Consider the following 57671-nt stretch of genomic DNA (forward strand, 5'->3'; position numbering starts at 1 on the left):
CATTAAAATGCTCTCTTAGCTGCCCCTCACTTAATTGATCAATTTTAGGGGTTGTAGCTAAAAATTCTTCTAAGGGTTTGGTATCTATTTTTGCTTGCCTTTCTTTTTCAAGCAAGTCTTTCTTATCTTCATAATTTCCTATTGATGTTTTTAAACTACTTATTTAATTTATTTTATCTTTTTTTTGTTCCATACGTACTAATTTTGTGTCTGCTTCACCTATAACATTACTTCCTCCTCCAATAAGACCGGCTGCTAAACCAATCATAATCTCGCCTGCTGAACTTGCTTGTGCCACTAACGCTGCTACTTCTAAAACATTATCCCGAACTGCTTTTAAAATTTCTTTAGTTCTCGTAGTATGTAACTTTTTAGGTTCAAGAATTTCTTGATAAATTTTAGGTAATTTAGTATCCAAGAAATTTTTAAGTGCAGGACTATCTTTTCCTTTATCTATTTGAGTAGCAACTACTAACTCTGCTTGCTTTACATAATTAGCTTTAATATTTTCTCTTTCTATCTCAATGCTTATCTTCTCTTACTTCCAAAATTTCTTTTCCGACATTATAAGCAATGGCTGATAAAGAAAATGCAGCAAGCCTAAGTCCAACCGGCGTCGGGTTAAGGGCTAACGACACCATGACACCACCAATTTTTGCCGTACGTTTTACTGCCTTACTACCCAATTGTTTTATATGTTGTCTCTAATACATTTGCTGCCATTTCAGCACCCAGTAAAGTTTTTATTTTATCAAGCACCTTATCGGCAATACCAAAACTTAGGTTACCTTTTTCTTTAATTTTTGCACCTTGCTAAAGTTTATCAACCGAATCTTAAGCTTTTGCTACTTTTTCTCCAACGTTAATTACTCCTTCTACTACATGAGCAGGACTAGCGATAATTTGACTACCCTCCTTTACCACTTCAATTGCTACTCCACTTGCAGCGATTCCGGCACGAGCGACTCTAGCACCGTAAAGTACCGTATTCTCTTTCAACATTCTTTTTCCTGCTGGCTTATTTTGCGATTACCGTTCCTCTGGATACTCAGAAGCTTTTGTTTGTGCTGCTTCTAAAGGCTCTACTCTTTCAGAGGTATTTATTGAAGATTTAAGCTTATTATCTTCTGCTGCATTTTTTACTACCTCTTCAGGAACATTAATAGATGATTTACTGCTTAAATTTTCTTTACTCATTAATGCTCTTTAACTTTTTTAGGTATTATTGCATAGCTCAGCTGTTTTGTCATTGCGAGGAAATTATGCAATAATCGACGAAGCAATCTCAGGATATTTGACGAGATTACCACGCAGCCTACGGGTGCTCGCAAGGCGTTGCCCGCGTGGATCAATTTCACCTCTGTCATCCCGTGGCTTGACCGGTCTTGTTGCATGGCTCGTTTTATGTCATTCCCGCGAAAGCGGGAATCCAGTAAAACCTACAAAAAACTTGTTTTTTTGGTTTATTTCACCAAATTATGTAACTTCTATATCAATATTTAAGTTATTTGTCTGGATCCACGCATACGTGGGAATGACATAGGAACACTCACCTCTTCCCCATCGCATAGCTAGTAATCAAGGTTTTTATAGACTTAAAATTATTTATTGCCTTAAATCCTATTTGTCTTAAATATCTTACATTTTTGGAATAATTTGAAAAAATATTATTTAACTCATCAGTCAGCTTATACATAATAAAATTATCCTCTTGCCTTAGCTTTTGGTATTCTTGTAATGTACCATTATTACTAACAATCATACTCAAAGTATCTATATCCTTTATGCCCTGATTAAGCCCCTGTCCTGCTAAAGGATGTACTGTGTGAGCAGTGTCGGCAATAAGCACTATCTTATTATGAAAATATCTATTTGCTATACGCGCTTTTAGTGGAAAACTACTAATCTCACTATCAATAGTAATGTTACCTAAAGAATTACCGGCATTTCTTTGAGTTAAAAATCTAACTTCTTCTACAGGCAAATTAACAATTAAAGCAGCCTGATCAGAAGAAGTTGACCATATTACGGATGAAGCATATTGATTTTTTAAAGGCAGCAAAGCAAAAGGACCAAGCGGCAGGAAATGCTCCATAGCACAATTTTCATGCGGATTTTCATGCTTAATATTAAATGTAAGAGCAGTTTGATAAGGTTTTTCAATTTCATTAGCAAAATAATGAGACTTCACTTTTGAATTTGCTCCATCACATATAATTAATAAACTACACTTAATTTGTTTATCATCAAATTTTATAATCGAGTAGTCATTATGGCTTATAACCTCTTGATATTGATTATTATCAATTAATGTTATCCACGGATTATTAGTTATTTTTGACAATAGTATTTTTTTAAAATCACTATTCTTAACCACATATCCAAGTACAGCGTCATCGTCATTGCGTAAATCTAATATCTCTGCAGCCTTATTATCTACTACATATATTTCTTGCATTTTTGCCACAAACTTTTCAAGCTCTTCCCATATATCAATGGAGAATAAGAAATTTTTGGAATGCGGCGTTAAAGCAGTAATTCTTATATCGTTGAAAAACTCTGGGCTTTTTACCGATTTACTCTCGAAGATAGTAGTTTTTATACCCTTTTGTGCAAAAGACAGTGCAGTTAGCATGCCACTCAAACCGCATCCTAAGATTATAGTATCAATCTGTTTTGTTTTCATTTGACTCATGTATAAAATATTTTAAATATCCATTTGTTGCTATAAAGCTTAAAAGAAAGTAAATCATTGCTATATCCAAATATGAACTATTACCTGAGTATAAACCTAAACAGCAAATAAATAAACTCACTAAAGTCGTGCAGCTATTTAAAATCAATAAATGTGTTAAAATATCTGTTTTTTTGATAAATAGGTAGGTTATTAAGCAAATAAATAATGAAATAATAATTAAACAGATGTTAAGCATAATTTTTAAAATTTGGTTTTACTGCTTGTTAGAGGCTTTGTTGTATTATACCGTGGCTTGACCACGGTATCCATAAAAATAACTTAATAATACTAATAATTTTAGTAGCAACTGGACCCCGTGGTCAAGCCACGGGGTGATACAGCAAAGCACTAGATTCCCGCCTACGCGGGAATGACAATATCACACAGTACCCTCATTATATATAATCATTTATAACACTACAAACTGCAAATAAAATTAATTAAAATTCCTTAAATAATTTTAATATTATGTAATCTTAGCCAACCTTTACATTGTAAATAGCTATTGTGACAAAAATGTTATAAAAAAATGTTGCTTTCTTTTACATTCAGCATTAACGTATATAATTTAGGCTTTGATTAATATTTTTAAGGTAAATTGTAATGTCACAACTAGATGTTTTAATAGTAGACGATGAAGAGAGTATACGAAATCTCATTGCTGCAAATTTGAAAGATGAAGGTTTTAATCCTAAGGTTGCCGCTAATAGTACTCAAGCTCTTAAAATACTTTCCGAAAAACCGGTCTCTGCAGTTATACTTGATATTTGGCTTCAAGGAAGCGAAATTGACGGTCTTGGGATTTTAGAGATAATTAAAAAACGCTATCCTTTAATGCCGGTAATAATTATTAGCGGTCACGGTACTATAGAAACAGCAGTAAATGCTATAAAAATGGGTGCTTACGATTATATAGAAAAACCTTTTAATAATGATAAATTAGTTATTCTACTTAAAAGAGCTTGCGAAGTAACAAAGTTAAAACGTGAAAATATAGATTTAAAATCAAAAATTATAGATAAAACTGAATTAGTAGGCGGATGTTCGGTAACTTTAAAATATAAAATGGAAATAGAAAAGGCAGCTAGCTCTAGCAGTCGTATAATGATTCACGGTAAAAGCGGTAGCGGTAAAGCACTTGCAGCAAGATTAATTCATAAACAATCTAAAAGGGTTAATAATCCGTTCATTATTTTCAGCCCTACCTGTATGACTACAGAAAAAATTAATCAAGAATTATTCGGCAAATTGGAAAAGCAGGAAAATAATAATAAACGCCCTACTATCTTAGAATTTGCCAATAACGGTACTTTATATATAGATGAGGTCAGTAATATTCCTATTCCTATCCAGGTAAAATTATTAAAATTCCTTAAAGATCAAACTATTACAAAACCTTGTGGAAAAAATATTAAAGTTGATATAAAAATTATCACCGGTACTTCTAAAAATATTCAAGATGAAGTGAATAATGGCAAATTCCTAGAAGATCTATATTATCGCCTTAATGTATCCTCTCTAAAAGTACCCTCATTATATGAGAGAAAAGAAGATATACCGCTACTCGTTAAATATTTTGTTAAACAGCTTTCAAAATTTTCAGGTTTAAAAGAACGTAACTTTGCTGATGACACTATCGCTGCTCTTCAATCCTATGAATGGCCCGGTAATATCAGACAATTACGTAATGTAGTTGAATGGACTTTAATTATGAATCCATTAACTGTAGGTAATAATGAAATTATCAAACCTTATATGATACCTTCCGAAATATTAGCAAATAGTGCTAATCTCACAAAACTTGAAGATAGTTTTGATATGTTATCTATGCCGCTTAGAGAAGCTAGAGAAGTTTTTGAACGTCAATATCTATCGGCACAAATGAGTCGTTTTAATAATAATATTTCAAAAACATCCTCATTTGTCGGTATGGAAAGATCGGCTTTGCATCGTAAATTAAAATTATTAAGCTTACATATACCTCCTACAAATAGAATAAATGAAGAAAAATATGAGGAAGCAAATGCTTAAAGTAATATCAATAATTACTATTTATTTGTTATTAAGCAGCTGCTCCGAATCTACTCATGATGCGAATGGATTACTTACGGATAGCCAAAGCACAGTAATTCGGAATTATATAATATCGCAAAATTCTAAAAACCTTAAAGTGAACCTTAAAGAGAAGTTCGGTTCAAATTTAAAAGGAATCAAATTAATAGGAGTAAAGCTAATAAATGAAGATTTATCAGGAATAGATTTAACTTCCTGTGAAATATTACGTGTTGATTTTGCAGGTAGTAATTTAGAAAAAGCTATACTTACAAATGCTATAATTCAAGAATGTAATTTTGCAGATTCGGTAATAAAAAATATTTCCGGATATAATTCTGACTTTCAAGGTTCAATTTTTAACAATATAACATTACAAAATACAAATTTTGTTCAATCAAATTTTAGCGATACTGCTTTTAATAAAACTACTATAATAAATGTCAATTTTGAAAATTCTAAATTTAGTCATGTATTATGGCGCAATAACACTATCGACAGTGTTAATTTTCAAAAAACTAACCTAAAGAATAATAGCTTTAAAAATACTAATATAACAAATTCAATATTTTACGGTACAGATTTAGAAAAAAGTGTAATAAATAATACCAATTTTACTAATAATTATTTTGAATCTAGCGACCTAAGTCACACTAAATTAACATCAGTAATAATTAAGGATTCTAACTTTACACACAGTATTTTTAATGAAGTAAACTTTAATAACGTACAAAGTAATAACTCTTTCTTTTCATACGCTTCCTTTCAAGATTCAACATTACGGAATATTAGCCTTACTAAATGTGATTTACAAAATAGTACAATTAGTAGTTCAGTGTTAAATCATTTTAAAATTAATAATACTATATTAAATAATATGAGTCTTAACGATAACAAATTTAATAATTTATCAATAAAAAATAGTAATGCTAATTTTGTAAGGATTAATAAAACTAAAGGCTCAAATATTACTTTAGATAATATAAGCTATACTAATAATATTTTTAGCAATAATGATTTTAAACAATTTATAGTAATTAATACTGACTTAAACAGCAGTGAAATAATAAACTCAAATATAACTAATGGACAATTTAATAATGTAAATTTTTCTAAATCTTTAATACAAAACGTAAATTTTTCAGATGTTAAAATTACTTTAGGTAATTTAAAACAAATAGCTCTAATAAATTCTAATCTAACAAATACTACGGTTATTAACTCCGTCCTTTCTAATTCACAAATAAATAATATTAACTACCAAGCATATTCCGGTTTTATTAATACTAATGTTTCTAATAATATTATTTTAAATAGCGATAATTCGAGCAAAATTCCACCAAATAATATAGTAATAAGTTCGGTAAAAGATTTACAAAAAATAACTAACTTAACAAATATAAATTTAACAAATCTTGACTTAAGTAGTTTAGTATTTAATGGAACAGATTTTTCACATAGTATCTTTAAAAATACTAATTTAACAAATACGGTAATAAACAATTCTATTTTAAAAGAAGCTAATTTTTCTACAGCAATACTTACTAAAACAGATTTCTCAAACTCAATATTAACAAATAGTATATTTAAATCAGCTAAAATTGATCAAGCGGGCTTTAATAACTCTGACCTAACAAATACTGATTTTACCGAAGCAACAATTAAAGATACTTCGTTTGATAAAGCTAAGACAAGCGGAATGAAAGGAGTGGAGTAGTTTTTAAGTGTTATAAGCGATTGTAGGATTTGTTGCGCATGGCTCAGTTTCACCTCTGTCATACCGTGGCTTGACCACGGTATCCAGTTAAAAATGCTAAAATTATTAGTATTTTTTATTGTTTTTATGGACCCCGTGGTCAAGCCGCGGGGTGACGCAGTAGGTTTTACCGGTACACAACAACGCCTGCTATCAATGACCACTCGGTACCCATACAGCAACGCCCCACTTATGCAGGAATAACACAGAATTTACCTTTGGTGGCTCTTCAAAGATTTTCCTTTATTAGTAGGAGTATTAGACGGTGTAAATGGATTATTATTCATGCAAGCAGTAGGACTTTGCTTCTTCATTCTATTAATAATTCGTTGTTGTTTAAGATTATTTATCTTTTGTCTTCCGGCTATCCTTATAGATTTAGTAATTTTGGCAGTTTCTACAAATATTTCCTGAGGAGTTTGTAGCTGATCAATTTGCTCATAATGTTTTTTAAGAAACTCTTCTTTTATCTTTGGCTTTACTCCTTTCAAATCAACATATATTTTATATAACTTCTTTAATTTTATTTTAGATTCTTTTATTTGTTGTTTGGAAGATTTTTGAGAAAGTGATTTAATTGAATTAACAAGACTACTGCCTATTTCTTTTATAATATTAACTGCAGGCGAAGCTATTTGCTTTATTCCTTCATACATTTTACCGAGTTCTTTAGCAATAACATCTAATATTTTAGGCTCATATTCTTTAGATATAGGATGTGTATCCCTAATAATATCTCCAGCTTCAGTTAAATTATTAGCTAAATTAAATAATGCTTTTTTTGCCTCTAAATCAGTAGATCTAGTAGCATATGAACTAGCTATATCTGCATGAGCATCTATAGTATCGGTAATTATTGATTTAGTATCATTAAAAAAAAGATCTTTAGATGTCTTTTTTCGTGTTACAGTAGTATCTTCTCTTAATTTATCTAGCCTATCACGTATTGCTTGGTCTGTTTGAGCATTGAGAGCTTTACTTTTTTGTTCTATTTTAACCTCAGATTGTATCTTCTCAACTAGCTTATCTACCTCATCATCGGATTCATAACCAGAGTCATAACCGGATTTTTTTGCAGGAACATAAGGCCTATCTTGGAGCTTTGCAAATCTTTCTTCTAATTCTTCAAGTGTTGGAGGAGTACCTTTAAGTTTTGCTAATCTTTCTTCTAATTCTTTTATTATTGGATCGTCCTGCTTTTTCTTAGACATATATACCTCTGTAATAATTCTCAATTATTAATAACATAAACTACTAACTAAAATAAAGTATTTTTTAATATGAAAGATAACATCCCTTTAAACAATATCATTATCCAATGCTACCTGCTATTTTAGTGCTGTTATCTTCAAAATGAAGATGCTGAGTTATTATTCCTGCTTTATTCTATTGTTTCAAAAGCAGTACCGGTAAGGCCTTTAGCTATACATCCTATTTTAGGAAAATGATCTTTGATATAATTATCTAGTTTTAATAAGATAATTATCATCTGATAACAAGATTTTTAATGCCTCTTTTTTATGTTTTGGCAAACTGCTATATTCGCTAAGAGCAGCATATTCTTTATATCCTATAGCACTCTCTTTGCTGAACCTCTTTTCAATAAATTCAGCCAACTTACTTAAACAATACTGTGATACTCTAGCATCTCAAATTTCTTGCACTTCAGGAGTAGAGGAGTTATAGGCATTAACAAAAGCATCACCTTGTAAAACCCTCAAGTTTTTTTATAGAGGTATAAATATACTATTCTCAAGAAGAATTTGAGCCATTTCTATACGATTTAATTCAAGAACAAAAAACCAAGCAGTTTTTATAGCCCCTGCATACTCAAATTCAGCATTAACATCTGCTCCCTTTTATAGTAAAAGCCTTGCAGCTTCAATACTATCACCTTCAAAGGCTGAATGAAAAGGCGTTACACTATTTTCAGAAGCTCTTTGATCTACAGTAAAAATATTATTGTCGAGCAGATAATTTATAATATCTAAAAATCCATTTTTTGCAGCAATATTAAATATAGTTAATTTATTATAATCATCTTCTATTATAAAATATGGATTACCTCCCTTTTCAATAAAATACTTTATTACAGGCAATAAGTCATGACAAGCAGACTCTTCTACTCTTGCTTCTGCTTTTCCCTCTCTATAATAAGCTCTAAATTCTAGTAATTCTTCTTCAGATAAATAATATCTTTCTAGATATCATTTTAAGAATAACTTTTTTGATGCTTCTTCAGATAAGTTATATTTTTCTTTATACAATTCTAAGAATGATTCTTTTAATTTGTCTTCAAATAAATTGCCGTTTTCTTCAGATAATTTAAAAAATAACTGTTTTAATTCCTCTTCAGATAAATTTTTTTTTATAAACTGCTAAAAATAAATATAGCACGTCTTCACTGGATAAATAGTATTTTTCTTTATATGATTTTAAAAATAACTCTTTAATTCTTTTTTAAATAAGCTGCATCTTCCTTTATACGATTTAAAGAATAACTCAGTTTCTTCTTGCTGCGTTAATTCTTCTAACATAATTTTACCATAATTTAATTTTAAACATAATTACATAAAGACACACAGCAGGTATATGAAGCTCAATTTGGAAAAGAGGAATCGGTTTTGAAGCTTTTAACTGCAGCGTACATACTATAGTCAAGTACAACTAGGCCAATTTTTCAAATTCAGCGAGTATACTTATCCAGCACGTCAGACATGATTTTACGAGCTATTGGGGCGGCTGCTTTACTACCGCCTCCTCCATGGTCAACAAAAACAGTAACGGAATAACGAGGATCGTGATAAGGAGCGAAGCCTAAGAATAAAGCATGATTACGCCTCTCCCAGGCAATAGAGTCACGGTTTAAATCGTCTTTAGCATTTAGTTTGCCTTGTACTTGGGACGTACCAGTTTTACCGGCAAGCTGCCTATTTTTACCTAAAATTCTATTATAATACGCCGTACCTCCCGCAACATTCACAGTATTATATAAACTTTCTTGTATTATTTTAATATTTTCAGGCTTAATATTAACATTATAAAATTCCGAATCATTTTTTAATATTCTAGGCGTATATAGTTTACCGTTACTTGCAATAGCTGTAATAAATCTTGCAAGCTGCATCGGCGTTACTCCTAAAAATCCTTGCCCTATTGCTAAATTAAAGCTATCACCTATTGACCAAGGAAGCTGTAATTTTTTCTTTTTCCACTCTTTTGACGGTACAAATCCACTACTTTCAGGAGCTAAATCAATACCGGTCTTTGAGCCGAGACCAAATTCTCTTGCAACTTCAAGAATTTTATCCGGACCTACTATTTTTGCGAGTTCATACATATAAATATTACAAGAATACTTTAAAGCAGACATCATATCTACCGTCCCATGCCCGCTATGATTCCAACATCTAAAGCTATTAGTACCAAGAGCAGAGCTACCGTCGCAAAAAACGGTTTTATTAGGATTAATGCCTACTTCAAGGGCTGCAAGTACGGTAATTATTTTAAAAACCGAACCTGGGGGATACGAGCTTTGTATTACCTTATTAATTAAAGGCTTATAAGGATCGCTCATTAAACTTTGCCAATAATTTTCCGATAACTTACTGAAATTATTTGATTCAAAACCCGGTGTGGAAGCACAAATTAGTATGTTTCCGGTTCTAGTATCCATAACTATTGCCGAAGAACCTTTAGGATTTAAATATTGCTGGATATTTTGCTGAAGAGAAGCGTCGATATTTAAATACATATCTTCACCAGATTTAGTAGGGGTTCCTGCTATTTCTCTTACCTGCTTACCGTAAGCGTTTACTTCAACTTTTTTATAACCGAATTCTCCTCGTAATTTATTATCGTAATATTTTTCGATACCGGATTTACCAATATTAAAATCGCTTAAGCTATGTATATTTAACTCTTGCTTCTCTTGTTCATTTATTTGACCTAGATAACCGATTAAATGAGAAGTAGTGCTTGAAAAAGGATAAAACCTTAAATATCCTATATAAATGAATATTGAAGCCAGTTTATGCTTTTGTTCTTCAATCATTGATACTTGCTGCCAATCAAGCTGATCAAGTATTATTAAAGGAGTGTGGCGACTAGATTTTTTAATTTTTTGCTTAATATAATTATATTTTTCCGGAGATAAATTTAGAATATTACTAATTATTTCTAATTCATCCCAATAATTATTATTAATGCTCCTATCTATTACTAGCTGATAACATGGTTTATTAGTAGCTAAGATACTGCCATCTAAATCATAAATTCTTCCTCTGGTCGGCAGAAGTACAACAAAATTAATACGATTCTTATCTGATAAAGTCTTATATTCTTCACTTTTAATAAGCTGCAAATAAAACATTCTTATTCCAAGCAGTGATAAAAATCCGAGTTTACCTAACCCGATTATAAAGGCCCTTCGTGAAATTAACTCACCATGTAGTATTTTTTTATTTAGCATACTTTTTAAAGTAATTCATAGGAGTGTCAAGCATAAGACGAATTATATTATAAGAAAATATAGTTGTTAAAAATTGAAAGAAAATTATTAAATATCCGTCTGCTTCTAGCTTCTTGCTTGTGATTAGTAAATATTTAAAATTCAATATAAATAAACAATAAACACAAAAAACAACAAAATTTATCAAATAGTTTTTAGCTAGAAAAAATTTTGAAGAGAGTTTATATATTATATATGCCGACAAAAAAACTAACGAATTTGTACCGATAGGCATACCACTTACTTGATCTATCAATAGACCGAGGAAAAATATGCTAAAAATATTTAAGGAATATAAAGACATGAAATAATAAATAAACATAATTTCCATTGCCGGAAAAATTCTGCTTTGGCTATTGATTTTATAACTCACTAACGGAAATAATATTATAAAAAAACATAGCAAAGCAAACAGCAATTTTAATATTACTTGTAAGCTATTTTTATATATGTCCTGTTTTATCTTTAACATGAATAATTTGTTGTTATGTGTTTTGTACTGTGTTATACTACAATTAGTTATCATTCCGCGACCTGATCACGGAATCCATATCAACAACATTTTATATGGTCATCTTAACTGGATCTCGTGGTCAAGCCACGGTATGACACTATATATAAAATATAAATTAATTTTCTATTTTGTACAGTTTTAAAAAATGAATATAGACTCTACAATAACTCACTATAATTAGGGTTAGGTCTTTTATCATCACCGCTAAGCTCTCATTTTTCTTGTTCATCGGAATTTAAGAAGAAAAATGGTTGTTTTGTTATAATGTTATTTCTTTTTAATGGGAAATTAAAAGACTTAAGACGCCTGATAGGGGTAGTGTTAGTATGTTTATTTGTTTTTTGACATAAAAACCTCCTTACTCAATGTCATATCGTGGCTTGAACTCGTGTTGTATGAACGTTCAGTATGTCATTCCCGCGTAGGCGGGAATGACATACTGAACGTTCATACAACAACGCCTATAGTCGCCCGCAATGACTATATCTATAAGTTATTAAGTAATATTTTCAACTCTCTTCCTCACTTTGTTCTATCGGCTCTAAACCATATAAAGATATCATACGCTCAAACACTCTACCGGCAGTAGGGGCAGCCGTCCAGCTTGCCGTTGCAAAGCCAAAGCTTTCTTTAGTCGGTTTCGGCTCATCAAATCTAATAAAAATAATATATTGCGGGTTAGATGCGGGCAGCATACCTAAAAATGATGAAGCTCTACTATTTTTTAGATATTTCTTTTTTCCCCCTGCACCTTGTGAAAGTTTTTCTGCCGTACCGGTCTTACCGCCGATAAGATAGCCTTTGACCTCTGCTCTTTTACCGTTACCTTCTTTTACTACCGACCTGAATAATTTCTTCATTTGGGTAGAGGTATTTTCACTAAAAACTTTTGTGCCTATTACTTTTTCATCCTTTCTTTTTAATAAAGTAATATCATATAAAGTACCGCCGTTAACGACCGGTAACATTGCTCTAACAAAATGCAAAGGACTAATTGAAATGCCATAGCCGTACGACATAGTAACACTAGTTAACTCATTCCATCTTTTCTCGGAAGGAAATAACGGAGTACCTCGTTCAGGTAATTCTATTTGTAACTGATCTAATAGACCTAATTTCTTAAGGTATTTTTTAAAATTGCTTTTACCGATTTCAAGCATAATTTGACTTGTACCAATATTTGAAGAATATAGAAAAATCTCAGGCACACTATGCCACCCTTGCCTTGGCGTATAATCCTTAAGCTGGAATCCTCCCACTTTCATATAACTTATATCATAAGCATCATTCATATTTATTGCACCGGTATCAAAACCGACTGCCATAGTTAATGCCTTAAACACCGAACCCATTTCATAAATGCCCAGACTTGCTATATTAAACAACTCTTCCGGTTTTGCTAAACTCGGATGATGCGGATCGAAATCAGGCTTATTTACTAATGCTAAAATCTCACCATTATTTGGATCGGCAATAATGCCTACTGCTCCTATGGCCTTAAATTGCTTTAAAGTTTTATCAATCTCTTCACTTAAAATACTTTGTAACCTGATATCAATAGATAATTGAAGCGGTTCTTTCCTATTCTTTGGTTCGTTTAATTCATAATCGGAATTAGTTAAATATTTATCATAAGCGAGTTCTAAGCCACTAAGCCCTACCGAATCTCTACCTACATAACCGATAACATGCGACAATAAATTAGAAAAAGTATAAATTCGTTTCTGCTCTTCTTCAAATTCAAAACCAAGTAACCCAAGGCTCGTTATTTTTTCCTGCTGACTAGGTAATAAATCCCTTTTTACCCATATAAAGCTTTTATTTGATTTAAGTTCCGCAAGTAATTTAGCTTTATTAATATCAGGTAGAATTTCTGCTAGTTTTTTTACGGAAGTTTCAGGATCGAGAACTATTTGTGGATTAGCGAATAATGATGCAGAAGGTAGGTTAACTGCTAATAAATTACCGTTTCGATCAACTATTTCTTTTCTAAATTGATGCTTTTTTTTAAAGGAATTAATATTTTTATCGTAAACATTCGTAGCAACGATTATCAATCTGTAAGATAAAATGCAAAAAAGAAAAGAAAAGCCACAAATAACCATTAATAATCGAATTTTTGTATTTTTACTACAAACATTCCAAATTATCAGACTTTTAATTGCAGGTTTCCATTTTTCTAAAATTTGTTTCATATATTATTTATAATGACGTTTATAAAAGCCATGCAACAATCCTACTAAGATACGAAGATCAACTTCAAAAAGAGAGCAAGGAGTCCATAAGACGAGGAGCGGAGCGTATACTTGTGAGCACCGCAGAACTTATAAGACGACGCAGCCAATTTTTGAAGTTCATCGAGCATCCTTCACTCTACTCGAAACAGTCTGTATATACTTATTATTCGTAATTCTTTTGTAACGCCATTTACTACTCTTTGAAATACTAATATTATGATTAAATTTAATATTTTGATCGATATTTGGTCCTAACGGATCTTTTATCATTTGATAAGATTTAACTGTTTCTAATTTTAAATAAGCTGCTGCAAGTTTTTCCAATCTAGCCGGCAAAAGTAGATAAGCTTGCTCTGCTTTCAAAATATGAATATTATTATTCTCACTATTTATCTGTTTTACAACGCTACTTAATTGATAATCAAGAGTTGAGACTCTCTCCTTTATGCTAAACAAACTACATATTACTATAATTGTTATCAATAATGTTAAATAGTGCAACTTTCTTATAGTCATAACTAAATTACTCTTGTATTTCCTATAATACTTAGACAATTTTTTAAAAGCATTCGATATCATGCTTAGGTAAAAAGCAGCATTGCCTGAGTGGTTCAAAAAACCTAATCGATGTCATTCCCGCGTAGGCGGAAACCCAAAGCTTTAGGGTGTCATCCCGTGGCTTGAGCACGGGATCTAAAAATAATAAATTAGATACCGCGCTCAAGTCGCGGTATGACAAAGCACTGGATTCCCGCCGACGCCGGAATGACATAAATCAAGCCATGCAACAATGACATAGGCTATAGTATCTTTTTTGTTGCTCTAAGCTTTGCCGATCTCGCTCTAACATTAAGCCTTATCTCTTTATCTGAGGGTGCTAGCGCTTTGTTAGTAATAATCTTAAGCCATTTATTTGGATCAATTATTATATCGTATTTAGCATATTTTGACCTTGCTACCGGCTTTTCCGAATTTTCTTTAAAGAAATTCTTAACTATCCTGTCTTCTAAAGAGTGAAAAGACACCACAACTAAACGTCCGTCTTTCTTTAATATATTTTTTACATTTACTAAAAACCGCTCTAACTCCCCAAGCTCATCGTTTATATAAATCCTAATAGCTTGAAAGGTTTTAGTTGCAGGATCAATTTTGCCTTTTCTAAATCCTATACTGCTCCTTACAATCTCAGCGAGCTTGCCCGTACTATCAATTCTTGCCGTTTTTCTATATTCCACGATTCTCTTAGCTATTCTTCGTGAAAAGCTCTCATTACCATATTTATAAATTATATCGGCAATTTCTTTTTCCTCTAACGTATTTACCAATTCCTCGGCACTAAACCCTTGCCCGCTCATACGCATATCTAGTGGTCCGTCATGCAAAAACGAAAATCCTCTATCTGCTTTATCTAACTGCATTGATGAGACACCTAAATCCAGCACTATCCCATCAAATTTTTTTTCCTTAAGCTTTGCAAAACTATCTGCAAAATTCGTTTCTATAAAATCGAATCTCTCAACGTAATTTTGCTTAATTTCTGCGGCTTTTTTAATCACGTTTGGATCACGATCCAAAGCTACGACATAACAGTCACAGCTTTCTAATATTGCTTTGCTATATCCTCCTGCTCCAAACGTACAATCCAAATAAGACTCACCGCCTTTTGGATCTAAAACCTTCAATACTTCGCTTAGCATTACAGGTATGTGGGGCTGTAACATCAATTTGCATTCCGTAGAGTTAACCGCTGTTCATGAGCAATTTTTTGAGCAGAATTTAAATATTTCTCAAAATTCTGCGGCTGCCAAATCTCAAAAATCACCCCTTTACCTACAAAACATGCTTGCTCTTCGATCCCTGCATGCTTCATTAAAGATTGCGGCAATATTACTCTTCCCTCCCCATCAAACGAAAGCTGGACGGCTTCCCCGAATATCATAGTCTCAAAGGCATCACGCTCCTCGGAATAAGGATCAAGCGTCTCGATCATTTGCTTTAATTTCTCGATATGCGAAATACCACACGCCTCTATACAATTATTCCTAATCGACGGATAAGCAATCACGCCGTTAAATAGTTCTTTCCCTAGTACCGCACGGTAATTCGCTGGCACTGATACCCTACTCTTTTTATCAACACCATTTACATACTTAGATAAAAATACATTCATTGGTATAATTTGGGTTAATTTGGGATTTTATGGTAATTTATAGGATATTATAGGAAGATCAAGGAGTCAAGCGTTTTTAACAGATAGAAGTTAAGTTATTAACTTGTGTCTTTATTGTCATTGCAAACTGACATTGTTGCGTAGGTTGGTTTTTCTGTCTGAGCTACGGAAAAATTGAAAATTTTGACAAAGCAATCTCAGGAAAGATTAATTTTTATTATGTTTTATTTGAAATAATTATTGATTAATATTAATAATTATCTTACTTTTTACATAAATAAAGGTTAATTATGCTGCAACTTAAAATAGGTATTTTTAAAAATATAAAAACTACAACTCAATCAAACGCTAACTATCCCCTCAAGCAAAAAACTACTAAAAAATTTTAAACCCCATGGTAAAATATATAAATATGATCCCAACCAAGATATTTGGACACCGGATACTGAACTTCTTAGAACAGATTATGACACATAATTATAAATCTAGCATTCTTAACTAAATATATATATTGTGAACAATGCTAAGTTTGAGCTTTAAAATCTAATTTATGTTTAATTTACCTATTGATAATATTACCGTATTCATATACCTAATATCTATTCTACTTATTGGTATATATTACCGAACTAAACATAGTAGTTTTAAGAACTATGCAAATGTTGACAGTAAAGCAAAAAATAGTAAGCTGTTATTAATAGCTACAATATTTGCAAGCTCTGTCGGAGGTGCTACCACTTTCGGCATTATGGAAAAGGTTTTTTTAGGACACGAATATTATGCTTATGCTTTGATGCTTACAATACCTATAGATATATTAATTGCAATCTATATAGTGCCTTTAATTGCCAAACATTACGGAGCTGAAAGTATCGGCGATATCCTGAGTACATATTACGGTAATATCGGTCATTTTATCGGAGGGGTTAGTTCGGTTATCGTTTCAGTAGGGTTTTTGGCTGCTCAAATAAGCGTCAGTGGCTATATTTTTCAATATATCTTAGAAATAAATTATGTAAATGGAGTAATTTTAAGTTATAGTATAGTACTTATATATACTACAATTGGCGGCTTACAGTCTATTGTTTTTACTAATTTACTACAATTTTTGGCGATGATAATCGCTATACCGACCATAACTTTTATAAGTTTAAATAAAATCGGTTTTGTAGATTTTATTAATAACCTACCTACGGCAAATGCAAATTTTGATCAGAGCAACCTACTTTCTTATACGATTGCAGCAGCTTTAAGCTTTAGCGTCATGAATCTATATCCTACATTTATCCAAAGAGCTTTAATTAATAAAAATCCTACACAAACAGCTAAAGCAATATATGCAAAATCCGCTATATATTTTTTCTTCTTGATTTGCATTACTTTAAACGGTTTAATTGCTTATAATCTTTATCCAAACCAACCGTCAAATTTAGTATTACCTTATTTAATCAACCAAATTATTCCGCCTTTAATTCAAGGGGTAGTAATGAGCGGACTCTTAGCTGCCGTTATGTCTACTGCCGATTCTGATTTAAACGTTACTTCTATAGCTCTCGTTAAGGACATAATTAACCCTATACTTAAAGTAAAAAATCAGCAAAAATTATTATTAATTGCCCGAATTATTAATGTTATAATAGGCAGTTTTGCGATAATTGTAGCTTTAAAATTTAGTAATGTAATTGATTTAGTAGTGTTCTTTACCGGTTTCTGGGGACCGGTAATATTAGTACCGTTAATAACAACGCTTTTCGGTATCAGCACATCTAAAACTATAATGGTCTTATCATCACTTGGCGGAGCAGCGACTTTCTTAATATGGGAATATTATTCTTTATCGTTACAGTATTTCAACCTTAGAGGGGTGTTTATAGGAACGATGGTGAGTCTGATAATATTTATTTTAGGATGGGGCATTACGGCTCTATGTCATTCCCGCAAAAGCGAAAATCCAGCATAAAGCGAGATAAATCGAGCTTTTAATCTTTAAAATTTAGTATGTCTAGACTTTTTAGTGAATGGATTCCCGCTTTTGCGGGAATGACATCAAGTATACTTCTGATCATATTCAAAGTTAGGTAAATCCTTATGCTGCCAATTCCATATCATGAGTTATAAAATTAGCTTTTTCTATGTGAAACTGATATTTAAAACAGTGATTGCTATTACGTACATAATAGTACACTTAAGGGTAAAACTTTTTTAGGGATAATATTTTGGCTATTTACACAAGTTCACAAGCACGAGCTAAATTATTTACTCTTATTGATGAAACAAATAAAACTCATGAGCCTATTTATATAAAGGGAAAACGTAATAATGCGGTAATCATATCAGAACAAGACTACGAAGGATTACAAGAAACTTTATATTTGTATTCTAAACCAAGCTTAGTAAAAAGAATTCTTGAAGCTAGTAAAGAATCGTTAGAAGAATGTATTAGCCATGAAGAAGCATGGAAATGATATATACTATACTGTACACAAAAAAAGCAAATGAAGATATACAAAATTTAAAAGCAGCTAAATTAGCCGATAAAGCAAAAAATATTTCTATGTAAATCCTTAACAATAAATTCAATACCATTAAATAGTAAAAAACTTTATCGTAATTTAGTTGGAAAACATTCTATAAGAATTAATTTACAACATAGACTGGTTTATGAAATATTAGAGGATAAAAAAATTATAAAAATACTTAGCATGTGAGAGCATTATGAGTAATTATTCCTCAACTCTTATGCAACGTTCTAAAAATCATCTCGGCAAGTGACTTGTTAATACCGTTTACTTTAGTCAGCTCATCTATTGTTGCATCACATACTGCTTTATAAGAACCGAAATAGTGCAGCAATGCTTTTTTACGAGTTTCACCTACTCCCTCTATATTATCAAGGCTTGATATTTTTATAGCACGTGATCTACCGAGTCTATGATTCTTTATGGCGAAATTATGTGCCTCATCCCGCAAGATTTGTAAATATTTCATAATCGGCAAATTTGTATCCAGAGTAAATACTTCTTTACCTATCATATGAAATTGCTCAATGCCGGCATTTCTATCGACTCCTTTTGACATACAAACAAAAGGAATATTCATTTCAAATTTATCCATTACCTCTTTAGCAATACCTAAATGCCCTTTGCCACCGTCTATAATCATCAAGCTTGGCAATTTATGCGGCTCATTCTTAAGTCTAGTTAATCTGCGTATTAAAACTTGCCTGAGCATTTCATAATCGTCACCTACAGCATCATTATGCGTACTGCTGGTGTCATCCCGTGGCTTGACCACGGGATCCATAAGGTTTGTTAATGTACTGGATCCCGAGATCAAGTTGTGGGATGACAACAATGGGGAGGCATGAGATGATAATGAAGAGTCGCGGGACGATAATGAGAAAACCCGATATTCCTTTTTATCAAAACCGGCTTTACCAGCAACTACCAAAACGCCGACGGCAAACTTACCTTGAATATGGCTATTATCATAAATCTCAATTCTTTCAGGAATTTCAGGAAGACCAAATAGCTCTTTGATTTCAAGCATAATCTCTTGATTTTTTGCCAATTTCTTTAAATATTGCTCTAGAGAGAATAAAGCATTTATTGCGGCATTCTGAACTAGCTTGGCTTTACCTCCACTCATAGGTATTATAACATTGAGTTTAGTAATATTATTGATTTTCTTAATCACCTCTATCACATTCTCTTTATCATTAATTTCATGATTAATGATAATTTCCGCAGGCACTTGTTGTTTTTGATAAAATTGTAATAAAAAATATTCTAATACTTCTTCTTTGGTACTATTTTCAGTAGAAGTAGGAAAATAAGGAATATTACCGCATGCTTGCCCTGCCCTATATAAAAAAACTTCTACACAATAATGTCCGTTCTTTTCTACAATAGCGATTATATCTGCATCTTTAACAATATCTGACACCCCTGCCTTAAGCTGCACATAACTAAGTGCCTTAATACGGTCTCTAATTTCTGCCGCCTCTTCAAAACGCATCTGACTACTTAGCTCTTCCATCTTTTTAGATAGGTTCTCTTGGAGTGCTTTAGTACGACCTTGTAAGAAATCTTTAACCTGAGCTACTAAGTCCCTATAGTCCTCCTTATTTATTTTACCGACGCAAGGAGCATAACAACGTTTTATTTCATATTGCAGACAAGGACGAGTACGTGAATTAAAGTAATTATCCGTGCAGGAACGTAATTTAAAGATTTTTTGCAATTCCGTTAAAGTAGTGTTAACTTCTGTGGCGGAAACAAAAGGACCAAAAAATTTTCCATCATTTAGAGTTTTACCTCGATATTTTAGCAATTGCGGGAAATCATGATCTAAACGTAGCTTAATGAAAGGAAAAGATTTGTCGTCCTTAAGAAGAATATTAAATTTCGGCTGAAATTTCTTGATTAGCTGGGCTTCTAAAAGTAGTGCCTCAACTTCGGAATTAGTAATGCTGTACTCTAAAAAACAAGTATTTGCAATCATCCGAAACGTCTTATTATCTAAATCGCTTTTAATGTAATTAGTAAGACGTTTCTTTAAATTTTTAGCTTTACCGACATAGATAACCTGTTTGTTAACTTCAAACATTCGATAAACCCCGCAGCGTTCAGGAGCATCTATAAGTTTAGATTTAATTAACTCACTTCTGGTAATTTCTAGGGTCATGTATATTGTGCATTTATCATCCCGTGGCTTGACCACAGGATCTTGTATCACAAGCTGTATTCTGAGATACCGCTACAAGCTCACAGTATGACATTTAATGCCCTGTTTTATTATAAGGATTGTCATTTGCTACTTTAACATCCACTACTTTTCGTGTATTGTCATCAAAGAAAAAAGTTATTTTAAACTCATCTCCTACATTTAAATCTACTTTTGGGTCATAAAGCATAATATGCATGCCCCCAGGCTTAAAATCAACGTTAATATTACCAGCAATTAAAAATGGATAATCGACTTTTACCATTTTACTAACACCTTGATCATTAATCGTTTGATGAATTTCTATTCCGCTTATCTTATCTGAAGATATATTCACCAAATTATAACTCTTACTTCTACTATTTATTAATGTAAAATACATAGCAGAATTGCTAACTTTACCTTGCACATTTGTTGTAGGTCTTGCCCAAGGCTGTACAAAGTTAACTGCTGCTTCTGCAGGCAATAGATCACCGGGCTGATCAGAAGAAGAATTTGTAGAATTAGGATTTTGAGCTGCTTGGTTATCAGCATAGCTTACTGCACAAATTAAAGTTATAAAACCAACTAATAAAGTTTTTAGCATAATAGCACCTATAATAAATTAAAACAGGATATTAGCATAAGTTTTTTTTTTGCAAAATATTCTTACGCACCTCTGCAGGAAATTTCTCTATTGCATAACGAACTGCGGTTCTTGGCATTTGTGATATATAACGATCCAAAAAATCTATTAACTGTTTTTCATCTTTTTTTCCTGCTTCACGTAGCATCCAACCTATTACTTTATGCATTAAATCATGTTTATCGTTTAAGAGCAATTTATTTTCAAAAGTTGTATCTAATTGATTATTTTTGATAAAATACCAAGTATCAACCATAGCTATTCGTCTCTCCCAAAGAATTTCCGATTTTGTGAATGTAAAAAGATAATCCTTTTCTTTATACCGTAAATAAGCTCCTACAACGTGATGAGCTGATGCATCCACTAAATTCCAATTATTTACGTATTTTATATTGTTTAAATAAAAATTATAAAAAACTATTTATCTTGTGCTTTCTGATATTGCATAATCAAAATAGCTAACGCTAAAAATCTTTCTTCATTAAATTCTGAAGTAATAAGTCTGCTTAAATCCCCTACATCTAAATTATAATAACTTTTATCTATTTTACGTAAAGTCGGCACAGTAACACCAATAAACCTACCATGCTCGACATACTCTCCTTCCGTAGTTTTAAAAAACAGCGTTCTACGTTCCACAGGAATAATAGCATTCTCAAGTAAAATATTTCTAATTTGTTGTCAATTTTCTTTCATGTTCAATAAGCCATTTTTGACGATCTAGCCCTGAGCCATAGCCGCCAAGCTTGCCGTTATTATTGATGATGCGGTGACAAGGAATAATTATAGCAAATTTATTTGCTCCGTTAGCATTTGCAACGGCTCTATAAGCTATTTCCATACCTATTAATTTAGCGTGGGTACAGTAACTTCGTGTTTCACCGTAAGGTACATTCATTAGCTCTTGCCATACTAATGTTTGAAATGCGCTTCCTAAAAGATATATAGGAGTATTAAATTTTTGCAAAGTACCGTTAAAATACAATTTTAACTCTTCTTCAATTGATAGAATAGGTTTAGTGCGATCTTCAGTAATAGCTGATTTTACGTTAATTTTAAGTCTTTTAATTTTATGCTCTAATCCTTTACTTTCAGCAAAATCGAGCAAATAAAGCTTCTCTTCATCACTAATTGCCAGCATTAAACCAAGTGGCGTGTCAAGCCAAGCTGATTTTAAACTCATTTTTTACACTAAATATAATTTCTTAGTATTATAATATTTCATTACACTTCAGCTATTGATTTTTTTATTTAACAATCTTAATATTTCTTTAACCAACAATTTATAGGCTATAATTATGAAAAAAGCACATGTTTTAAATATTCTTAGGTAATTAAAACGGATAGAATAGTAACTATCACTCAATTTAGCCAACACTCATCTATAGATCCACAAAATGCTGGAACTATAGCTATAAATGAAGAAAAAAACGGCGTGGTAATAGACCAGTATAAAACCGGTAAAATCACTACCGAAGAATTTCGTATAGAAATGAATGCATTAATTGAAGAAGCAGGCGGTAGACCTATTACAAATCTTGAAACATTTGATAAATGCTGGAATGCTATGTGCACAGTAGAACCTGAAAAACTAGCAGAGCTATATAATTTACAACAGACGTATGCATTTCATATCCATATTGTAGGGTGGTACAAACGAATTACAGCATAATTATATTCAGCAAGAAATACAAAAAGCCTCGATTAAACCTGATATTTCGTATACACTGAACTCGGTACATTAGATAAGAAACAATTAGAACATTATACAGAAAATGTTTTAAAAGCACAAAATTATGAGCCGATATGGCACACTGCTAATCAAAATGATTATGACCAAAACGCTTTAGACATATTAGGAAAATATTACGATAATACGACTACAGATATTATATAAATATTGATGCCTCTAAAATTCTACAATAGCGAATTATACAATAATTCGTTATTTGCGTTATTTAAATCAAATCATTTAGCTTCATGTGCTTTAGCAAAATCAATTAAACTCTCCACGACTTCATTTAAATCTTCAGGCTTAAAAATGATACCCATGTTTTTCTCAACAACATCAAAAAAATAATCATCTAGCGAATTTCTTATTTCATTTAAAATTTTAGTATTTTTATCCAATGAACAATTGTTTTCTGCTTAATGATGTCATAGGTATCACGAGCAATTTGAATGGCATTTTCACACTGATTTTGATCTCCTCGATTCTATAAGAAGCTAGCTTTGTTTTGTTGTTGCCTAATTCACTTGGTGCGTCTTTTTTAAGTTCATTTATTATATTTATATATTTATTTCAAAGCTCACTATCTGATAAACTTTTATTGTACTTTGCTATTGTATCATTTATAAGTTTAGTAAATTTCTGAAAAAGTGCAGGATCAATACGCATACAATTATTAAGAATATATCTTATCTCATTATTAATTTGATTAGCTTTCTCTAAACCTGTAATGTCTGTTCTTTTCATAAAATTTATAAAAATTTTCTCGTCAAAAATGTTAATCATTCCAGTCTTAATAATATCACCGGCAGTAATATGCTCATCAAGTAACTTTGCGATTTGATCGGTATATATTTTGTATCTGTTTTTTCATTATAACGCTTTTCTACTATTTGCTTAAGCTTGTTAAAGTTTTTTAATGCCTTATATAATTCTTCTAATTCTTTTTGTTTAAAAGATTCAGCTAATTTATTAGAATTAGAGAATATAGACATCAAATTTTTTAACCTGTCTAACAGGAAATAAAAATTACTCTGTATATTTTCATCGGCTAAATATTGCTCTAGTTGTTCAGGATCTGAGTTATTAGATACATTTGTAAAAATATTTTTAATTTCTTGCAATAGTGGGAAAAGCTCTTTTATTTTATCATTTACGACAAATATAGCTTATTCTAAATCTTCTTTATCTAAATTTTTCAATCTATCACTATCATAAAGTTTGCATGCATCATCTAATTTGACTGCTAACCCTTCATAGTCAATTATATAACCGTATTCCTTAGTTTTTCGTTCTCCTCAAATAAACGATTTGCACAAGCAATTACTTGTAAAAGAGAATGCTTTGTTAGTTTTTTGCATATATAAACTACAGTATTACGAGGTGCATCAAAACCGGTTAGTAATTTTGAGACTACAATTAAAATTTCAGAGTTATCTGCATTTTTAAATTTTTCAATGATTTGGTTTGATCTTAAACCTTTTGGGTAGCAAAAATTCCTGTATTTCATTTTTGCTTTTAATATCCTCATGACCTTCTCGATAATTGACAGCAGATATAACAACTTCAGAACTTACTTTATTTATCTCATCCAAAAATTTTTTAAAATGAATAGCAATAGATCTAGAGAGAGCTATTAACATGGCTTTTAAACCGGTGCCTTTGAACGTCGTTGAATAATGCTTTGCGATATCAGTTTCTTTAGCCTTAATCACTTCCTTTGTATTGGAAAGTGCATCTAGACTACTATATGCTTTCTTAAAAGCTACTTTTGTTTTTTCATCTACTCCATCAGTAATTATATCAAAATTTTTATTAAGCAATGATTCATTATTAAGATGCTTCAGAGCCCCTCATAAAATAACGGTACGATCATACTATCTTTTAAAACATCTTTTATAATATATGTATGAATTAGTCCACCAAACTTCTCCATAGTATTTTTTTGTTTTTTTAAGAGAGTGACCGATAAATCCTATATAACAAGCATTAGGCAAGATAATTCGCATTTTATCTGCTAAATCACTGTACTGAGTACGATGACTTTCGTCGACAAGAACAAAAAAGTTATTATTAAAATCTTAAAAGCTTTGAAAAAAAGCTTTGTTAAATTTATGAATTCTTTGAAAAAAAGCTTTGTTAAATTTATGAATTACTGAAGTTATAACGGACATGCCGCCTCTAAGCAGTTCAATTAAATTTTTGGATGAAGTTGCAAGTTTAGGATCAAATCCACAACTTTAAAAGCATCTTTAATTTGCTTATCAAGTTCAATTCTGTCGGTTATAATATGTGTAGCAAAAAACTGATGATGGCGTGCTATTTTTCTTACCGAATTGTCAAAAACACAAAGATTAGTAACCAAATCAAGTAATCGTTCAGGACGACATAGAGCATAAAGTACTTTATCTTGCGTGGTAGGCTTCTATATTACCTTCTAATTCTTGTTTATCAAAATGATCTCTATAAGAAGCAAAATCACCTGTATAAAGATTATTTTTTACTTCTTCATATAAAGGGGTATTAATTAAATTGCGGATAATATCGATATTTTGCTTTTCTTCCGCTGCTTCTCTCCAAGTACTCCAGTATTTTTTTGAGCTGCCTATTATAGCGTATTTTGTCTCATCCTTATTTACGGCAATTAATATTTGAGCATAGTAAAAAAGATGTGGTATTTTATCTGATTTTTGATTACGTATATGCTGAGATATAGCTTGATCTAATGACTCAGTAGATGACTTATTCTAATTACTACAAAAGTTTATACCGTTAACGAATAATACAATATCACATATACGTATACTGCCTCTACGTATCTTTGACTCTACCGGCACTTCAAAAGCAATGTGATCAACATTATTCCAAGACTCTTGCCAATCTATATATTTTAAGTCATAGTTTTTAAAGTTTTTCTTAATGTTTGCACCTAAAGTTAGTAGATTATATATTGCTTGGTTAGTTTTTATTAAACACAATTTTTAATATCTCTAAGCTCACATACAGGCTCTTTTGCATCTTCATCATCTAAGTTAAAATGATGCTTTGTCTTATTAAGTTTTGTAATTTTATCGATTAATATATCCTCTAGCAATATGTCTTGTGCATTACTACGTTCTTTCTTCAGCGCTTCTTGATTAAGCAGTTTATAGCTGAATGCTATCAGCGTTTTCACAGCTGGTATATGAGAAAGATATTTTTCGTTAATATTCAATTCATTATTATTTGAGAACATAATTTTAATTACTGCTAAATTGTTTTGTCATTTCTAAGTAAGTTAACTGTAGAGATAATTTACCTATTAAATTTGCTATCAAGTATCTACTTGCACACACCATTTGCCGGTAAGTAGTTGCTATATTAAGCCTTGTTTTTATTTTTTTATAAGCTGAAGCTCTTTTTTGTATATTTCTAACGCATCACACAAACTATTAAGATAATTTGCACTTCGCTTTTGATATTCAAGCGAGGGTATATGTACAACATAATTCTCAATAGAGGGTTTTTGAATATTCGGCAAACCTGATCCTGTTTTTAGCCACATAATTTTAGGCTCATTTTATTTGAGTTGAAAAAATAAAAAATATTTATTTAAATTAGCAGCTAAATTAGTGACTGGATAGCAATGTCCGCCTAACCAAAATCTTTCCCTACATAAATTTACCAAACCACACGCACCACCTTCGCTAATAGTAATAGTATTCCCTTCCATATTCCATTTATCCGTAAAGCCTGAAGGAGTTACACCACTGTTCCAAACAGGATAAATACCGACTTTCATATCAAGACGGTTTAATTGTTGTCCTTTGCAAAGAATAGCTATACTAGAAAGTTTAACAGCTTGCCATTTTTCTTCCTTTGCCTGATTATTGAAAATATCCCGAGCAATTACGTTATAGTTTTGTTGTGTGATATCACATAATTTTGTTAATACATTTATACTTTCATCCTACATACGCAAAATATTAGCTATTGTTTGTTCAGGAAGAGGAGGAATTAAAATAGGTAAATTTGAGTATTCTTCAGCATTTATATTTGATTGCACTCCACTTCGTAAAATTTTTGTGATCCAAATTCTATATTCATTAGATTGAGTAAACAAGAAAAGATATTCCGGCAGAATAATTTTTTGATTTGGACGAAAACGAATTAAATAACTTGCATACGCTATAACTTCATTAGATTTATGTAAATAAGTTTTTCCTACACTACCAGTACGTGCAAAAACAATATCACCTTTTTCTAAATAATAACTTTTCGCATCTGAAAGATTTATACTTTTAGCATTATGATTGATTAAATTAACTTGTTCATCGATATCGGTAATACGTAAATATCTCGGTAACAAAGAATCATAACTTAGAGCAGCTACATTTGCACCATAAGAACCTTTTACTATAATATAATCTTTTAATAAATCCTTATGCATCATTTCCGCTTCTAAACTCATATATCAACCCCAAGCTCTTTTAGATAAATATCCATCTGTGAGCATATATTTACTCATTCTTTTTCGAGCTGTTGGATTTCTTTTTGCAGTTCTGCAATGTCAATTTCTTCTTCCTCCTCGTATGTATCAATATAACGAGGCATATTTAAATTATATTTATTTTTACGCATTTCCTCGATGCTTGCTAGATGAGAATATTTTTCAATGGTTTTTCTATTTTTATAAGTATCAACAATTTTATTAATATGCTCGTCTTCTAAATAATTTTGTCCTTTACCCGCTTTAAAAAATCTACTAGCATCGATAAATAATACATCTTTTCATTGTTCGTTTTCCCCTTTTTCTTCTCTTGAACGATCAAATACTAAAATAGCAACAGGAATACTAGTTGCAGTAAAGAGATTACCAGGTAAGCCTATTACTGCATCTAATAGATTATCTTCGATTAAACTTTGGCGAATTAGACTTTTTGTTTCCCCACGAAATAATACGCTGTGCGGTACTACTATAGTAGCACGCCCACTATGCGGCTTAGTAGTCTCAATCATATGAGAAATAAAAGCATAGTCCCCTTTAGTTTTAGGAGGAATACCACGCCAAAAACGTTCATATTCATCATTAGCTGCGTTTTTATGCCCCCATTTATCTAAACTGAAATGGTGGATTAGCAACAACTATATCAAATTTCATAAACTCATCTTTTTCAAATATTGCTGGATGATTTAGCTTATTACCTCAATAAATATGTGCCCCGCTTTCTCCATGCAAAAACATATTCATCCGTGCTAATGCCCATGTTGCATTATTCACTTCTTGACCGTAAAGTGCATAATTATCATCTCCTACCTCTTTAGCTGCTCGAATTCAAAGCGACCCTGCACCACAAGCTGGATCACAAATTATGTTGCCGGACTTTGGAGCCGCAAACTTTGCGAGCAAAGTTGATACGGTAGTTGGTGTATAAAATTCACCGGCTTTTTTGCCTGCATCTGAAGCAAAATGTGATATTAGATAAATATAACATTTGCCTATAATGTCTTCGCTAACTCTACCAGGACTTAAATCTAATGCTGGTTTATTAAAATCTTCTAATAACATTTTTAAGCGACGATTTAGCTCTTTGGTATCACCTAAACTAGATTTCGAGTTAAAAGCGATATTATGAAATACTAATTCTAACTTAGCAGAATTTCTCTTTTCTATTGCTATTACAGCATCATTTATAAGTTCACCTATGTTAGAATTTTTTCGCTGTGCAAAAATATCATAAAAAGTTTGATTTTCCGGTATTTAAAATTGTTCTAGTTCTAATTGCTGTTCAATTCTTGAAGGCTCGTTTTTATATTTTTCTTTATATTTTTTTGAACGTGGTATCCAAACATCTGAAATATATTTAAAGAATAGCATTACTAATATGTAATCTTTATAATTTGCTACATCTATCACACCTCGAAAAGCATCACAAACAGCCCAAGCCGCACTATTTATTTGATTTTATTTTACGTGATCAGTCATATCTTGATTTGATTTATTTTATCTAGTGATAGATTATATAGATTAAAAATTGAAAAACAATCAGTCTAGTTTTCATAAAAATAGATTATAATAATTATTTTTCAACTATTATGTTTAGTTATAAATAAAAATTTAGAAAATTTGAAGATATTTGGTGGAGGCAAGTAAACGATTTGCCTCCACCTAAAGACGATAGTTTTTTTATGCAACAACATTTACAAATAGCATAAGAATTTAAAGGGTTAGGACAAGCCTTCCTGTAAAAATTTTAGATGATTCAAAAGCAGGTTGTAACATCGTGATTTGCTTCTGCATTTATTTTCTTTATGTAAAGCTTTACTACTAAATTTTACTGCTGCTTTATATTGTTCTATAGCTTCTCTATAGCTTCATTGTATATTGCATAAATTATTATTCTCGGCGTTTAAGCTTTCTGCTTTTTTCTGCTATAGTGTTATTTTTTACAGATATTTATTTAATTATTGTAGCCAACGCTGCTTTATCTATTCTGTTATTTTCAAGATACAGCGTAGCAAGAGTAGAATTAGTTTTTAGTCCTGACGCTAGTTCCTTTGCTTCACTTTTTTGATTTATGTGTTTAGTTTTTATCAAACTATATAAAATATAGCTTATGACACAATACAATAGTTATTTCCTATAACTTTTTCTAGCGATCCAATATTCTCATCTTCATCTTTTTCTAAAAGTTCGTCGTAATATCCTGTGTCTATAGAATATGGCTTAAGGAAACTTAGAATATGTAATATTATTTCAGTAGATAAGTGCGAAATATGGACTTCACCTTTTATAAGTTCAGTATCAGGTTTTATTACTTTACATACCCCTGCTAGAGCTAAAGGATTTTCCTTAACAAAATTACTTACGGTTGATCATAGAAAGAAAATATCTGTTACATCTTCGTACTCTTTTAAATAATCTATTAGTAACTGCTTCTCAGCAATTTGATAAAATTTTAAAGCTACTAAATTTTTAATATTTAAATTAATATTTTTATCCTCAAGAGAAAAACGTTAATTAAAAATAAAGATAATTATTTTACTAATTCTCTGTTTAAGCAAATAATTTCCTCTACTTCTTCCGGTTTTTCTTTACGTATATCCCCTAACTAGCGGTTTAGTATAAGAGTAGTAAGAGAATAATTAGTTTGTAGGGCTTCTATGAAAAAATTGATCCCTTCAGGGCTAACGCTTCTTCTCTCAAGTCTAAGATACGTTAAAGTATTATTGGTTTTTAATGCTTCTGCAAGAAATGCTGCTCCTTTATCACCTATAGCCTACTCATTGCCCCAATGACAATCGTGACCTAAGTCAAGATATGTAAGAGATTTATTTACCTTTAACACTTCAGCTATTGCTTTAGCTCCTATAACACCTATTTTGCTATGGTAAAGACTAAGATACTTTAATGTATCATTAAATTCTAAAGCTTTACCAATCGGTTCAATTGCTCTAGGATGTAAATAATGATTGCTGCTTAAATCAAGTAAAATAAGCTTAGAGTTTTGTTGTAAAAATTCTGCAATTAATTTTAATCCATCACTTTGTATAAAAGTACTCTCTAGAATAAGGAAAGTAAGCGTAGAACTAATTTTTCTACCAAAAGTTGGTATATTAAGAATAAATTTTAATATTTTGTTAAAAATGAGCTATAAATGAAATAACAATGGGTTTTAAGAATATAGTAGAAATTTAATTAAAAGTATAAATAAAGGAATTGAGATTGTTTTAAGAAGTATACAAAGTTAGTTCTTTTGATGATATTTAAAATTCGGAATTTCAAAGAAATTTAATACAAAAATTAGATATTTTGGAACATAAAAAGAACATTCAAAGCTTTTGCTAAATTTCAAAAAGCTCTAAAACCCTTATAGGAACTGGTGGAGATGAAGGGAATCGAACCCTTGACCCTCTGCGTGCAAAGCAGATGCTCTACCCCTGAGCTACATCCCCGATTATATAGAAGATATATTGTTTATAAGTCATTAAGATAAGCTTTTAACTAATCCCCAAGGTAATGGTTGACCGTTACTTCCTACAACTAAATCCCCGGAAGATTCATATTCAGCAGCTAGAAAGGAATTTTGAGCAGCAATAAGCTTTACCGGTTTGATTTTCTGACCGTTATGAAAATATTCTTTAGCCTGTTCCCTAGAAGTTGGATTGTTTTTGGAAGCGGTTTTTGCTTTAGCTTTAGACATACACTATTAACTTTTTCTTAAACTTGTGGAGAATATAAAACTTTTTCCTAAACTTGTCAATAACTACCGTCTAGTAATATCTCAGAAAATGATTATTCTTCCGTTATTATTCACCTTCACCAGCTAACTCTACTTTAAATTCTGCTATTTCTGATATCGTTTTTCCGTCATATATACTAAACCCTACTCCTCTAAATTCTAATTTTGCATTAATATCTGCACCATATGATAATAACAGTTTACATATTTCATCATCCATAATATTTTTAGAAGTATATCGAACGTTTTTAGCAACCGTATGTAAAGGTGTTGCTCCGGATTTTCTTTGATCAACCGCAGCGCATTCCTCAAGTAATAGTTTTGCTACATTCAAGTACTTACAGCTTCATATAAAGGCGGTCTCCTAGCTAAACTCCCTCGTAACCGTTTTACTGAAGTTCCTTTTGCTATTAGATATTCTGTGCCACTAATATCCATAACGTGCAACCGTATTTAAAGTAGTGTCCTTAAAAATATTACTATGCATATTAACATTTGCTTTTCTTTCTTCAACTAACCATGCAGTAACTTTTATTGCATTATTTGAAGATGCTGAAAATAATGCAGTAGTAGATATTGTTTGTAATTTATTTAAACCTTTTATTACATCTGCTATCAAGAGAGATAACTTCTTTTAAAACAGCTCCATAACCAAATTGTTCTACATAAGATTTTGCATCTTTTACTATACTATTTGACTTTAGCAATAAAGTTAAATTGCGGCTTAATAGTTCTTTCATCATATTCTATTTATTTATAATTTTGTATAAAAAAATTACTCGTTAACTAAATTTATCTCACTTTAAATATCCGGATGCGTATTTGTGTAGAACGCTAGCAACAAGAGTTTAATAAGTATTCCTTCTTGTGCTACCACTCTTCTTTTTTATATGATTCAAATCATGTAACGGCCATCTAATATTAATTCTTTCTGATTTTTTAAAAATTAGGCAGCTGCAATTTTAGCTATCTCCTTTTGCTTTTTTAGCTCTTCTTCAAGTAGTTTTACAAGTTCACCTTTTTCAAAATAATCTAATATTTCTTGCTCTTCCTCTGTTAATTTATATTGCTTTATAGTTTTTACATTTAGCTTTAAATTTATTAGTACTTAAATATGATTTTAAAAGAATTACTAACCTCTCGATGTCATTCTCACGTGGCTCGGTTTTCCGTCATTGCGAGAAGCATTACTCAGTAATTCGACAAAGCAATCCCTACGGGGTCGCTCGCAATGACGATGAAACCAACCCATGACGGGTTTAGAGCTAGGAATGACACCAAACCCCTACTGATTAATTCTTGCTGTGCAAATCCTTTCAGTGATTTCTTTCAGTTTTTCTACTCTCTCAATTCAATATAAAAGCTGTGCTTTATTAATTTTATAGCTTTTATCGCACCTAGCTTTTACACACGCATCTAGAAGTAATTTAAAACATTCTTTTTGTTTAGGAGTTGCCATAGGACACACTTGCAATAACTCACTATTATAATTTGCTGCTCTACTACCTAACTTTTTTATATCATACAATTTAGGTTTGTAATTGAAAAAAACTAACAAGATGCTACTGTAAAAACTCTCCGTAGCTTGATGAAGATAAAAAGCACTATGTCTAAGGCTTTTTCTTTCTAAATTATTTGTAGAATTTATAAAAAACCCTACTCCAAAATCAAACCACTCTTCATAATAATCTTTAGCAATTTCTTGCATCTTGCTCCAAGGTAACTCCTTAGCTTCGCTAAATGTAAATTCCTTGATATCATATAAAAGAATTCCTTCTTTTATATATCCGTGTAAAAATAACTCCTATCTCCAACTGCTTATTTACCTCGTCTATTGACTCTAGGATTATAGATATCTCTGAATCATACGGGATAATCTGAGGTTTTATCACTCCTGTTTTCTCTAACCTTTTATATATATAATCTTCTAATCTTAAAGCAGTATATCCTTTATATTGACCTTTCTTCAGAATTATCAAGATATCAGTATCGATATGATAATCGTTAGGTAAATCACGGACCCAATCGCATCTTGCAAAAGAGCCATACAGAATAATCATAGCGATTTTATCCTGTGCAATATCTAGAAGCTGCTGCACTATAAAATTAAGTCTAACTTGGATTTTCAGAGAACGTTCAGGTAAAGTGATTTTCCATTATAATACTCTTATGTCATTCCTAGCTAAAAGCAGTATTGTTGCATGGATACCTACGTCATGCCTGCGTAGGCAGGGCTTTGTTGCATGCCTCGAAAAACCTACTCGATGTCATTCCTGCGAAAGCAACAATCCAAAAAAATAATCTTAATATTTACAAAATAAACCTAAAAAATAAATTTTTTGCAGGTTGCACTGGCTTCCTACTTTCACAGGAATAACATTGAACGCTTTGCTCGCGCTATGCAACAAGACTAATCAAGCCACAGTGGATTTTACCGCCTTTTTATCTACTCATGTGCACCATGACAATATTTGTATTTCTTACCTGAACCGCACGGGCATAGCTCATTACGGGATACCCTACCCCAACTAGCAGGATCATCAGGGTTTCTATCTTTTGGGTCAATGCGTGATACAACAGGTTTAAGGTCAGTCTCAAGGCTACTTCCTGCATTATATTTACTAAATGCTGGATCTTCACGACTCGCACGCATATTGTTCTGAAGTTTTTTATGCTCAAGCGAAACATCTTCTTTTTGAACATGTTTTAAGTCGATATGGAAGTGATACACTGTTTGAATAAATAATTCTTTTAAATTATTAAGCATCTGCTCGAATAAGTTAAATGCTTCTCTTTTATACTCACTAAGAGGGTCTTTTTGAGCATAAGCTCGAAGAGATATGCCTTGTCTTAAATGATCTAAGCTATATAAATGATCTTTCCAAACTTGATCAAGAGTAGTTAGTAAAATATATTTCACAGCATTATGCATTAACTCGCTACTATAGGCTTCTTCTTTTGACTTATATATATCATGAGCCATTTGTATAACAATCTTTGTGATTTCTTCTTCCGTTACATCACTTTTACTTACTAAATTATGCTCAAATTTTATAGAAAATACACGATGTAATTCTATGCTTAAATTTTCTATATCCCAATCTTCTCTATAAGAGTCTACCGGCATAAAAGTTAATACTATCTTTTTAGCGAGTTCCTCAGTAGTACTATTTAAGAAACCGTGACTATCTTTAGATTTAATAATTTCAGTACGTTGCTCATATATTATCTTACGTTGGTCATTCATTACATCATCAAAACGTAATAAATTTTTACGCATCTCGTAGTTATGTCCTTCCACTTTTTGCTGGGCTTTCTCAAGTGAACGACTAATCATCGGATGGTGGATAGCCTCTCCGTCTTTCAATCCAAGTGTTCTAAGGACTCCTGATATACGATCTGATGCAAAAATACGCATTAAATCATCATCAAGCGATAGGAAAAACTTAGTTTTTCCTGGATCACCCTGTCTACCCGATCTTCCTCTTAGCTGGTTATCTATCCTACGGCTTTCATGCCTTTCCGTACCTATCACAAACAACCCGCCCGCTGCAATAACCTGCTTTTTTTCTTCGGCAATTTGAGCTTTTATTTCAGCTGTTTTAGCTTCATAATTATGATCTTTATCCAGATGCTCTATTAACATTTCAGGATTACCACCAAGCATAATATCAGTGCCTCGTCCTGCCATATTGGTTGCAATCGTTACAGCTTTAAACCTACCGGCTTGAGCAATAATACAGGCTTCCTGCTCATGGAATTTAGCATTTAATACTTTATGAGGGATTTTTTCTTTATTTAAAACGCTTGAAAGTTCTTCTGACTTTTCTATGCTTATCGTACCGACAAGTATAGGCTGACCACGATCGTAACAATCCTTAATCAGCTTTAAGATGGCATCATATTTTTCTTTTTTACTGCCGTAAATTTCGTCATCAAGGTCAAGCCTTGTAACTTTATTATGAGTTGGGACTGCAACCACATCGAGATTATATATATCTTTTAATTCCGGTGCTTCGGTCATAGCCGTACCTGTCATACCCGATAATTTAGGATAATTACGAAAATAATTTTGGAAAGTAATAGATGCTAAAGTTTGATTTTCATTTTGAATTTTCACATTTTCTTTTGCTTCTAATGCTTGATGTAACCCTTCCGAATATCTACGTCCTTCCATTACACGACCGGTAAATTCGTCTATAATCATTACTTTACCTTCACGCACCAAATAATCTACATCAACAGTAAACATATTATGAGCTCTTAAGGCTTGGTTAACGTAATGTACTAAAGTTAAATTCTCAAAATCATATAAACCAGTATCAGGTTTTATAATACCCTCTTTACTTAAAAGCGATTCTATATGCGTAATGCCTGTTTCCGTTAGGTTAATAGTTTTTAATTTTTCGTCTTTTTCAAAATCACTTATATTAAGCAGACGTACAATTTTATCAATTTTACCGTATAATTCTGAATTATCATTAACCGGACCTGAAATAACAAGCGGCGTTCTTGCTTCATCTATCAAAATCGAATCAACCTCATCAATGATAGCAAAATTAAAAGGACGAAGTACCCGCTCCTGCAAGCTATACTTCATGTTATCTCTCAAATAATCGAAACCGAGTTCATTATTTGTTGCATGAGTAATATCGGCATTATAGGCGGCTCTTTTTGCTTCATCAGGCATACCGGCAACAATACATCCAACTGATAAACCTAAAAAATTGTAAATTTTACCCATAGAAGCAGAATCACGGCTTGCCAAATAATCATTCACGGTTACAACATGTACGCCTTTTCCGGTTAAAGCATTTAAGTAAGCAGGAAGCGTTGCAACTAATGTCTTACCCTCGCCGGTACGCATTTCGGTAATCATGCCTCGGTGTAATATAAGCCCCCCTATAAGCTGAACATCAAAATGACGCATACCGCAAACTCTTCTAGCAGCTTCCCTAACTACCGCAAACACCTCATATACTATATCGTCTAAAGTAGCTCCATTTTTAAGCTTTTCTTTAAACTCTACAGTTTTATTCTTTAACTCCTCATCTGATAATTTTTGTATAGCGGGCTCAAGCGCGTTAATTTTTGTAATTTCAGAAAATAGTTTTTTTACAGTACGATCATTTGCAGTACCAAAAAGTTTTTTTAAAATCGAAAGCATTAAAGTCCTAAAATAATTATTTTGTATTTTAAATTTATAGTACTGAATCGATGTCATTCCTGCGAATAAAGAAGTGTCCAGTACTATGTTATTTTAAAATATAGGCGATTTTTGTTAATAGTGCTATATAAATTTACTACATAATTTTTGTAAATTATTATTAATAAATAAAATATTCTCAAATAGCTGTTGACGGTTATATATTATTTTTATAGAATTTAAGCTTATGTTTAACACAATTATGAGTCATAAATGAAAAAATTATCTGTTATATTTTTATCAGTTAGCATGCTTTCCGGTATTGCTTTTGCCGATAAAGACAAAGTAGTTGCTATCTATAAAGGTGGTGAAGTAAAAGAATCGCAAATTATGAAAGAATTTAAGCCTCAGCTTAATCTTCAATCAGGTGAAACAATCAAAAATTTTGATGATTTTCCACCGCAAGATCAGGAAAAATTAATAAAAATTTATGTTAATAATCTTTTGTTAAAAGAAGAAGTTGCTAAGTCAAATATTACTTCATCTAAAGAATTCCAAGAAAAACTTGAAAATGCAAAAAATCAATTAGCTCAGCAAGAATTACTAGCAAATTACATAAAATCTAATATTACAGATAAGATGTTTGATGACGAATATAATAAATATGTCGGTAACCTTAAAGGTAAAGAGCAAATAAAAGTTGCTCATATTTTAGTTAAATCTCAAAAAGAAGCTAATGATATAAAGACCAAATTAAGCAAAGGCGGAAATTTCACTAAGCTTGCAGAAGAGTTATCTCTTGATAAAGCTTCAGCTTCAAACGGTGGAGTTATAGGCTACATTCTATTAAATCAACCTGGACAGTTAGTACCGGAATTTGAGAAGAAAGCTTTTGCTTTAAAAGTAAATGAAGTTTCAACTCCTGTAAAAACCGATTTCGGTTGGCATATTATCAAAGTGCTTGAGAAAAAACCTGTGCCTATTCCAACAAAAGAAGAAGCAAAAGTAACTATTGATAATATATTAGCTGCAGAAGTACTAAAGAAATATATTTCTGATTTAGAAGCTAAAGCCGATTTAAAAATCATGTTACCTAAAGCAGATAACAAAGCCGGATCGTAATTTATTGAATATCATTGCTAGCTAAACGCAGTATGGCTTGTCGATGTCATTCCCACAAAAGCTGGAATCCAGTAAAATCTATAAAAAACTTATTGTTATAGATTTATTTTATTAAATATAAATTAAATAAAGTTATTTTTTTGGATTCCAGCCTTTGCGGGAATGACATTAGGTAGATTTTTGAACCATGCAACAACGTCTATGCCTGCTCTCAATAACAGATCGGTACTACCCAAGAATGACACCTAACAACTACTCTCAACTATAGCAAACGCCACGCATACAGGATAATCATCAGAAAGAGAAAGGTGAATATTAAAAGAAGAGTATTTTTGTGTATAGCTTGCACTAACTTCTACTATAGGCTTGCCTAAATCATCATTGAGTATAGTAATGTCTTTAAAGTTTATGCCTTGACCGATACCAACACCAAAAGCTTTACTAACAGCTTCTTTAGCAGCAAAACGTTTTGCTAAAAAAGTAGCATGACTTGTTTTATCTAATAAAGCAAACTGTCTTAATTCTTTTGAGGCTAGAATTCTTTTAGCAAAAAGTTCTGGATATAAATGTAATATTTTTTCGATTCTAAGAATTTGTACTATATCAGTACCGACACCGATAAGCATTTACTTAGCGGTGTCATAATCTTCGCCATTCTCATCAATAAATATTTGATCATCTAAATCAGAATAATCTTCCGTTATACAAACTTCAGATAAGTACTCAAATTCTTCTTTTATATCCTCTGATTCATCTTGATTAACAAGCGGCTCTATCATAGTTTTTGTACGCAGACTATTTATTAAGTCTTGCTCTAACTGTTCTACCAATACTTTTCCGGCAGCAATTCTACGTAATGAGATAACAGGAGGCTTATCCCGTTTTTCTTTTTTGATTTGATTAGTTTCTACTTTATAATTTAATAATTTAGCATATCTTGTTGCTAGTACAACAAGACGAAACCTATCCGGTATAATTTTATTACAATCTTCTGCTGTAATTCTTGCCATAATTTTCTCCGTTAAAAATAGTATACTACAAATCAATAGGAAATGAGTATACGAAGATCAACTTCAAAAAGAGTAAAGAGTTCACAAGGCAAGGAACGCAACATATACTTAATACGTGAGTACCGCGTCTCTTGTAGAACGACGTAGCCAATTTGTGAAGTTGATCGAGTATATTATACCCTTTTTATATCCGCACCGCAATTACTTAATTTTTTTTCTAAATCTTGAAAGCCACGATCCAAGTGATATATTCGGTGTAATACGGTTTTGCTATTAGTACTGAGCCCTGCGAGTATTAGCGATACCGAAGCTCTAAGGTCGCTTGCCATAACTTCTGCTCCTTTTAACATTTCTACACCTCGAACGACCGCCTTATTACCTCGTACTACTATATCTGCTCCCATTCTACATAATTCAGGGACATGCATGAAACGATTTTCAAAAATATTCTCGGTAATCATTGAAACACCGCTACTAAGCGTCATAAGGCTCATAAATTGAGCTTGCAAATCAGTAGCAAAGCCAGGATAGGGATTAGTTTCTAAATCAACTGAATTTAACTTCCCTTCATAAGTTATTTGAACTCCGTTATTGACCGGCACAACTTTTATACCGGTTTCAATAAGTTTTAAAGCTATATTTTCTATAATATGGTAATCAATCCCACAAATTTTTACATCACCTTTAGTAATAGCTGCCGCAAACATATAAGTACCGGCTTCAATACGATCAGAAAGTACTTTATAGCTCGTTTTATTTAAAGAATCTTTACCTTTAATCGTTATTTCACTAGTACCGACACCTGCAATATCGGCTCCCATTTTGATAAGGCAATTACATAAATCAACTATCTCCGGCTCCAGGCCGCAATTAAAAAGCACAGTTTCCCCTTCTGCTAAAACAGCTGCAAGTATTGCATTAATCGTAGCACCTACGGAAACTTTATCAAAAACAAAATGAGTACCTTTTAAGCGTCCTTTACTTGAAGCGTTAATATAACCGTCTTCTATTTCAATCGTAGCTCCCATAGCTTTTAATACGGCAATATGCAAATCTACTTGCCTTGCTCCAATAGCACAACCACCCGGGAGCGATACTTTTGCTTTACCGTATTTAGTAAGCAAAGGACCAAGCACCCAAATCGATGCTCTCATTTTACGAACTATCTCATAATCTGCAGTAAAGTTATTTATATTGCCGGTATTAATTATAAGCTCAAATTCATCCATGTGTTCTATTATTTCGATACCTGCTCCGTGACTTCGTAGCAAATCTTTCATAGTACTAACATCCGTTAATTTTGGAACATTAGTAATATGCAGTTTATCGGTAAGAATAGACGCCGCCATAATAGGTAACACGGCATTTTTAGCACCACTAATATTAATATTACCTTTAAGAGGTTTACCGCCGTGAATAATTAATTTTTGCATAAGTTTTTGTTATATCATTCTTACCGTTGTCATTCTCGCGTAAGCGGGAATGACATTAACAAGCCACGGGATGACCCCAATTATCTTTAAAAGATACAGCTAAATACCAATCACTTCAGACAAGATGAGTTTAAGGGATAGCATGCACAGCGTACAAAAAGTACGTGAGCACAGGCTATACCCGCAAAATTTACTTGTCTCAAGTGATTGAGACGACGCTGTACTATACATCCAAATTCACGACATTCAACGCATTCGCTTGGATAAATAATCTACGAGGTTCAACAACATCACCCATTAAAGTAGAGAAAATGCCCTCCGCTTCATCGGCCTCCGCAACTCTTACCTGAAGCAAAGTTCTTTTTGCAGGATCAAGAGTAGTTTCCCATAATTGGTCGGAATTCATCTCACCAAGACCCTTAAAACGCTGGATGTTTATCCCTTTTTTCCCACATTCTATAATGGTATTTAATAACTGGCTTGCTGTTAAAATACCGCATTCCTGACTTTTTACTATAAGCTTTAATTGCTTACTGAATATATCAAAAATCGTTAAAGCAAGCTTTGATATTTGTACAAATTCAAATGATTCCAACTGCTCTTTCAACAATATTTTACTTTCTTTTAAACCCCTACTAAAACGGAAGAACTCTATTTTATTTTCATGTTTTAAAATTTCCCAATTAGTTTTATCAGGTGACTCTTCTAAGCTATTTAAAACATCTAAAGCTCTTTCGAGTCTTAAGTCACTTTCAGCTTCAAATATTTTGTTATTAAGTAAGTCATTAATCGCAAGAATTTCAGTAATTGAGCGATTAAATTTTTTGCTAGCATGGTCAAGCAAGCCGTTAAACTTAACTACTTTATTAATTAGCTCTTCTAAATTATCACCTACTAACTGCTCTTTACCGTCTAGAGTTAAGGTTGCATCATTGATAGTGGATTTTATCAAATAATCCTGCAAAGCTTGTTCATTCTTTAAATAAAGCTCAGCTGCACCCTTTTTTACCTTATAAAGTGGTGGCTGTGCTATATATAGATAACCTTTATTTATTAGCTCAGGCATATGACGATAGAAAAACGTTAGCAATAAAGTTCTAATGTGCGAGCCGTCAACATCAGCATCGGTCATAATAATAACTTTATGGTATCTAAGCTTTTCTAAGGAAAATTCTCGTTCAACACTAATCCCAAGAGCTGTAATTAACGTACCAATTTGGTCCGAACCGAGCATTTTATCAAATCTTGCACGCTCAACATTCAAAATTTTACCACGCAAAGGCAATATAGCCTGAATTTTGCTATCCCTACCCTGTTTTGCAGTACCGCCCGCAGAGTCTCCCTCAACAATAAACAATTCTGAAACTGCCGGATCTTTTGCATGGCAATCGGCAAGCTTACCGGGTAAATTCGAGACTTCTAAGGCTGATTTTCTTCGAGTTAGCTCTCTCGCTTTTCTAGCAGCTTCACGAGCATTAGCTGCTTCCATAATCTTAGCTATAATTGCCTTTGATTCCGCTGGATGCTCTTCAAACCACTCAAGAACCTTTGTATAAACGGCATTTTCAACAACCGGTCGCACTTCAGAGCTTACTAACTTATCTTTTGTTTGAGAGGAAAATTTAGGATCAGGAACTTTAACGGAAAGTACACAACATAAGCCTTCTCTAGTATCCTCACCGCTAAAGTCATTTTTAGATTTTTTATTAAGACCCGTAGTATCAAGGTACGAGGTAATAACACGTGTTATTGCTGATTTGAAAGCACTAAGATGAGTTCCGCCGTCACGCTGCCTAATATTGTTAGTGAAACACAGGATATTTTCATGATAAGAATCGTTCCAGTGCATCGCAAGCTCAAGGCTTATACCGGAGTCAGCATTCTCTGTATTAACTACTATACATGGATGAATGGCGTGTTTAGCTCTATCTATATATTTTACATAAGCTTCTATACCGCCCGTATAATAAAACTCTACTTCTTTAACTTCTTCAAAGCGATTATCGACGAGTAAAATCTTTACGCCTGAATTTAAAAAAGCAAGCTCACGAAGACGATGCTCTATAGTACCAAAATCAAATTCTATATTAGTAAATGTTTCTATAGACGGAAAAAAAGTAACTTCCGTACCTTTTTTAGCAATATTTTCTTTGACAACCGCAAGCGGAGCTTCTGTTATACCATTATTAAATCTAATCAAATATTCCTTATTATTACGCCAAATACGTAATTCAAGCCACTCTGAAAGAGCATTCACAACCGATACCCCAACACCGTGCAGACCGCCTGAAATCTTGTAAGAGTTTTGATCAAACTTACCGCCGGCGTGAAGTTGCGTCATAATAACTTCAGCTGCCGATATTCCTTCTTCTTCATGAATTTCAACGGGGATACCTCGCCCATTATCAGATACGGTTACCGAACCATTTTTATTTAATGTTACTCTTACTAGATCACAATAACCGGCAAGCGACTCGTCGATAGCGTTGTCGACTACTTCATAAATCATATGATGTAGACCGGATCCATCTCCAACGTCCCCGATATACATTCCCGGTCTTTTTCTTACGGCTTCAAGACCTTTTAAAACCTTTATAGAATCAGCACCGTATGATGATTCGTTAAATTTTTCTTCAATTTCCGACATAATCCGACACAATATTTTGTTGCTAAAAACAATAAAAATAACTATAACGTAACTTATTCGAATAGTAAAGTTTCGTGATTTAAAAAGTTTACATCATTACGAGGAGCAAAGCGACGCGGCAATCCAGTAACAGCTATGCATTTTTAACTGGATTGCTTCGTCAATTGCTATGCAATTTCCTCGCAATGACGATATGACAATACCAAATTAGTGAGATAACAATGAATATATTAAAGTTCAACAATATTTTCGACGTGATAGATGATTATGACGTGTTTTTATTTGATCTTTGGGGTGTAATAATCGAAGGAGGGCATACTTACCCAGGCGTCGTAGAAAATATTAATAAAATTATTAAATGGAAAAAAGTATATTTTGTTACTAATGCTCCACGAAATATTTTTTCGCTGCATCAAACAATTAAATCTTGGGGAGTAAACGTGTTACCTGAAATGATTATTAGCTCAGGTGAAATAGCTGTACAAATTATCCTAGAAAGCAAAGAACGCTTCGGTATTGCAAAACCGGTAATATATCACCTAGGACATTTAGACAATGATATAATAAATGGAATTCAATGTCCTATTACTGATGATATTAACCAAGCTAATATTTTCTTAATGACTATTTACAGAGACGAAAACAAAAATTTAGATTTAAATGAATTCGATGAGTTATTTAAAATTGTTGTACAACGTAAAATGGTCAATATTTGTGCTAATCCTGACCTTGGAATAAATCAGCACGGTGTTTATAGATATTGTAGCGGTTATTATGCAAAAAAAATAAAGCAGCTTGGCGGCAAAGTAATTTATAGCGGTAAGCCATATGAAAACATATATAGCAAGATTTTAAAAGAATGTCATAATACCCCTAAGAATCGTATGTTAATGATTGGGGATACTTTTTACACCGATATACTTGCAGCAAATCGCCTTGGTATAGACTCTGCCCTAGTGTTAACCGGAAATTCTAGAGAATATCATAGTAATTTTGATAATATTGAGGAAAAACTGGATAGTTTAACAAAAGCTGCTGTTAAGCAATCGATTATACCTAGTTTTGTTGCGAGTTTGTCGTAACTAACTGTCACCCCGTGGCTTGACCACGTGGTCCATAAAAACAATAAAGATACTCAATAAATTTAGTATCTTTAACTGGATCCTGTGGTCAAGCCACGGGATGATAGAGGTGAAATTGATCCACACGGGAATAACATAGAAAAGCGGAAATGACATCAAAAGAACTCTATTGATATGTTACTCATAATCTGCTATAGAGTAAAACTTAAGCGGTCGTGGCGAAATTGGTAGACGCGCAGCATTGAGGGTGCTGCTCTGTAAAAAGAGTGGAAGTTCAAGTCTTCTCGACCGCACCATTTCCCCGGTTTTTCATAAGGCCAAATTTTTTCTGTTTTAACACTTCAGATTTTATATTTACTTCTAAGTTCTTCTTGTTAGCAAATGTTGGTGCTAATTACATGAAAAGGAGTTGCAATAAAAACTATTGCTTATTTGTACTCTGTGATTTATATTGATTAGCAAATTGTACACAATTCTGTGCCAAGCCTAGCTAACCAGCTTTAAATAATTATAATAAGTATACTCCGAAGCAAAATGCAAAGTTGTCATACTTCGACACAACTTCAAAAAAAGCAAAGAATCCACAAGGTGAGGAGCGGAGCGTATACTTAATACGTGGCTACCTGTGCTCTTGTATGATAACGTAGCCAATTTTTGAAGTTCTATCTTAGTATATATAATAAACTATTAGGTAAATAGGCCATGCCTAATTTCAATATATTTAAAAGGATCTTGCCTGATCATCATGATCAATTTGCCGAGATTTTTGATCAAATTAATGATCTGATTGAAGATCACAATTATGATGCTGCTGCAAGCAGGCTGTCCAAGCTTCATTATGCCGATTTAGCGGATTTCTTAGATAATCTTAACAATAAAACATATAAAATAATTATTCCTTTATTACAGGATGAAATGAAGCCTGAAACGTTAGTATCGTTAAATGCTTATAGTAAGCCTTTAATCATAGAAACTTTAGGCATAAAAAAATCTGCAGAATTAATCAATAAGCTAGTTATAGAAGATGCTATTGAAGTAGTAATCGATCTAGATGATGATATAAAAAACCTTATCCTAAGTAATCTTACTAAAGAAAAAAAACACCAAATTACCGTAGGTTGTACATATCCCGAAAATACGGTAGGTAGGGTAATTGAGCGAGATTTTATTAATCTTCAAGAAGGCTGGACGGTTGAGGAATCATTAAATTTTATCAAGAACGTAAAACATGACTTTTATGCTGCAATCGTTACGGATAATAAATTACGCCCCATCGGTATTATTTCTCTTAGCACGCTAATTAAAGGCAAAAAAAATGAATTAATAAAAGATTTGATGAGCAAAGATTTTAAGCTTGCAGATACTTTTACTGACTTAAATGAATTAAGCTTCATTTTTAGACAATATGCTTTAACTATTGTACCGGTAGTAAATAAAAGCGGTAAGTTAGTAGGTAGCGTATCAATCGATAATATAATTTATATTATCGAAGAACAAGCCGGAAAAGATATATTATCATTAAGCGGGGTACACACTCAAGATACTTTTTTCAATGTATTTTATACCGTTAAACATCGTTTTCCTTGGCTCTTTGTTAATCTAATCACTGCCTGCATGACTTCACTTATCATTAACCATTTTAACGATACTATTGCAAAACTTGTAACGCTTGCAGCTACTATGCCTATCGTAGCTTCAATGGGCGGAAATGCTGGCACACAAGCCATGACCGTTACGGTTAGAGCCCTTGCTAATAAAGATATTCATTATAATACTGTCAATAAAGTTATATTAAAAGAAATAGCAGTATCGGCTTTTAACGGTTTTGTACTTGCAATTATCGGAGCAGGACTTAGCTTTGTGATGTTGCTTGACTTAAATCTTAGCGTTATTTTTGCTATTGCAGTTATTTTAAATTTTTTAGTAGCTGGATTATTCGGCTCTGCCATTCCTATAATACTACATTATTTTGATATAGACCCTGCTGCAGGCTCCGGCGTATTTCTAACAACCATAACCGATGCTCTAGGTTTCCTAACTTTCTTAAGCCTTGCTCATATTTTTTTAGTGTAATTGTTTATTAGGTGTCTTTCCAAACCAACTTATAGAGAGGAACTTAAAGGAGACATGGAAGTGCTTGCCCACCACAACGTACGTAGAAATACGTGAGAATGCGAGTAGGCATTGTTGCGTGGACCGATAAACCCACTGTGTCACCCCGTTTACTTGCTAACTAGGTCCATAAAAACAATAAAAATACTAATAATTTTAGTATTTTTAACTAGATCCCGTGGCTTGACCACAGGATGACAGAAGTGAAACCGATCCATGCAACAATACTATGTGAGTACCGGATTAACATATAAATTACCTTTACAGCAAACAGTAGCTACAACTCCAAGACATTTACATATACCGCAACTTGCATCCTGATTTTCAGACTCGGTAATATTATTCTCATAAGATATATTATTATCTCTTTGTATATTCTGATTATTATTATTGATATTCGAGTCTTTGAACAATAAATTTGTAACATTTAGTATTAACTCACCCTGTGATGCAATTAGATTAGTATTAATTTAAGGAGCTAGATTGTGCATACTCTTGTACTGCTAAACTATTACGGTTTGACATAGTTACATTTTGACTTTAGGATTAATATTTAAAATTGTATAACAATAATTTTTAATCTGCAGCTATTTATTATTAAAATTTTTTAATTAATAGCCCACAAATTATAATGAAATAAGAAATAACTGTTATGGAAGATATAAGCTCTTGGAAAAAAAAGTTTGAAATTTGTGTTTATAGTAAAAATTACTCGATAAACTCGAATATTTAAATACTAAAGTAGAAAATCCTATAGATATCCCCAAAATCAAAAAAGGTATCTACTATGCACGTAAATATCACGGTTCTCAAATGCATCAATCAGGCGCTCCTTATTATTCGCACCCTATTGAGGTAACAATTATGCTTGCTGAATTTGTAGCTGAAGAAGCACCTAAGCTTTATAACATTATTATGCTGCAAGCCGCTTTACTTCATGATACTATTGAAGATACCAAATTAACTGAAAAAGCAATTACCGCAATTTTTGGACCGGAAGTAGCAAAACACATAGAAGGTCTAACTAGAATTAAATCTTACGGGCAAATAAGTAATGGAGAAAGCCTAAACTTATTAATTAAAGAGAAAAGATACAATACGGCATAATAAAATTATTTGACCGAATTCATAATATGCAAACTTTGGGAGTTAAATCACCTGAGAAAGCTAGCAAAATTATTGAAGAGACTTTAATAAATTTTCTTTTGGTCGCTGCTAATATAAATTATAAACTAGAATGAGAATTTGCTGAATTATGCCTAAAAGTTTTTAATATCGAACTTGAAAGATACAAAACTTTTTCTAATAATAACTCGCTACTTCCTCCTCTAACTTTATAAAATGATTTACTCCTAATGTATAACCAATTAGAATTGGAATAATAAAAATAATAATCCCCAGTGATTAAAATAATCTATTAAGTAAATTGTGCCAAAAGAAGAAACTGCAAACATTAAAGCTCTTGATAAAGCAAAGATAAAACTGCCGCATGTAAAACGTTTTCATACCGAAAATCTTGTATAAAACACTGCACCTTCCGAAAAAGTAGTATGGGCAAATACTGCAATAAATAATTGGAATAAAAGTAATTTTATAGTATTTGAAATATTGTGTAGTAAGATAGGAGACATAATAGCTACAATAGAAAATATTATTAATCTTACCTTAAGGACTCTTAAAGGATGTATTTTATAAACCAAATAAGTAACAATTATTGTACTTATTAATTCTGTACCACAAACAATAAAATTTTGATGCATTACCTGAGCAGCACTGTAATTAAATGAGTTTTTTAGCATATTACCGCAATAAATATAAACAATATAAAACCATAACGGGGCTCCACAATGTATAAAAAAGAAAGCTATTGCTGTTGGTTTATTAATTTTTTCACTCCAAATAGGGCTTGATTTTAGCCTATTACTATCTATCCCCGCTTGTGCTACAGTTTTCTTTATTCGTCTTTTTGCATCAATGAAATCCAGAGTCTCTCTAAGATTTGTCCTTGCAATAGCACCAACTATAGCAATAGCTGCTCCAAACCAAAATGCAATACGCCAATCAAGTCCAAAAGAAGTAACAAGTGTTCCCACCGCCAATACTACGGTTGCACCTAAAGTTACAAAAACAACAAGCAAAGCCACTACCCAATAACGTTGAGGAATTTTGGTCGTTTCGGTTAGATAATCCCCCATAGAGAACATACCCTGAGCGATACGACATGCAGTTACTACAAAAGTTGCCGTAATACCAATTTCGGCATAAGTTTTTAATTAGCCATTATAAGACAACAAAGCGACATTAAAAAGTTGTAATAATGACCGTTGCCTTACGACTTATAGTATCTACTATCCAACCGAATATTAAAGCGCCTATAGGTCTAAATACATATGTTGAACAATATGCAATGGCAGAATATAGAGAAGCAGCTCGTACATCGGCTTCAGGAAAAAATAGCTCGTTAAGAAGTACCGCCATGTGTACATATAGCATGAGATCAAAATATTTAATAAACGTACCTATCGATAGTAGCGCTATTGCTTCTTTTTGATTACGGGCTAAACTCTTTTGCGTAACTTAATATACTTTTTGCAAATTAGTTAAAATTAATAAAGAATTATACTGTTTTATATAAAAATAAAAGCCAATTTAAAAAAATTAGATTTTATAGAATTGCTAACTAAAGACTAGTATTGTAATGAGCTGATTGCGTGGTACAATTTCACCTTTGTCATACCGTGGATTGACCACGGTATCCAGTAAAAATACTAAAATTATTAGTATTTTTATTGTTTTTATGGACCCCGTGGTCAAGCGAACTAAGTGACACAGTGGATTTTACCGATCCATGCAATAATGACTAATGAGCTGAACGACTGAAAGGAGCATATCAATCTAAAAAATAATAATAAAAAATTCTAGTTTACAGAATTTTTAACTAGATTGCTTAGTCAATATACTTTGTAATTTCTTTGCAATGGCGTTAATTTATTAAATAATCTATCTTTATTTAGCAATGCCAATAAATTTCTAATTTAATACTTGCAATTTATCTTATAATTACTTATATTCAAATTCGCTTAGATTAAAAAGTACTAAGGCGTTTTATATGTAATTAATTTTGATCCCCTTAAACTTTTTACATTAAAACGCCGTTATTAGATGGTATCGGTAAATAAATTTTAATTAGTAATTAAAGGGCTTTTTTAGCAAAAATTCATAAGATTTTTGAAGGGATATTATCAATATTTCAAAAAAATCTTATAATTTGCCGCAAAGAAGAATTAAATTATCGGTTTAAATTTATTGACTGATACCCTCATATTTAAGCGGGTGTAGCTCAGGGGTAGAGCGCTACCTTGCCAAGGTCGAAGTCGAGGGTTCGAATCCCTTCACCCGCTCCAGTGATTTTTTCTGTTTTATGTCATTTTTGCGTGGCATTGTTGCGTGGAAACCAAAGCGGTCATTGCAAGGAGCGAAGCGACACAGCAATCCAGAAAACGGTTAAAAAAATTCTGATTTACAGAATTTTTTACTGGATTGCTTCGTCGCATTACTCAGTAATTCTTCTCGCAATGACGGACAATCAGTCCAAGCAATAACGTTCTTTCGCAAATAACATCAGTAAGTTTATCATAAATTCAATCTTTCAAACCATCTTTTTTCTTAATATCTTCTAATGAAATTACTTCTTCTCCTTTTTCTATACGAGACAAAGCAATTAATAAATCCGCTTTTTCTTCTATATAATTTTTTATATCGGCGATTTTAGTTGTCATCAATATAATTAGTTTTTGATTATTTAATACTAGCACGAACTATAATTAACTTATACATTATTTATTTTACCCTTGCATTAAAGCTATTAGGTAGCTATTTTTATTTTATTGCAACAATTAGGAAATTACATATGTCAGCAAATACGCAAGATAATCAGGCAAATAATAATGACATTATAGAGATACAGGCAACTGAGGTAGTGCCTGTAGAAACAAATTTTCTACAATCGGGATTCACAAGCTTAATACCGATGGTTTTAATTTTTGCCGTATTTTACCTCTTATTATTACGTCCACAAGAAAAACGACGCAAAGAAATAGAGAAATTAGTAAGTGAAGTTAAAAAAGGCGAAGAAGTTCTAACAAATAGCGGCATTTACGGTATTGTGACTAAAGTAAGTGAAAATGACAATAAGGTTGAAATCGAAATAGCTAAAGACGTACGTATTAAAGCTTTAAAAAGTGCTATTATCGATATAACTAGTCGTACAAAAGAAGTAGCAGTAAAAAAAGAAAATAACAAAAAAGATAAGAAGGTAAACGGTGCAAAATCTTCCTAAGTGGAAAATTTTTTTTTCAATTATATGTACGGTTTTTGCGGTTATTTGTGTCTTACCTAATTTTATGCAGGTAAACTCTAAGTTTTTGCCTAATGATTCAGTAAATTTAGGGCTTGACCTTAGAGGAGGCGCCCATTTATTACTCGATGTTGATTTTGATACCTACTTAAATGATTCAATGGAAAATCTTGCTGATACTTTACGCAAAAATTTTCGCGAGGATAAAATCGGCTATAAAAATCTGTTAGTTAGACAAAATAACATTCAATTAGAAGTAAGATCGCCTGAGGAATTAAAACCTTTAAAGAAAATAATTAATAAAATCGATCCAGAAATTATCGCTGACGTAAATAAAAATAAAATAAAGCTTAGCTACAGCGAATCTAGATTAAATGACTTACTTAATAAGGTAGTAGACCAATCTATTGAGATCGTTCGAATGAGAGTTGATAGTACCGGCACTAAAGAGCCAACACTACAGAAGCAAGGCGATAAGCATATATTACTGCAAATTCCCGGCGAAGAAAATCCCTCTTACCTGAAGAATCTATTAGGGAAAACTGCAAAACTAACTTTTCATTTAGTTGATGAAAATGCCAATATCGAAGAAGCGGTAAAAGGGCATGTCCCGGTAGGTTCAATGCTAGTTAAGGGAGATAGCGAAAGTCATGGGGAGTATTATGTAGTTATAAAGAAAAAAGTTGTTTTGGGTGGGGATCAGCTTACAACCGCTTCAGCTTCTTTTGATCAAAATTCACAAGCGGTAGTTGCCTTTTCTTTCAATAATTTAGGTAGTAAAATATTCGGTGAAATAACCAAAAATAATACCGGTAAACGCCTTGCTATAGTTTTAGACAATAAATTACTAAGTGCTCCAACAATAAACGGAGCGATTATGGGCGGAAGCGGTATAATAACAGGAAATTTTACCGTTGAGTCAGCAAATGAACTTGCACTATTATTGCGGGCCGGTTCGCTCCCTGCCCCGCTTAAAATTATTGAAGAGAGAAGTATAGGTCCAAATTTAGGTGCTGACTCTATAGAGTCTGGCAAAAAGGCATGGCTTATAGGATTTATAGCAGTTTGTATATTTATGGTTTGGTCTTACGGCGTACTTGGTTTATTCGCCAATATAGCCTTAAGCCTTGCATTGTTATATATTCTAGCTTTACTTTCACTTTTCCAAGCTACTTTAACTCTGCCGGGAATTGCAGGAATAATACTAACTATGGGGATGGCTGTTGATGCTAATGTATTGATTTACGAAAGGATTAAGGAGGAACTGCATAAAGGTGTTTCTAATCTTTATGCCATTAGAACCGGTTTTGAATCTGCGTTTGCTACTATCCTTGATTCTAACTTCACTACTTTAATTGTTGCTTTTTTACTTTATATATTCGGAGTCGGGGCAATAAAAGGTTTTGCCGTTGCATTAACAATCGGGATTATATCTTCAATGTTTTCGGCAATTATCATTACTAAATTGTTAATAGATATTTGGGTAAAGTATTTTAAACCTAAAAAATTAGGTTTGGTGTAAAAGAGTAGACTTTGTGGTAGTCATAGTTTTAGCTTCATTGCGAGGAAAAACTGGCGTTGTTGCATGGATCATTTATGTCATTCCCGCGTAGGCGGGAATCCAATACTTTAAAGATTTTTAAAAAACTGTTTTAAATCTCGCTTGACGCTGGATTCCTGCCTACGCGGGAATGACATCGAACGTATTCCAACAAAACCTCTACAAGTGAGCTAGGATGACAACGAAAAAATGGGTAATATCTTATGAAAATGCAATCAAATGTTATCAAAATAATTATCGTAATTAGCTTATTAATAGGAGTAGGAGCACTATATTTGTTGTTATCTTTAAGCACGCCTGAAAAACCGCTTGCCGGTCAAGTTAATATCTATGAAGATAACGTAAAAATCGGCGGTAGTTTTAAACTAATAGACCAAAATGGAGAGATATTTAATAGTGACAAGTTGAAAGGTAACTTAAGCATTATTTACTTTGGATTTACTAACTGTCCTGATATATGCCCAACCTCTCTAAATAAAATGACGGAGATTGTAGAAATTTTAAATAAACATAAAATAGATATTCTACCTATTTTTATCACTATTGATCCAAAACGTGATACACCTGAAGTGCTTAAAGAATATTTAAAACATTTTCATCCAAAATTTATAGGTCTTACCGGTAACGAACAGCAAATAAAAGATGTAACTGATAAATTCAAGGTTTTCTATGCTCGTGTAAATGGTGACGATGACGACCCGAACTATATGCTTGATCATTCATCTTTTACCTATTTAATCGATGCAAACGGAAAATATCTAAAACATTTCTATTTAGATTCTTCACCTAAGGACATTATGGAGTTTTTAAGAAATGAATAACTATATATCGGTAGCGTATTTATTTACCCTCTTAACCTTAGCCATACTGTTAATCGTAAGTTTTTTAAATTACAAGTCATTGAAAAATAAACAGAACTTTAATGCAAAAGAGAGTAAGAAATAGATTAATAACAATCATTATTTGTTTCTGCTCAGCTACTCTCGGAATTAGTATAATACTTTACAATTTAGAGAAAAATATAGTATTTTTTTTGCCGCCGTCAAAAATTAATACAATAGAAGAAGGCAAAGAGTTAAGAGTAGGCGGGCTTGTTAAAATAGACTCAATAAATAAAATTGCTGCTGATAAGATAAGTTTTGTTATTACCGATAATATTAAGGATTTAGAGATATTATATCAAGGAGTCCTCCCTGCCCTATTTCGTGAAGGACAAGGAATTATTGCCATAGGGCAATTATTGGACAGGAAATTTATAGCAAGGCAATTACTTGCAAAGCATGATGAGAATTACAGACCTCCGAGTTAAAGCACTCGGTGTCATACCGTGGCTTGACCACGGTATCCATAAAAACAACTTAAAACACAAGTTGTTTTATATTTTTAACTAGATGCCGTGGTCAAGCCACGGCATGACAAAAACAAAACAAAAAACATGTTTATAGATAAAATCAAAGCAAAAGCAAATAATGACGAAATAAACGTAATTATCGAAATTCCGATGAATAACGGTCCAATCAAATACGAATTTGACAAAGAATCAGGAGCTGTTTTTGTTGATCGCTTTATACAAACTACCATGAGCTATCCGTGTAATTACGGCTTTATTCCTCATACTCTTTCAAATGACGGTGATCCGGTAGACGTACTTGTCGTAGCTCATCATCCGGTAGTGCCTGGGTCGGTTATAAAATGCCGAGCAGTCGGCGTATTAATGATGGAAGACGAATCAGGACTCGATGAGAAGATTATCGCAGTACCAACCTCTAAACTCGATATTACTTTCGATCATATTAAAGAACTAGATGATTTATGTGAAATGCTAAAGAAACGTATCGTGCATTTCTTTGAGCATTATAAAGATTTAGAAAAAGGTAAATGGGTTAAGGTTAACGGATGGGAAAATAAAGCAAAAGCAGAAGCTTTAATCAATGAAGGAATAGATAGGGTTAGTTAGAGGTACGGTAGTTCTGTCATACCGTGGCTTGATCACGGTATCCAGTAAAACATATAAAAATAAATTTTTATATGTTTATTCTATCAAGCTATGTACTGTCGGTAATAACGTTGAGATTATTTTTTCTGGATCCTGTAGACAAGCCACGGTATGACATAGGTAAAACTAATCCACGCAAACAATATATCCTTACAATAACGTATCTATAAAAAACAGTAATATTAAGAAAACAGTGACATTATTTCGTTCAGGAGTCATAGTAGCTTTTTTTACACTAATTTCTCGTATATTTGGGCTTGTACGTGAACAATTTATCGCATCATTATTTGGCTCTACGCCTATGGGTGATAGCATTAATGTTGCTTTTAAACTACCGAATCTATTTAGAAGAATTTTTGCAGAAGGGGCATTGTCAAGCGTATTCATTCCTATTTATAATGAAAAAATTCTTATTTCTAAGAAAGACGCTAATAATTTTTCAGGCGAGGTATTTACCATTCTACTTCTGACATTAATAGTAATAATAGCATCAATGCAAATCTTCATGCCACAATTAATGTTGTTTATTGCTCCTGGATTTCACGGTAAAAAAGAAAAATTTGAGCTTACGGTATTTTTATGCCGAATTACAATACCTTATTTAATATTTGTTTCATTAACAGCTCTACTTGGCGGAATATTAAACTCTGTAAAGAAATTTGCAGCCTTTGCTTTTTCACCGGTTATTTTAAGTGTATGCGTAATAATTTTTACTTTAACATTTGATAATTATATAGAGTCTACTACCTCAATTAGCTTATCTTTAATAATTGCCGGAATATTACAAGTTTCTTTTATGTTTGTCTGTGTAAAAAGATCGGATTTAAACTTTCCAATAATTTTTAACCCAAGCGATCCTGATGTAAAAAAGCTTTTGATTAATATGGGACCGGCAACTATTAGCTCCGGCGTACAGCAATTAAATCTTTTCATATCCCAATCTATTGCTAGCTTTATTGAAGGTGCTATTTCTATATTATCTTATGCCGACCGGATATATCAATTTCCTTTATCGATAATAGGTACTAGCTTTTCTACTATATTGCTACCTGAGCTGTCAAAAATCTATAAATCAAATGATATAGTAGCTGCAAAAAAAATACAGAATAACGCTATTAGAATAGGGCTATTATTATCACTGCCTGCAACATTCGGTATTATAATTCTATCTAATCCGATTATTAATATAATTTATGAAAGAGGAGTATTCACGCCTCAAGATACTACAAATACAGCCGAGGCTATTTCTGCATTTGCACTCGGACTTCCTGCTTTTATTTTGGCAAAAATTTTAACTCCTATTTTTTATGCTAACGGAGATACTAAAACACCACTCAAAATAACCTTATTTTCAATCATAATTAATACCGGTATGAATCTATTATTAATGGATTCTTTGAAACATATCGGTATTGCAGTAGGTACATCTATTGCGGCTTGGTATAATCTAGGTTTATTATATAGCTATACTACAAAACAAAATAAACTTCATATAGAAGACGGTATAAAACTTTTTTGCGGTAAAATTTTGTTATGCTGTACATTAATGTCTATTATAATTGCTTTAATAAAACATTATTATTTAGAATATTTTTATTCAGAATATTTACTGATTAAGATCTGTATGCTAGGTAGTACAATTGCAGTTGGAATGGGAGTATTTTTCGGCACAGCATATTTATTAAAAGTGGTCAATTATGATAATAACAAAAAATAAATCAAATTATCAGGATTTGCTAAAAACCTTAGCTATTATAGCCATGAGCATTGATCATGTGGGTTTATATCTATATCCTGAATTAACGGTTATGCGCATTATAGGTCGCACGGCTATGCCGATATTTTGCTTTTTTGCCGGTTATAATTTTCATGATAAGCCAAAAACTAGAATAATAATATGCGGAGTTTTGCTACAAATATATACTACTGTACTATTTAAACAGTTTCTTACTACACATATTCTAATCTCTATCTATCTAGGGCAATGGTATATTTATTATTTTCGTAATTCTTTAACTCGCTTTTTCTATAGCGGTTATTACCATGTAGTTATAATGGTAATATTGTGGTATATTAGCTGGGCTTTGATTGATTACGGGACTCTTGTGATTGCTATAATGATACTTGGATTTATTGCAAAACATGAGCAGGTAAATCTAAAACTTTGCGGTTTTGTAGCAATTTTTGCTTCCCTAGTGCATTCGACTCTTTTTACTCTTGCGATTCCATTTAGTGATTTTAATTTTTCAAATACTGACTTAATTTTAAACCTCACTTTTTTAACAATTACTTACATATTAATGATCTTAAGCGATTACTCACAAAAAATACCAATAAATCTCAAATGGATAAGTCGTAATGTTATATATATATATTGTATACAAATTATAATCTTACAATTCATATTCATCTATAAATACACATATGGTTTTAAAAATTGGTAGATAAACATTAATAATTAGTGACAGCGTAATTTAGTTAATATTAATATATTTAAATAAATTGATAATTAAATATATGAATATAATAGATCGCTTAATTTTGGATAATGAACAATATAAAGAGCAATTTAGAAAAAATAAACTATTTAAAATTAAGTTAGATAGTACCATACGAAAAAATAAATTTCTTATACATTTTTGGATTTGGTCAGACGCATTTCAAAAAATGGTATTAGCAAGAGTAGTGTTTTCTGAAACAAAAGAATTTAAACAACTTGCATGGGAACATCTTACCGATGAATTTGGACATAATATAGAATTATCCCAAAATCTAGAAAATGATGAAGAAGTTACAGATTCTATTTGTGAGGCCTTAGGTTCTTGGTTTATACTAAAAATGATGACTCTTGGAGATAGTGAACGAGCTGTTCTTGTCCATTTAGTAATAGAGTCTTGTGCTACTATATTTTATGAAAAACTAGGATCAATATTTTTAAATCATAAGTCAGCAAAACATTTCAAAACACATATGTATCTTGATCCTGAACATGAACAAATGGGAATAGATTTATTAAAACAAATAAATATTAATGATTCTTCTTTACTCACTATTCAAAAAAAAGGCTGGGATATGATTGACGCTCTGTTTACTAGGCTTGCGGAAATTACACAGGACTAATTGGATAATAGGGTATCAGTCAAATAAATTTTAACCTAATATTATAAATAGTAAAAATAAAAACTAATTAATTGACATTTAAGGCCATTATATGTATATCACTAATGCTTATTTATATATTAAAAATTTTTAATATATAAGCTATACGAATATTAAATAATATTAATGGATTAAGATGCCAATACTCCGCGTACTAACGTAACACCAAAAAGCATTTTTAGTAAACTTACTTATAAATGATTTAGCTACTACTATACGTGCTTATAATGCTGTAAATATACCTCTAGATGCAGCTTTCAAAACTTCATTACAAAATAATTATTACAAAACTGTAAAACTACTACTTTTACAGGATCAACTTAATCTTAATTATAAGGACACCGAAGGAAATGCAGTTTTAATGAATATACTTCAATCACCAAATACTCCTCTACTAAAAAATTATTTTAGTAAGGCAAAAGCAGAAACTGATTTTAAATTATTTCCTTTAATACCTAATAATAGCGGTCATACAATTTATGAGATTGCTGCAGTAGCAGACAGTAAAAAAATTTCAAAAATTCTTTATCATAAAATAGCAGAGCTTCATGATCTTAATAAAATAGGAGTTCAATCATTAAAGGACATGAATCCGTCTTATTATACACTTTATCCTAATAACCTAGATACTCCATATGAGATGAAATTAAATGGAGACATACTGTTACCAACAGCACCTACAAAATAAAAACATAATACAATACTAATAGCTTTAGTATTAGTATTTGGTACAGCCACTAGTGTACGAATGTTACCAAATCGTCATTGC

Annotated in this window: 59 protein-coding genes, 3 tRNA genes and 8 pseudogenes; 23 read left to right on the plus strand and 47 right to left on the minus strand. The window is 32.1% G+C overall.

Going from position 1 to position 57671, the window contains the following annotated elements; genetic code table 11:
• Nucleotides 1-163: 163 nt before the first annotated feature.
• From A452_RS08320 to A452_RS0103965, 6 genes are all read right to left on the minus strand, one after another.
• A complete protein-coding gene (locus A452_RS08320) occupies nt 164-418 on the minus strand; it encodes a hypothetical protein (RefSeq protein ID WP_017208573.1) in 255 nt (84 codons plus the stop codon).
• Nucleotides 419-521: 103 nt separating this feature from the next.
• Nucleotides 522-686: a hypothetical protein gene (locus tag A452_RS08325; protein WP_017208574.1), complete on the minus strand. Its 165-nt coding sequence runs from the start codon at nt 684-686 to the stop codon at nt 522-524.
• 148 nt (nt 687-834) lie between these two features.
• Nucleotides 835-1002 (minus strand): hypothetical protein, encoded by a 168-nt coding sequence (locus A452_RS11100; protein WP_014412597.1) that lies wholly within the window; start codon nt 1000-1002, stop codon nt 835-837.
• Between the two features lie 27 nt (nt 1003-1029).
• A complete protein-coding gene (locus tag A452_RS12005; RefSeq protein WP_014412596.1) occupies nt 1030-1197 on the minus strand; it encodes a hypothetical protein in 168 nt (55 codons plus the stop codon).
• 352 nt (nt 1198-1549) lie between these two features.
• Nucleotides 1550-2686, minus strand: a complete 1137-nt coding sequence (gene ubiH, locus A452_RS0103960; RefSeq protein WP_014412595.1) for a 2-octaprenyl-6-methoxyphenyl hydroxylase — start codon at nt 2684-2686, stop codon at nt 1550-1552.
• Entirely contained in the window at nt 2667-2933 is a 267-nt protein-coding gene (locus A452_RS0103965) for a monovalent cation/H+ antiporter complex subunit F (RefSeq protein ID WP_014412594.1), read from the minus strand. The genes ubiH and A452_RS0103965 overlap by 20 nt, the downstream gene beginning before the upstream one ends.
• 407 nt (nt 2934-3340) lie before the next feature.
• Here A452_RS0103965 and A452_RS0103970 point away from each other — a divergent pair, with 407 nt between their 5' ends.
• Entirely contained in the window at nt 3341-4768 is a 1428-nt protein-coding gene (locus tag A452_RS0103970; RefSeq protein WP_014412593.1) for a sigma-54-dependent transcriptional regulator, read from the plus strand.
• On the plus strand, nt 4761-6506 hold the full coding sequence (locus A452_RS0103975) for a pentapeptide repeat-containing protein (RefSeq protein WP_014412592.1): 1746 nt from the start codon (nt 4761-4763) through the stop codon (nt 6504-6506). The genes A452_RS0103970 and A452_RS0103975 overlap by 8 nt, the downstream gene beginning before the upstream one ends.
• Nucleotides 6507-6757: 251 nt before the next feature.
• Here the strand turns inward: A452_RS0103975 and A452_RS0103980 are convergent, their stop codons facing one another.
• From A452_RS0103980 to mraZ, 9 genes are all read right to left on the minus strand, one after another.
• Nucleotides 6758-7756: a hypothetical protein gene (locus A452_RS0103980; RefSeq protein WP_014412591.1), complete on the minus strand. Its 999-nt coding sequence runs from the start codon at nt 7754-7756 to the stop codon at nt 6758-6760.
• 249 nt (nt 7757-8005) lie between these two features.
• The gene (locus tag A452_RS11105) at nt 8006-8161 is read right to left on the minus strand and encodes a hypothetical protein (RefSeq protein ID WP_014412590.1); all 156 of its coding nucleotides are present in this window, start codon (nt 8159-8161) and stop codon (nt 8006-8008) included.
• 243 nt (nt 8162-8404) lie between these two features.
• Nucleotides 8405-8644, minus strand: a complete 240-nt coding sequence (locus A452_RS08330; RefSeq protein ID WP_014412589.1) for an ankyrin repeat domain-containing protein — start codon at nt 8642-8644, stop codon at nt 8405-8407.
• Between the two features lie 587 nt (nt 8645-9231).
• Nucleotides 9232-11016, minus strand: coding sequence for a penicillin-binding protein 2 (gene mrdA / locus A452_RS0104000; RefSeq protein WP_014412588.1), 1785 nt, complete (start codon nt 11014-11016; stop codon nt 9232-9234).
• Nucleotides 11006-11527 (minus strand): hypothetical protein, encoded by a 522-nt coding sequence (locus A452_RS0104005; protein ID WP_014412587.1) that lies wholly within the window; start codon nt 11525-11527, stop codon nt 11006-11008. The genes mrdA and A452_RS0104005 overlap by 11 nt, the downstream gene beginning before the upstream one ends.
• Nucleotides 11528-12078: 551 nt before the next feature.
• Nucleotides 12079-13764 carry a peptidoglycan D,D-transpeptidase FtsI family protein gene (locus A452_RS0104010; RefSeq protein ID WP_014412586.1) on the minus strand — a complete coding sequence of 562 codons (1686 nt, stop codon included), beginning with the start codon at nt 13762-13764 and terminating at the stop codon, nt 12079-12081.
• Between the two features lie 159 nt (nt 13765-13923).
• Entirely contained in the window at nt 13924-14322 is a 399-nt protein-coding gene (gene ftsL / locus A452_RS0104015) for a cell division protein FtsL (RefSeq protein ID WP_014412585.1), read from the minus strand.
• Nucleotides 14323-14606: 284 nt separating this feature from the next.
• Nucleotides 14607-15527: a 16S rRNA (cytosine(1402)-N(4))-methyltransferase RsmH gene (gene rsmH / locus A452_RS0104020; protein WP_014412584.1), complete on the minus strand. Its 921-nt coding sequence runs from the start codon at nt 15525-15527 to the stop codon at nt 14607-14609.
• Nucleotides 15527-15976, minus strand: coding sequence for a division/cell wall cluster transcriptional repressor MraZ (gene mraZ / locus A452_RS0104025; protein ID WP_014412583.1), 450 nt, complete (start codon nt 15974-15976; stop codon nt 15527-15529). The genes rsmH and mraZ overlap by 1 nt, the downstream gene beginning before the upstream one ends.
• A gap of 550 nt (nt 15977-16526) precedes the next feature.
• Here mraZ and A452_RS0104030 point away from each other — a divergent pair.
• From A452_RS0104030 to A452_RS12010, 3 genes are all read left to right on the plus strand, one after another.
• Nucleotides 16527-17936 carry a sodium:solute symporter family protein gene (locus A452_RS0104030; RefSeq protein ID WP_014412582.1) on the plus strand — a complete coding sequence of 470 codons (1410 nt, stop codon included), beginning with the start codon at nt 16527-16529 and terminating at the stop codon, nt 17934-17936.
• A gap of 256 nt (nt 17937-18192) precedes the next feature.
• Complete coding sequence (locus A452_RS0104035; protein WP_014412581.1) at nt 18193-18441, plus strand: type II toxin-antitoxin system Phd/YefM family antitoxin; 249 nt, start codon at nt 18193-18195, stop codon at nt 18439-18441.
• Nucleotides 18438-18536, plus strand: a complete 99-nt coding sequence (locus tag A452_RS12010) for a hypothetical protein (protein ID WP_014412580.1) — start codon at nt 18438-18440, stop codon at nt 18534-18536. The genes A452_RS0104035 and A452_RS12010 overlap by 4 nt, the downstream gene beginning before the upstream one ends.
• Nucleotides 18537-18706: 170 nt before the next feature.
• Here the strand turns inward: A452_RS12010 and uvrC are convergent, their stop codons facing one another.
• The 5 genes from uvrC to A452_RS0104065 all read right to left on the minus strand — a co-directional run bounded on the left by uvrC (nt 18707) and on the right by A452_RS0104065 (nt 22509).
• A complete protein-coding gene (gene uvrC, locus A452_RS0104045) occupies nt 18707-20662 on the minus strand; it encodes an excinuclease ABC subunit UvrC (RefSeq protein ID WP_017208579.1) in 1956 nt (651 codons plus the stop codon).
• A gap of 94 nt (nt 20663-20756) precedes the next feature.
• On the minus strand, nt 20757-21287 hold the full coding sequence (locus tag A452_RS0104050) for a copper chaperone PCu(A)C (protein WP_014412579.1): 531 nt from the start codon (nt 21285-21287) through the stop codon (nt 20757-20759).
• A 31-nt stretch (nt 21288-21318) separates the two neighbouring features.
• Complete coding sequence (locus A452_RS09745) at nt 21319-21690, minus strand: DNA alkylation repair protein (protein ID WP_274517399.1); 372 nt, start codon at nt 21688-21690, stop codon at nt 21319-21321.
• Nucleotides 21691-21743: 53 nt separating this feature from the next.
• Nucleotides 21744-22001 (minus strand): DNA alkylation repair protein, encoded by a 258-nt coding sequence (locus A452_RS12555; RefSeq protein ID WP_408005849.1) that lies wholly within the window; start codon nt 21999-22001, stop codon nt 21744-21746.
• Nucleotides 21997-22509: a methylated-DNA--[protein]-cysteine S-methyltransferase gene (locus A452_RS0104065; RefSeq protein WP_014412576.1), complete on the minus strand. Its 513-nt coding sequence runs from the start codon at nt 22507-22509 to the stop codon at nt 21997-21999. The genes A452_RS12555 and A452_RS0104065 overlap by 5 nt, the downstream gene beginning before the upstream one ends.
• Nucleotides 22510-22761: 252 nt before the next feature.
• Between A452_RS0104065 and A452_RS0104070 the strand changes: the two genes are divergently transcribed.
• Nucleotides 22762-22998: a hypothetical protein gene (locus tag A452_RS0104070; RefSeq protein WP_014412575.1), complete on the plus strand. Its 237-nt coding sequence runs from the start codon at nt 22762-22764 to the stop codon at nt 22996-22998.
• A 296-nt stretch (nt 22999-23294) separates the two neighbouring features.
• Here the strand turns inward: A452_RS0104070 and A452_RS11110 are convergent, their stop codons facing one another.
• The 12 genes and pseudogenes from A452_RS11110 to A452_RS12995 form a co-directional block, all read right to left on the minus strand.
• Nucleotides 23295-23456: a hypothetical protein gene (locus A452_RS11110; protein ID WP_014412574.1), complete on the minus strand. Its 162-nt coding sequence runs from the start codon at nt 23454-23456 to the stop codon at nt 23295-23297.
• 172 nt (nt 23457-23628) lie between these two features.
• Nucleotides 23629-23841, minus strand: coding sequence for a hypothetical protein (locus A452_RS12015; RefSeq protein WP_017208580.1), 213 nt, complete (start codon nt 23839-23841; stop codon nt 23629-23631).
• Entirely contained in the window at nt 23838-24179 is a 342-nt protein-coding gene (locus A452_RS12020) for a hypothetical protein (protein ID WP_017208581.1), read from the minus strand. The genes A452_RS12015 and A452_RS12020 overlap by 4 nt, the downstream gene beginning before the upstream one ends.
• Before the next feature lie 140 nt (nt 24180-24319).
• Entirely contained in the window at nt 24320-24586 is a 267-nt protein-coding gene (locus tag A452_RS12985; RefSeq protein WP_410524392.1) for a type I restriction enzyme subunit R domain-containing protein, read from the minus strand.
• Nucleotides 24510-24878, minus strand: a complete 369-nt coding sequence (locus A452_RS08340) for a hypothetical protein (RefSeq protein WP_017208582.1) — start codon at nt 24876-24878, stop codon at nt 24510-24512. The genes A452_RS12985 and A452_RS08340 overlap by 77 nt, the downstream gene beginning before the upstream one ends.
• Nucleotides 24879-24898: 20 nt before the next feature.
• A pseudogene (locus tag A452_RS12990) lies at nt 24899-25115 on the minus strand (hypothetical protein); the annotation flags it as partial.
• Nucleotides 25116-25460: 345 nt separating this feature from the next.
• Nucleotides 25461-26033: pseudogene (locus tag A452_RS12025) on the minus strand (type I restriction endonuclease).
• Nucleotides 26024-26290, minus strand: a complete 267-nt coding sequence (locus tag A452_RS0104100; protein ID WP_014412572.1) for a hypothetical protein — start codon at nt 26288-26290, stop codon at nt 26024-26026. The pseudogene A452_RS12025 and the gene A452_RS0104100 overlap by 10 nt, the downstream one beginning before the upstream one ends.
• 138 nt (nt 26291-26428) lie before the next feature.
• Nucleotides 26429-26995, minus strand: a pseudogene (locus A452_RS12030) (restriction endonuclease subunit S).
• A gap of 9 nt (nt 26996-27004) precedes the next feature.
• On the minus strand, nt 27005-27505 hold the full coding sequence (locus tag A452_RS0104115) for a restriction endonuclease subunit S (protein ID WP_014412569.1): 501 nt from the start codon (nt 27503-27505) through the stop codon (nt 27005-27007).
• 53 nt (nt 27506-27558) lie between these two features.
• Nucleotides 27559-28179: pseudogene (locus A452_RS12560) on the minus strand (N-6 DNA methylase).
• 61 nt (nt 28180-28240) lie between these two features.
• Nucleotides 28241-28951: pseudogene (locus A452_RS12995) on the minus strand (N-6 DNA methylase).
• A 792-nt stretch (nt 28952-29743) separates the two neighbouring features.
• On the opposite strand from A452_RS12995, the gene A452_RS10825 reads away from it, so the two are divergent.
• Complete coding sequence (locus A452_RS10825) at nt 29744-29956, plus strand: hypothetical protein (protein ID WP_014412568.1); 213 nt, start codon at nt 29744-29746, stop codon at nt 29954-29956.
• 242 nt (nt 29957-30198) lie between these two features.
• Nucleotides 30199-30333, plus strand: a complete 135-nt coding sequence (locus A452_RS12570; RefSeq protein ID WP_274517400.1) for a hypothetical protein — start codon at nt 30199-30201, stop codon at nt 30331-30333.
• 582 nt (nt 30334-30915) lie between these two features.
• Here the strand turns inward: A452_RS12570 and A452_RS0104140 are convergent.
• The 7 genes from A452_RS0104140 to secA form a co-directional block, all read right to left on the minus strand.
• A tRNA-Ala gene (locus tag A452_RS0104140) sits at nt 30916-30990 on the minus strand.
• A gap of 32 nt (nt 30991-31022) precedes the next feature.
• Entirely contained in the window at nt 31023-31238 is a 216-nt protein-coding gene (locus A452_RS0104145; protein ID WP_014412567.1) for a hypothetical protein, read from the minus strand.
• A 106-nt stretch (nt 31239-31344) separates the two neighbouring features.
• Nucleotides 31345-31611, minus strand: a complete 267-nt coding sequence (locus A452_RS0104150) for an ankyrin repeat domain-containing protein (RefSeq protein ID WP_014412566.1) — start codon at nt 31609-31611, stop codon at nt 31345-31347.
• A gap of 93 nt (nt 31612-31704) precedes the next feature.
• Complete coding sequence (locus A452_RS12040; protein ID WP_017208587.1) at nt 31705-31896, minus strand: hypothetical protein; 192 nt, start codon at nt 31894-31896, stop codon at nt 31705-31707.
• A 732-nt stretch (nt 31897-32628) separates the two neighbouring features.
• On the minus strand, nt 32629-32985 hold the full coding sequence (locus tag A452_RS12045; protein ID WP_155813366.1) for a HEPN domain-containing protein: 357 nt from the start codon (nt 32983-32985) through the stop codon (nt 32629-32631).
• Nucleotides 32986-33034: 49 nt separating this feature from the next.
• Nucleotides 33035-33376, minus strand: coding sequence for a hypothetical protein (locus A452_RS12050; protein WP_231290006.1), 342 nt, complete (start codon nt 33374-33376; stop codon nt 33035-33037).
• Between the two features lie 347 nt (nt 33377-33723).
• On the minus strand, nt 33724-36444 hold the full coding sequence (secA, locus tag A452_RS0104170; protein ID WP_014412565.1) for a preprotein translocase subunit SecA: 2721 nt from the start codon (nt 36442-36444) through the stop codon (nt 33724-33726).
• Between the two features lie 252 nt (nt 36445-36696).
• On the opposite strand from secA, the gene A452_RS0104175 reads away from it, so the two are divergent.
• On the plus strand, nt 36697-37545 hold the full coding sequence (locus tag A452_RS0104175; RefSeq protein WP_014412564.1) for a foldase protein PrsA: 849 nt from the start codon (nt 36697-36699) through the stop codon (nt 37543-37545).
• A 245-nt stretch (nt 37546-37790) separates the two neighbouring features.
• Here the strand turns inward: A452_RS0104175 and acpS are convergent, their stop codons facing one another.
• From acpS to gyrB, 4 genes are all read right to left on the minus strand, one after another.
• Nucleotides 37791-38171: a holo-ACP synthase gene (gene acpS / locus A452_RS0104185; RefSeq protein ID WP_014412563.1), complete on the minus strand. Its 381-nt coding sequence runs from the start codon at nt 38169-38171 to the stop codon at nt 37791-37793.
• Nucleotides 38172-38555 (minus strand): DNA-directed RNA polymerase subunit omega, encoded by a 384-nt coding sequence (rpoZ, locus tag A452_RS0104190; protein ID WP_014412562.1) that lies wholly within the window; start codon nt 38553-38555, stop codon nt 38172-38174. It lies immediately after the preceding gene.
• A 173-nt stretch (nt 38556-38728) separates the two neighbouring features.
• Nucleotides 38729-39988: a UDP-N-acetylglucosamine 1-carboxyvinyltransferase gene (murA, locus tag A452_RS0104195; RefSeq protein WP_014412561.1), complete on the minus strand. Its 1260-nt coding sequence runs from the start codon at nt 39986-39988 to the stop codon at nt 38729-38731.
• A 223-nt stretch (nt 39989-40211) separates the two neighbouring features.
• Nucleotides 40212-42635, minus strand: coding sequence for a DNA topoisomerase (ATP-hydrolyzing) subunit B (gene gyrB, locus A452_RS0104200; protein WP_014412560.1), 2424 nt, complete (start codon nt 42633-42635; stop codon nt 40212-40214).
• Between the two features lie 221 nt (nt 42636-42856).
• Between gyrB and A452_RS0104205 the strand changes: the two genes are divergently transcribed.
• The 3 genes from A452_RS0104205 to mgtE all read left to right on the plus strand — a co-directional run bounded on the left by A452_RS0104205 (nt 42857) and on the right by mgtE (nt 45790).
• Nucleotides 42857-43717: a TIGR01459 family HAD-type hydrolase gene (locus tag A452_RS0104205; RefSeq protein ID WP_014412559.1), complete on the plus strand. Its 861-nt coding sequence runs from the start codon at nt 42857-42859 to the stop codon at nt 43715-43717.
• 209 nt (nt 43718-43926) lie between these two features.
• Nucleotides 43927-44013: transfer RNA gene (locus A452_RS0104210), tRNA-Leu, on the plus strand.
• 406 nt (nt 44014-44419) lie between these two features.
• Nucleotides 44420-45790, plus strand: a complete 1371-nt coding sequence (gene mgtE / locus A452_RS0104215; protein WP_014412558.1) for a magnesium transporter — start codon at nt 44420-44422, stop codon at nt 45788-45790.
• Between the two features lie 266 nt (nt 45791-46056).
• Here mgtE and A452_RS12055 read toward each other — a convergent pair.
• A pseudogene (locus tag A452_RS12055) lies at nt 46057-46354 on the minus strand (hypothetical protein).
• 127 nt (nt 46355-46481) lie between these two features.
• Here A452_RS12055 and A452_RS11405 point away from each other — a divergent pair.
• Nucleotides 46482-47070, plus strand: a pseudogene (locus tag A452_RS11405) (HD domain-containing protein).
• Between the two features lie 61 nt (nt 47071-47131).
• On the opposite strand, the pseudogene A452_RS12830 reads toward A452_RS11405, so the two are convergent.
• A pseudogene (locus A452_RS12830) lies at nt 47132-47472 on the minus strand (proline/betaine transporter).
• A gap of 658 nt (nt 47473-48130) precedes the next feature.
• Nucleotides 48131-48322: a hypothetical protein gene (locus tag A452_RS10845; RefSeq protein ID WP_155813365.1), complete on the minus strand. Its 192-nt coding sequence runs from the start codon at nt 48320-48322 to the stop codon at nt 48131-48133.
• An 836-nt stretch (nt 48323-49158) separates the two neighbouring features.
• Here A452_RS10845 and A452_RS0104250 point away from each other — a divergent pair.
• Nucleotides 49159-49233 (plus strand) — tRNA-Gly (locus A452_RS0104250).
• A gap of 237 nt (nt 49234-49470) precedes the next feature.
• On the opposite strand, the gene A452_RS0104255 is transcribed toward A452_RS0104250, so the two are convergent.
• Nucleotides 49471-49608 (minus strand): hypothetical protein, encoded by a 138-nt coding sequence (locus A452_RS0104255; protein ID WP_014412554.1) that lies wholly within the window; start codon nt 49606-49608, stop codon nt 49471-49473.
• Between the two features lie 131 nt (nt 49609-49739).
• Between A452_RS0104255 and yajC the strand changes: the two genes are divergently transcribed.
• The 9 genes from yajC (at nt 49740) to A452_RS0104300 (ending at nt 57590) form a co-directional block, all read left to right on the plus strand.
• A complete protein-coding gene (gene yajC / locus A452_RS0104260; protein ID WP_014412553.1) occupies nt 49740-50168 on the plus strand; it encodes a preprotein translocase subunit YajC in 429 nt (142 codons plus the stop codon).
• Entirely contained in the window at nt 50152-51708 is a 1557-nt protein-coding gene (gene secD / locus A452_RS0104265) for a protein translocase subunit SecD (RefSeq protein ID WP_014412552.1), read from the plus strand. The genes yajC and secD overlap by 17 nt, the downstream gene beginning before the upstream one ends.
• Nucleotides 51709-51950: 242 nt before the next feature.
• Nucleotides 51951-52568 carry an SCO family protein gene (locus A452_RS0104270; RefSeq protein ID WP_014412551.1) on the plus strand — a complete coding sequence of 206 codons (618 nt, stop codon included), beginning with the start codon at nt 51951-51953 and terminating at the stop codon, nt 52566-52568.
• 101 nt (nt 52569-52669) lie between these two features.
• Nucleotides 52670-53056 (plus strand): cytochrome c maturation protein CcmE, encoded by a 387-nt coding sequence (gene ccmE, locus A452_RS0104275; RefSeq protein ID WP_014412550.1) that lies wholly within the window; start codon nt 52670-52672, stop codon nt 53054-53056.
• A 126-nt stretch (nt 53057-53182) separates the two neighbouring features.
• Entirely contained in the window at nt 53183-53704 is a 522-nt protein-coding gene (ppa, locus tag A452_RS0104280) for an inorganic diphosphatase (RefSeq protein WP_014412549.1), read from the plus strand.
• A gap of 232 nt (nt 53705-53936) precedes the next feature.
• Nucleotides 53937-55460, plus strand: coding sequence for a murein biosynthesis integral membrane protein MurJ (gene murJ, locus A452_RS0104285; RefSeq protein ID WP_014412548.1), 1524 nt, complete (start codon nt 53937-53939; stop codon nt 55458-55460).
• Nucleotides 55441-56187 (plus strand): TraX family protein, encoded by a 747-nt coding sequence (locus tag A452_RS0104290; protein WP_014412547.1) that lies wholly within the window; start codon nt 55441-55443, stop codon nt 56185-56187. Before murJ ends, A452_RS0104290 begins: the two co-directional genes overlap by 20 nt.
• Before the next feature lie 73 nt (nt 56188-56260).
• Nucleotides 56261-56863: a hypothetical protein gene (locus A452_RS0104295; protein ID WP_014412546.1), complete on the plus strand. Its 603-nt coding sequence runs from the start codon at nt 56261-56263 to the stop codon at nt 56861-56863.
• A 400-nt stretch (nt 56864-57263) separates the two neighbouring features.
• Nucleotides 57264-57590 (plus strand): hypothetical protein, encoded by a 327-nt coding sequence (locus A452_RS0104300; protein WP_014412545.1) that lies wholly within the window; start codon nt 57264-57266, stop codon nt 57588-57590.
• The last annotated feature ends 81 nt before the right edge of the window (nt 57591-57671 follow it).

This window comes from Rickettsia australis str. Phillips (assembly GCF_000273745.1).
Classification (GTDB): domain Bacteria; phylum Pseudomonadota; class Alphaproteobacteria; order Rickettsiales; family Rickettsiaceae; genus Rickettsia; species Rickettsia australis.

Excerpts from the sequence above, each read along its gene's own strand:
- A452_RS11100 (WP_014412597.1), bottom strand. The coding sequence starts at position 1,002 with ATGTTGAAAGAGAATACGGTACTTTACGGTGCTAGAGTCGCTCGTGCC.
- A452_RS12005 (WP_014412596.1), bottom strand. The coding sequence starts at position 1,197 with ATGAGTAAAGAAAATTTAAGCAGTAAATCATCTATTAATGTTCCTGAA.
- ubiH (WP_014412595.1), bottom strand. The coding sequence starts at position 2,686 with ATGAAAACAAAACAGATTGATACTATAATCTTAGGATGCGGTTTGAGT.
- A452_RS0103965 (WP_014412594.1), bottom strand. The coding sequence starts at position 2,933 with ATGCTTAACATCTGTTTAATTATTATTTCATTATTTATTTGCTTAATA.
- A452_RS0103970 (WP_014412593.1), top strand. The coding sequence starts at position 3,341 with ATGTCACAACTAGATGTTTTAATAGTAGACGATGAAGAGAGTATACGA.
- A452_RS0103975 (WP_014412592.1), top strand. The coding sequence starts at position 4,761 with ATGCTTAAAGTAATATCAATAATTACTATTTATTTGTTATTAAGCAGC.
- A452_RS0103980 (WP_014412591.1), bottom strand. The coding sequence starts at position 7,756 with ATGTCTAAGAAAAAGCAGGACGATCCAATAATAAAAGAATTAGAAGAA.
- mrdA (WP_014412588.1), bottom strand. The coding sequence starts at position 11,016 with ATGCTAAATAAAAAAATACTACATGGTGAGTTAATTTCACGAAGGGCC.
- A452_RS0104005 (WP_014412587.1), bottom strand. The coding sequence starts at position 11,527 with ATGTTAAAGATAAAACAGGACATATATAAAAATAGCTTACAAGTAATA.
- A452_RS0104010 (WP_014412586.1), bottom strand. The coding sequence starts at position 13,764 with ATGAAACAAATTTTAGAAAAATGGAAACCTGCAATTAAAAGTCTGATA.
- ftsL (WP_014412585.1), bottom strand. The coding sequence starts at position 14,322 with ATGACTATAAGAAAGTTGCACTATTTAACATTATTGATAACAATTATA.
- rsmH (WP_014412584.1), bottom strand. The coding sequence starts at position 15,527 with ATGTTACAGCCCCACATACCTGTAATGCTAAGCGAAGTATTGAAGGTT.
- mraZ (WP_014412583.1), bottom strand. The coding sequence starts at position 15,976 with ATGAATGTATTTTTATCTAAGTATGTAAATGGTGTTGATAAAAAGAGT.
- A452_RS0104030 (WP_014412582.1), top strand. The coding sequence starts at position 16,527 with ATGTTTAATTTACCTATTGATAATATTACCGTATTCATATACCTAATA.
- A452_RS12010 (WP_014412580.1), top strand. The coding sequence starts at position 18,438 with ATGATATATACTATACTGTACACAAAAAAAGCAAATGAAGATATACAA.
- uvrC (WP_017208579.1), bottom strand. The coding sequence starts at position 20,662 with ATGACCCTAGAAATTACCAGAAGTGAGTTAATTAAATCTAAACTTATA.
- A452_RS0104050 (WP_014412579.1), bottom strand. The coding sequence starts at position 21,287 with ATGCTAAAAACTTTATTAGTTGGTTTTATAACTTTAATTTGTGCAGTA.
- A452_RS0104065 (WP_014412576.1), bottom strand. The coding sequence starts at position 22,509 with ATGAGTTTAAAATCAGCTTGGCTTGACACGCCACTTGGTTTAATGCTG.
- A452_RS12015 (WP_017208580.1), bottom strand. The coding sequence starts at position 23,841 with ATGATTAACATTTTTGACGAGAAAATTTTTATAAATTTTATGAAAAGA.
- A452_RS12985 (WP_410524392.1), bottom strand. The coding sequence starts at position 24,586 with ATGAGGATATTAAAAGCAAAAATGAAATACAGGAATTTTTGCTACCCA.
- A452_RS0104100 (WP_014412572.1), bottom strand. The coding sequence starts at position 26,290 with ATGTTCTCAAATAATAATGAATTGAATATTAACGAAAAATATCTTTCT.
- A452_RS0104115 (WP_014412569.1), bottom strand. The coding sequence starts at position 27,505 with ATGAGTTTAGAAGCGGAAATGATGCATAAGGATTTATTAAAAGATTAT.
- A452_RS12570 (WP_274517400.1), top strand. The coding sequence starts at position 30,199 with ATGAAAAAATTGATCCCTTCAGGGCTAACGCTTCTTCTCTCAAGTCTA.
- A452_RS0104145 (WP_014412567.1), bottom strand. The coding sequence starts at position 31,238 with ATGTCTAAAGCTAAAGCAAAAACCGCTTCCAAAAACAATCCAACTTCT.
- A452_RS12045 (WP_155813366.1), bottom strand. The coding sequence starts at position 32,985 with ATGCAAGAAATTGCTAAAGATTATTATGAAGAGTGGTTTGATTTTGGA.
- secA (WP_014412565.1), bottom strand. The coding sequence starts at position 36,444 with ATGCTTTCGATTTTAAAAAAACTTTTTGGTACTGCAAATGATCGTACT.
- A452_RS0104175 (WP_014412564.1), top strand. The coding sequence starts at position 36,697 with ATGAAAAAATTATCTGTTATATTTTTATCAGTTAGCATGCTTTCCGGT.
- acpS (WP_014412563.1), bottom strand. The coding sequence starts at position 38,171 with ATGCTTATCGGTGTCGGTACTGATATAGTACAAATTCTTAGAATCGAA.
- rpoZ (WP_014412562.1), bottom strand. The coding sequence starts at position 38,555 with ATGGCAAGAATTACAGCAGAAGATTGTAATAAAATTATACCGGATAGG.
- murA (WP_014412561.1), bottom strand. The coding sequence starts at position 39,988 with ATGCAAAAATTAATTATTCACGGCGGTAAACCTCTTAAAGGTAATATT.
- gyrB (WP_014412560.1), bottom strand. The coding sequence starts at position 42,635 with ATGTCGGAAATTGAAGAAAAATTTAACGAATCATCATACGGTGCTGAT.
- A452_RS0104205 (WP_014412559.1), top strand. The coding sequence starts at position 42,857 with ATGAATATATTAAAGTTCAACAATATTTTCGACGTGATAGATGATTAT.
- mgtE (WP_014412558.1), top strand. The coding sequence starts at position 44,420 with ATGCCTAATTTCAATATATTTAAAAGGATCTTGCCTGATCATCATGAT.
- A452_RS10845 (WP_155813365.1), bottom strand. The coding sequence starts at position 48,322 with ATGCTATATGTACACATGGCGGTACTTCTTAACGAGCTATTTTTTCCT.
- A452_RS0104255 (WP_014412554.1), bottom strand. The coding sequence starts at position 49,608 with ATGACAACTAAAATCGCCGATATAAAAAATTATATAGAAGAAAAAGCG.
- yajC (WP_014412553.1), top strand. The coding sequence starts at position 49,740 with ATGTCAGCAAATACGCAAGATAATCAGGCAAATAATAATGACATTATA.
- A452_RS0104270 (WP_014412551.1), top strand. The coding sequence starts at position 51,951 with ATGAAAATGCAATCAAATGTTATCAAAATAATTATCGTAATTAGCTTA.
- ccmE (WP_014412550.1), top strand. The coding sequence starts at position 52,670 with ATGCAAAAGAGAGTAAGAAATAGATTAATAACAATCATTATTTGTTTC.
- ppa (WP_014412549.1), top strand. The coding sequence starts at position 53,183 with ATGTTTATAGATAAAATCAAAGCAAAAGCAAATAATGACGAAATAAAC.
- A452_RS0104290 (WP_014412547.1), top strand. The coding sequence starts at position 55,441 with ATGATAATAACAAAAAATAAATCAAATTATCAGGATTTGCTAAAAACC.
- A452_RS0104295 (WP_014412546.1), top strand. The coding sequence starts at position 56,261 with ATGAATATAATAGATCGCTTAATTTTGGATAATGAACAATATAAAGAG.
- A452_RS0104300 (WP_014412545.1), top strand. The coding sequence starts at position 57,264 with ATGAATATACTTCAATCACCAAATACTCCTCTACTAAAAAATTATTTT.